Source organism: Paenibacillus sp. FSL L8-0641 (genome assembly GCF_038006265.1).
GTDB lineage: Bacteria > Bacillota > Bacilli > Paenibacillales > Paenibacillaceae > Paenibacillus > Paenibacillus polymyxa_D.
In genome coordinates this window covers 1,877,745-1,935,415 of sequence record NZ_JBBOUW010000001.1, presented here as the reverse complement: position 1 = coordinate 1,935,415, position 57,671 = coordinate 1,877,745, and the positions used below count along the sequence as shown (strand labels likewise).

Genomic DNA, 57,671 nt, shown 5'->3' with positions numbered 1-57,671 from the left:
GTGTCAAAATTCACAGGAGCATGTCACAAAAACTTTACAAAACCCAAAATTAGGCATAAAACTCCGTAAAGTGAACAGAAAACAACTATTACCCCATACACCCCAGGGAAGTCAGCACACGTTTAACGGAAGTTTTTTTGAATATAATGCTCATAGCCCTAAAGAATTAATACTATCTTATTTCTAAACAAAAGACCACCCCTCCACATCCTATGGAGAAGATTCATGGGGTGGTAAAATGATGGGCTGATAGCGTAATGCCTCATCTACGATCTCTGCCGCACTCAAATCACGATCATCCCAGTAGATCAAATTACTGATCCCCGGATGGGGCGTATTTTGCTTCACTATGGTCAGCATACTGTCGATTTCCTCTTCTGTTCCCTCATCTCTGATGATTTTTTCCACTAACTCTATAAGCTCACTTCGTTCTAAACGGTCTAAATTTTGGAGTTCCTGGTTGGCTTGATCCAGACTCATATAATTGCCCTCCTTTGTATTGAGTATGATCGGCAATGTGTGGGCCCATCCCTTCTTCTGTAAGCGCTATATGATCTATCATGAAGCTTTAGGAAACGTTTATGATAAATAAAGCCGCACCCAGTACGGGAACGGCTCTATATAGTAATAAAGCTTGTTAAACCATGATTTTGCAAATATCGTTCGTGAATTCAACTGGATCTTGCAGTGGCAAGCCTTCGATCAGCAAAGCCTGATTATACAGTAATGCCGTATAGAGGTTTACTTTCTCCTTATCCTCGGCAAAAGCTTCTTTCAAAGAATTGAACACGGCATGGTTTATGTTGATTTCCAGCACTTTATTCGCTTTGACATCAGCGTTATTAGGCATGGCGTTCAAGATTTTTTCCATCTCAATCGTCACCTCGCCGTCTGCGGACAGACATACCGGATGTGTCTTCAAGCGCTTAGAGGCTTTAACACTGGATACCTTGCCTTCCAGCAAGCCCTTCATGTACTCGAACAGCTCTTTGTTGTCGTTTTGTTCTGCTTCTGTTTCTTTCTCAGTTTCGTCAGGCTCAATGCCCAGATCGCCGCTTGATACAGATTTGAATTCTTTCTCTTTGTAGCTTAAGAGCATTTTAATAGCGAACTCATCAATATCATCAGTGAAGTACAGAATTTCGTAGCCTTTGTCAGCCACCATTTCGGTTTGCGGCAGTTTTTCAATACGCTCGTTGGACTCGCCGGAAGCATAATAGATATACTTTTGATCTTCTGGCATACGTGATACGTATTCGTCCAAAGTAACCTGCTTTTTCTCTGTAGAAGAGTAGAACATGAGCAGATCCTGCAGAGTTTCTTTATGTCTGCCGTAATCGTTGTAGACACCAAATTTCAATTGTCTGCCAAATGATTTGTAGAATTGATCATATTTCTCCCGGTCATTTTTGAGCAAGGTCAGCAATTGGCCTTTGATTTTGCTTTCGATATTTTTGGCAATCAGCTTCAGCTGACGGTCATGCTGCAGCATTTCTCTGGAAATGTTGAGTGACAAGCTTTCGGAGTCAACCATACCTTTGACAAAGCTAAAATAATCCGGCAGCAGATCAGGGGATTTTTCCATAATCAGCACACCGTTGGCATACAACTCCAGCCCTTTTTCATATTCCTTGGAGTAGAAATCAAACGGGATATTCTCAGGAATAAACAGAATAGCTTGGTACACTACCGCGCCGTCCGCGCTGACATGGATATGCTGGAGCGGCTTGTCGTAGCCATAGCGTTTTTCCGCATAGAAATTTTGATAATCCTCGTCGGTCAGCTCGCTTTTGTTTTTTCTCCAGATCGGAACCATGCTGTTGATACGCTGTTCTTCCTCGTAATCCTCAAACTCGTTGTCGCTTCCCTCTTTCAACCGCTTGCCTGTAATATCCATTTTAATCGGATAGCGGATAAAGTCGGAGTATTTTTTAATCAGTGCTTTTAAACGATACTCGTCCAAATATTCGTCGTAGGACTCATCTTCGGTGTTTGCTTTGATTTTCAGAACAATCTCGGTTCCGACCTCGTCCTTCTCAGCTGCCTCAATGGTATACCCGTCCGCACCTGTGGATTCCCATTTATATGCAGTATCGCTTCCCAAAGCCTTGGTAGTCACTGTAACCACATCTGCTACCATGAAAGCTGAATAGAAGCCGACGCCGAATTGACCGATGATGTCATGACCATCCTTGGATTCATTTTCATTTTTGAATGCCAGTGAGCCGCTTTTAGCAATAACACCCAGGTTATTTTCTAGTTCTTCCTTAGTCATACCAATCCCGGTATCACGCAGGGTTAGCGTTCTATTATCCTTATTGGCAGTTACTTTGATATAATAATTTTCTTTGTCAAAGACCAGTTGATCATCCGTCAATGCTTTATAATAAATTTTGTCAATCGCATCACTTGCATTGGAGATCAGCTCTCTTAGAAAAATTTCCTTTTGCGTGTAAATCGAGTTAATCATCATTTCGAGCAGACGCTTGGACTCAGCCTGAAACTGTTTTTTCTCCATTCGGATATCTCCTTTCAGATGTAAACCTATGTAAGGCCAGCAGATATGAGCTATGCAAACGATTCTACTTTGTTAGCACTCCCATCTTTCGAGTGCTAGCCTACCTTTTTTATAACATTCCTCATTTTTTATGTCAATATCTCGGTTGGCTGAGCAGTAAAATTACATTTTAGGAAATCGCTAGTGTCTAATGTGTTTAAACATCACGTTAAACATTTCGACAGAGGAGGGAAACAGCCCTTGTACATGGGGAAGCAGATTACTCCTGATCCGCAGCTCATCCTCATCCAAATGCTGTAGGTCCTCATGAAAGAACCAAACAATAGGATAATCGCCGTCCTTATGTCTGCTGCCTACATTTAAACAAACGGGACCTTGGTCGTCCTCTGCTATTGCAAAAGGAATGTAGCCTGCTGACAGCAGAGGTGACCATTGATCGAGCAAATCATAAAATGCCTTTAAGCCTTGACCTACAGGCAGACGTGGAAACTCAACAAACGTACAATCGCTCCAGTACACTCCCGGAATGGACTCATTATCGAATTGTAAAGATACATAATGGTAGGACATGATAAAACTCCTTAGCAGGGGCGGCAGCTCAAAATGGTATTTTTCCTCCATCTCCCGAATTTCCTGTTCAGTAATCTGTGAAGGGAGAGGCTTCCATTTGATCCATCCCTCCTCGTCGACATTCCCATCACGCATTTCAATCGGTACATTTTCTTCCACATCCATAAAAAAGGCTTCATCCATCTGTGCAAATAGTTCCTTCATAGATGTACGAATATCCGCTTTCTTGTCCATGTCCTCACACCTCTTTCCTCTCTATTCGCATTTTGCATCATGGGTTTATGCCAAATGCTCTCTATATGAAAATAGCATTGTATTCATGTGTTACTGCACTTTTAAGTTCAGCTTATCAGAACTTGCTTTTATCACCATTTGCGGAATATTAGTATTACCAGCGCAACGGCTCATAGTTACGCCAGATCATCCAACGTTCTGTCTCGTGAATTAGAGCGGTGCCAATGCTATATTCGTCCTTCGTGCTGCTCTGCAAATCAATCAAATGAAGCATACCACCATACGTTCCAACCGCCAACATGCCTTCATCGGGTGTAACTGCCAGCCCGGATATCGTACTGCCGACAAAATAGCGCCAAAGTTCACGCCCCTCCCTGTCAATCAGACGGAGATAACCGTAGGCATCACCCAAAATAGATCCTTGCGTCAGTGCTGTTGCAGCGTATACTCGCATTTCTTCATTTATCATCGGCCACTCTTCCTTATTCTGAGCAAGACCCTGATCCACCTCAGCAATCGACACTTGAATGGTGGCGCCGTTGTAGAAATGACAGGCATTGTACCAGACATTCAAATCATCTTTGGAAAATACAGCATAATGCGGATAACTAGAATTTGGCTCCAATGTATGCACCGTCTTATCGGACAGATCCATAAGCATATGCTCACTCATCTGGCTACCGTAAGCGATCCAGCGTCCATCCCTCGACACAGCTCCATGGGCCATATCCACAATCGTGTCTTCCAGCTCTAGTTCTCTTCGTTCAGACGTCTTGGGATGGATCAAATCCACCTGATCACCAGCCAACAAATAAACGCCGTAACCGCATACCAGCAGAACTCGCTGTCCATCGCCAAACGGAATCACTTCATCTAATATATCCTCTGGATGCTCTTCATCTCCCAAGCACTCCAAATCAGGAATGGATGCTTTTAAGCGTCCTTGTATATCCTTCCACTGAAAATGTGCTGTCTCTTCTCCTTGCAGATTTAAGTCCGGTTGACGAACAATACGAATCCCCTGTCCATCCACCAACGCAAAATAAGTCCCGTCTGGCGAACAGCCTACTCGATGCAGTCCGGGGATTTGCAAGATTCTATCTTTTCCCGCCACATAGATCATTCCACATTCCCGAGGATTGCCCGCATGTAGAATGACTTCATTGCCTCCATTCATAAAAGCTATCGGCCTAACGGCTTGCAAAGCCTCCTCAAACGCTGCTGTAAGCGGCCAGGATGCAGCCGGAATTTCCCGACGTAACTGCTCTGTTTCCTCTGCCTGATTTGCGTCCTGAATCATACGAAAAATATCTTCAGCCAGTTTGGAGCGTTCGTCTTGCTTTGGCTCTGGCTGCTCCTGCTGCCACTGGCTTTCCATACCGATTCTGACAAATTCATTCACATCTGCAGCATACCTTTTTCCTTCCTGTCGCCACTTTGCTGCCATTTCATGATCCAACCAACTCATTCGCTTCCCCCATCCAGTGTATGTATGCCCCGTTTGATCTACAGGCTTGTTCATTCTGCTAGGTGGTTTCTCACCTTTGTCAGCACAGACCACAGGTCTGTCACTGCCTTCACCTCTTCATAGTCCAGATAGGCATCGTGCTTGTCATAGTATTTTACCGCTATAATCACCATCTGAAGCGTCACTGGCTGTCCAGCAGCCTTAAGGACTTCCACAATACTTTCGAAGGTCGCCAACTCAAACCAGGTTTGAACCTGACGATCTGGCACCCACTTGGGAATAGACTCGTCATGTTCGTTGGTTACGGCTGTACCCTCCTCTGCACATTCCTCTAGCCAATGCTCATCCCAATAATAAATCGGTGTGTGAACAGGGTCCTGATCCCATTGATCTACATTCACATATAACCAGTTATTATGCAGTTGCCCCACGCTATGCACCAATTCCTGCAATCCTTCAAACACACGATAAGACGGGCGCTCTCTGCGACGGTAATCCTCAAGTCTCGTCTCATACCTGCTCATCCCCAGCCACCCCGCTTCCTATATCAGTTAAACACTCAACATTCGTATAACATACATTTACAACTCACAAAATCCGATATAACTACAAGCACCTCGTAAAGTGTCAAGACTACATAAGGAGATTGATCTATTCATGAAAAGAATCACCGCACTTGTTATCCTGTCCTTGCTATTACTTGTAACCCCGATCTACGCTGCTGCCCCAGCACCTATGCTGGTCTATGTGGATCAAAGTAACCACTCCTTCATCCCGCTCCGTCTCCTGAACAGCTATGAAGGGATCACACTCAACATGACTGCCGCGGACAAAAAAATAGAAATCGCGCAAGGCAATACCCGGATCACATTATTCACCGGACAATCTACCGCCAAAGTGAATGATCAGACGGTCCGTTTGCAAAATGCTCCTTTTACCGATAATGGTTCGACCTATGTACCCTTGCAGTTCATCAGCCAATATCTAAACCTGCAAGTCTCATGGCAAAAGGAAACCTCAGCTGTAAGCATTAAGCAGGGTACAACGTCCGTCACGCTTCCGGTACTTACTGGTAAGCTACCCGGAAATACTCCCCCCATTACAACGGCTCATAAAAGCTTCAAGGTCGGGTCTCGTACCTTTTCCGCTAAGGTGGTCACCGTCTCTATGCTCCATCCCAAGGTAAGCCTAGAGGTGGCTCTAGCAGGCGATACCATTGGTAAAGTGGAAGACTTAAGCAGTCTCGCCAAACGCAATCAAGCGGTTGTAGCCATTAATGGCACATTCTTTGACGCCTATACCAAAAGCTCCTACAAGACGCCTTACGGCTATCTGGTCAGTCACGGAAAGATGTTGAAAAAAAGCTCTGGCGACCAACGAACGGTCTTCACCTACGATGCTAACCATTTATCCGAGCTAATGTCGGGTTCCGCCTTCGAACAACGGTTAAGCCAAGGCAGTGTTAAAGGTGCCCTTCAAGCCGGGCCTCGTCTGGTTACGAACGGTCAGGTTTCCCTAAATGTCAAAGCCGAAGGCTTCAAGGACCCTAAAATATTAACAGGCGGCGGCGCCCGCAGCGCACTCGGAATGAGTCGGGATGAATCATAAGCTGATCCTCCTGACCACAAGCGGAGCGACCATTCCGCAGCTCGCCCAAATGATGAAGCAGGCCGGCGCTTATCAGGCCATGAATCTGGACGGCGGTGCTTCCAGCGGGCTGTATTACAACGGCTCCTATCTCACCACACCCGGCCGCCAAATCAGCAATGCCATTATTGTAAAGTATCAATAGCCAATAGAATGATAAAGGGCTGTCTTCACGGATCTGTAAGCCGTGGGGATAGCCTTTTTCCATTTCCTCTAGCTTCGGTTGTTCCTGCTTCCACCTGTTCAAGCGGCATGTATGACCGTCACGTATTGATCCTGCAATCTACAATCGAATCAGACCTGTAAAGCTATTGCTGCCTTCGCTTCCTTTTTTTATAGAAAGGTAAATACGGTTGTCTTCTCTGCTTGCCATGCATTCATAAAGTCCCGGTTGCAAAGAAAGGAACATCCCTCCCCATACACACTCAGGCTCCAGCCCACCACTTGTGGCTTCCTCCCCTGCTCCAATAAATAGGTTGCCTGAGGGAACCTTCAAAAACAGCCGCACAGCAGGCTTGTCGATATGATCTGTCATCACAACCTCATACGTTCCGTCCGCTCCCAGATTCAAAAAAGCTACATTTCCTTTGTTCAACTCGCCCAGCTCGTCCTCTTCAATGGACCACCAATCCGGCTCATCGTTCAAGCGATGCTTCAGAGCTTGCGTATCAAATAGGCAAAGAGTCGCCGTGTCTGTCGTAAATTGAAATGGACTGATTGCCATGTTCATCATACAATCCTCCTGATAATAGTCAGCGAATTTCCGTTTTCCCACGTCTTCCGCTATCCGTATTGCTATAGATTTGAGGGAAATTATCCCTGTATGTAAAGTATAACAATGCTTGCAGGGCCAGACAACATGTTGGACTAACACCCATTCTGCATAAAAAGCCCTCCCTCACGATGTCGTGAAAGAAGGCCGATTTGTGATTTAAGCGATGCTAACCTGCTGTTAGATCAGAAAAGACTTAGTAATAATTACCAACAAAATGAACAATACCAAAATCGCTCCTGTGGATGTCCATGCTCCACCGTAACCTACTTCACCCATGTCTGAATCCCTCCTTGCATTAAAGCTTACTCTTATCGTATGTAGAAAAGTGGATAACGACAGGGCGAATCGGCAAGTTTATTGCCATAGAAGGGCTACTCAAAAAATGGACTGATACGTTTGAGATAGATCGCTAATGACTCTGGATGACAACTGGCAGAGAATATCGTTAGTTCTGCGCAACAGCCTGCTCACATCCTTGTGCCTCATCATTTGAAGGAGCGGGGTTTCTAACTGGGATGAAAGAAATTGAGTGGTACCTATAAATACGACAACATCTAATCCAGGGTGGTTTCGGTATGTAATAAGTGCAGCAGGTCAGTCATAGACAGGAATCCGGGAGGAAAAAGGCTGTTGTTTTCTTTCATATATAGAGCTTTTAACATGGAAGTTAACGCCCAGTCACATAGGATAATGCAGCATTGGACTTGATTGTGCTTGTACAGGATTTGGGCTAGTTTCATGTGGTATTGAGATAGAGTGTGGAAATCGGTTATTGAATTATGTAGGTGTTGTGAGGGTCTGGACGGTTGAGGGGGACTTGGAATAAAGGTAGAAGGGCTTCTTTCATATCTATTCCTCCAGAGAATTTCAATATTAGTCTTATTATACTCCAAAATAATACTTATAGATATTACTATTATTTATTATATTCATTATTCAATGTTTTCGTTTGGATATCTTGTCTACACTTTTAGAATAGTGAGGTGTAGACGATGGAAGATAAAGAAGTTCTTAAATTAGTGGGTGCCAGAATACGTGCTTTGCGAAAAGAAAAAGGATTGTCTCAGGAGTCGCTTGGGGAAAAAGGTGGATTCCATTTTTCATACATAGGGCAGATTGAGCGTGGAGAAAAAAACGTATCTTTAATAAATATAGCTAAAATTGCTAATGCACTGGATGTTAATTTGATTCAGCTTTTTGCTTATGTAAATGAGGATATTAAGGTTACAAAACATGAAACTGATATACAAGAAATCGTAAAAATACTCCAAAAATCGAGTCCAGAGAAAGTACGCTTGGCGAGGAATGTGATACGGGAGATTACAAAATAAAAGGATTTTTTAGCAAAAATAAAGGAGCCACCTTTAGTTAACAAGGCAGTTCCTATTGCACTATTGTTTTACGTAAGTTCAATACCCTATCGAACATTAAAATAACATATATATATATCCAGTATTATCTTAATTTCAAGTTTCTTATATAAAAGCGCGAACCGAATCGAATACGAAATTGCAAAGGATTTCCCGCCATTATGAAATTATTGGCTTCTAGGTAGTTTCTTGCGGTCATTCAATTTAAATTTTCTTTTTACCCTTTTTGTGGGCAATACCATACGAACATTTTTTAGCTTCGCTTTTCTTTGAGCACTATTTGTAATAAGGTTGACTGTAAAGTTCACGAAACCGCGTTGGATGTTAAGTGTTTTAAAACCAACTCTTCTGCAATTATTGCATAGATTACCATTAATATTCCAGATCCAACATCCACTGAAGTTATAATTAGGAACATGTATGGGGAAACTACCTGACCACACAAGATTTCTTGATACGCTCTCAGCGTAATAATATATTGTTCTATCCCCTACGTTGCCAGTAACAACTTCCCTCGTTTGACCAGGCGCCAAACGGTACCAGGTAGACAATATACCAGTTTGTCCCACAAAGACAAACCCACACCTACTCGCGTGATAGAAAATGGCTACCTGTACGGTAGAATTGGTGCTGTTTCGAAAATAAAGACTCATTTTTTTGTCACTCCCTCTTAATACCATTCTACAATCCATTGTATGCAAGAGTTGTAAATAGGAAGTGGACAAACATAAAAGAGTCTTAGCCTTTTTTAGGATACTCAGAGATTATGCTTTTTTAGAGTTTCCCGCCATCAGTTTGGCGAAACCATATGACCATGTTGTTAATGTTATAGAATTCAATCAAAAGAAAACCACCACCTAATCTTGTAAAGATCAAAAAACACGTCCATATATGACGTGTTTTTCAATAAAATATCTTTAACTAATAGAACCTTTTAAATATCCTAAACCAAACCTTACTTCCAAATCTCGTCCGCAATCTCTTTAATGAAAGCAAGCTTTTTCCACTGCTGCTCTTCTGTCAGAATATTGCCCTCTTCTGTCGAAGCAAAGCCGCATTGTGGGCTGAGGCAGATGTGGTTGATGTCGACGAATTGAGTCGCTTCCTTAATGCGATTAATGACCGTCTGCTTGTCTTCCAGTTCACCCGTTTTGGAGGAAACGAGACCCAGTACGACCTGCTTTTGATCTTTCAGATGCTTAAGCGGTGTGAAATCGCCTGCACGGTCGGTATCGAATTCGAGATAGTAGCCGTCGATGTTGTCGATGCCGAACAGGGTTTCGGCTACAGGCTCATAGCCGCCAGAAGATGCCCAGGTGGAATGGTAGTTACCACGGCATACATGGGTCGTAACGACCAAATCGGCTGGAAGATCCTTCACCGTTTCCTGATTCACACGGGCGAACAGCTTTTTGGTATCTTCCACATTTTCACCCGCATGCTGTCTAGCTTCCCAATAGTTTTTATCACAGAGCATACCCCATGTGCAATCATCCAGTTGCAAGCTGCGGCAACCCTCATTGTACAACGCTTGAATCACGGATTTGTAGGCTTTGGCGATATCCGTCACCAGTTCATCCAGATTGCTGTAATACGTATCGGTTGTTTCTTTATTCTCTCCGCGCAATAGCTCGGCCAGGAACTGTGCAGGTGCCGGGATCGTTTGGCGTGCGATCGCATCCTCACCTGCTACTTGCTTCAGGAATTTGAAATCTTCAATGAAAGGATGACGGGAATGTCCGATTTTACCGGACAAGCGTGCAGTTTCCGCTCTTGTTTCCACACCTTGGAATTGGTAGCCGTTCAAAAGCTGTACCTTTTCCACACCGTCCAGACCCCACATAAAATCAAGATGCCACCAGGAGCGTCTGAATTCACCGTCCGTCACGGCTTGAAGTCCTACGGATTTTTGCTTTTCCACTAGCTTGATAATTTCGTTATCTTCAATCTTTCTCAGCTCGTCCGCAGAGATTTCATTATTTTGAAATTGAATTCTGGCGTCTTTAATCGCTTGCGGGCGCAAAAAGCTGCCGACCATATCATGTCTAAAAGGGGTCACTTTACGTTGGGATGCATTATCAAGGATGCTGCTCATTAGGGTTATCTCCTTTTTCGCTTCTATAGTGAAGTTCTTGTAAGAAAGATAACATACATTTTCAGTTATAAGGTAACTCCAATAAACTATAGCTAGTTATAGCCTAGGGCTATACCCAACTTTTTATTCCCCTATCGCCTCATGCAGCGCTTCTACATAGACAGTGGCCAGCTTGGAGAGCGCAGCATTTTTATGGCAAATCCATCCCACATTAATAGACTCATCACATTCCAGAGGGACGGAAATAATGTCGTTACCGTTCAGATCGGCACTGATCACTCCGGTAGAAATGGTATAGCCGTTCAACCCAATGAGCAGATTAAAAAGGGTCGCCCGGTCATGGACGCGAATGCTTTTGGGATGCGATAACGTACTGAGAATCTCCTCGGAAAAGTGAAAGGAATTGTACTCCCCTTGCTCAAAGGAAAGATATGGATAAGGATAAAGCTGGTCAATGGTCACGATAGACTGTCGGGATAGCGGATTATTGGCACTGATAAAAATATGTGGCTTGGCCGTAAACAGGCTGTTGAATTGTAGATTCGCATCTTTTAGCAGCTTGTTAATGACCTTGGCGTTAAATTCGTTCAGATACAGGATTCCGATCTCACTGCGCAGGCTTTTGACATCCTGTATGATTTCATGGGTTTTGGTCTCTCGCAAAGCCAATTCATACTCTTCTTGACCATATTGATTCACCAGATTCACAAATGCATTTACGGCAAAAGCGTAATGCTGCGTGGACACAGCAAAATGCTGTGGTGTAGGCTTGGCATCCAGATAGCGACTTTCCAGCAGCTCCGCCTGCTCAACGACCTGACGTGCATAACCGAGGAATTCCACGCCTTCCTTGGACAAAGAAATCCCCTTATTGGTACGCTCAAAAATGGTGATATGAATTTCTTCCTCCAGATCACGAATCGCGTTCGACAGACTGGGCTGGGAAATGAACAACCGCTTTGCCGCCTCATTCATGGAACCGCGATTGGCAACCTCAATGACGTATTTTAATTGTTGTAAGGTCAATGCATGATGTCCTTTCCGTTTGTGTTTCTTCTATTATATAATACATAATCACACTTCTAAGAAAAGGTATAGTCGTTACTTAAATGAGAACAGCCTCTCTCCCTAAGGTTTAAAAATATAAACACCTCCCTAAATGGAAATCTTCCTTCCAGGGAGGTGCTCTAGTTACGATGCTTTAATTAACGAATTTCACCATTCGTGGAGATCAGCTTTTGATACCAATAAAAGCTTTGTTTACGAATACGACGCAGATCCTTGAGATCAAACTCCTCACGATCCACATAGATAAACCCGTAACGCTTGCTGGAGCCCTGGTGGGTACTCACCAGATCAATTGCAGACCACGGACAGAAGCCGAACACTTCTACACCGTCTGTAATAGCCAGTTGAATCTGCTCGATATGTTTCTTGAAAAAGTCAATACGATAAGAGTCTTTCACTAGATCCCCTTCTTCAAGCTTGTCAAAAGCGCCCAAGCCATTCTCTGTCACAATCAAAGGCAAGTGGTAGCGAGAATAAATTTGGCGTAACGTGGATCTAAAACCGACCGGATCAATCTCCCAACCAAACTCCGTCGTTTGCAGGTTGGGGTTGACGGAACCTCGATATGCTCCGGGTTCACCCACAATTTCGTGCTGATCTCCTGTATGTGAAAAATCATTCCCGTCATCTAAACTTTCTCCTACGGTTTGAGAGGTATAATAATTAAATGCGATAAAGTCCGGGTTCCCCTTCGCTAATATATCCATATCCCCTTCTTCAATGACAGGCTCATAGCCTTTCTCGACCAAATAGCTCCAGGCAATATGATTGTATCGGCCAAACACAGCCATATCCAGATAGAGCCAGTTGCGAATGGCTGCATAGTTGTCCGCCGCCAGCGTATCTTCAGGCTTGGAACTGGCTGGATAGATAACCCCAATATTCGGTGCTGGTCCAATTTTCGCGTCAGGCAGCATCTCGTGGCACAATACCATCGCCTTCGCCTGTGCGACTAACATATGATGATTTTGTTGGTACAGTACCTTTTGCGGATTTTCCAGACTTGTATCTAATGTGCCAATAGAACCGGGATGGAGAATCAGCATGTTCTGCTCATTAATGGTTAACCAATATTTCACCCTGTCTCCAAAGTTCTCAAACAATGTTTTGGCATACTGTTCGAAGGCATCAATCGTCTCCCTTTTCGACCAACCGCCTTGTTGTTCAAGAGCATAAGGCAGATCAAAATGATACATGGTAACAATCGGTTCAATCCCGTATTTAATTAGTTCGTCAATTAATAAGCTGTAAAACGCGATTCCCTTCTGATTCACTTCACCTGCCCCCAGGGGATAAATACGTGTCCAAGCAATCGAGAAACGATATGCTTTAAAGCCCATTTCAGCCATCAGAGCTACGTCTTCTTTGAACATATGGTAATGATCACTGGTTACCTTAAAATCAGTGACTCCTTCAACGTGGTTAGCCATGTCAATCACAGAGGGGCCTTTTCCATCTTCGTCCCATGCACCCTCTACTTGATAAGCGGAAGTTGAACCTCCCCAGAAAAAATTTTCAGGAAATGCCTTCAATTGATTATGTTTCATGCTATAGTCCCTCCAGTTATCGTTATATCCTTCTGATTTTGCAATTCATGAATGTGATGATAGGCTTTCCTGTATCACACAACCAACGTTAGCAATACTTCATTTTTTTGAATTTGCTCCTGATTTGTCTCAAACACATCCACTTTATTTTTTGTAAGCGTGACGATGACAGGGGTCACGATTTCGTATCCTGCTTCTATAATCTGCTCCCTATCAAATTGGATTAACAAGTCCCCTTGTTTTACGATATCTCCTTCTTGAACGACTGGATTAAAATGCTTTCCTTTCAGCGCAACGGTATTAATTCCAATATGAATTAATATCTCCGTACCCGCCTTTGAAGTCAAGCCGATGGCGTGTCCTGTGGGAAACAGCGAGGTTACAACTCCATCTATAGGCGCTACGACCTCACCGACAGACGGCTCAATGGCTAAGCCTTTTCCCATCGCCCCTGTAGAAAATGCCGAATCATTCACTTGGCTCAATGGTATAGCCTTGCCTGTGATCGGGCTGTAGATCGTTTCTTTCTTGATGTCAACAGCCTTCGTTGCTGTAACAACAGGTTCTGGTTCTGCTGTTTTCACGGATTCAACTGTTTCTGGGGTCTCCTCCTTCACCTTGCTTTCATACCCAAAAATAAGGGTTAGTGCGGTTGCTGCCGCGAATGAGCAGGCAATGGCAATCACGTATAGCAAGGTTGGCGTATACACTGGAATCGCAAAAATGTTGTGAAACACATACGCCGTCATTTTCACTCCAAAATGTCCATTGATGGCACCGCCTAGAGCACCTGCGATAATGACAATCGGAATGACACGTTTATAGCGAAGCACCAGACCATACACAATCGGCTCTGTCACACCCGCCAGCAATCCTGTAATACTCGTGGAACCGGCAAGAGTTCTAAGTGTTTTATCTTTTCTCGCCTTCAGGAAGATACCAAATGCGACCCCAATTTGAGCAAATACAGCTGCTGCAGCCATCGCCTCAATCGGATCACCGCCAACACCGATATTTTGAATCGTGATCGGGGTAAAACCCCAGTGAAGTCCGAAGACGACCATAAAGGTCATAAAACCGCCAAGAACAATCCCTGACAAAATGCCACTTACACCGATTAACCATGTCACACCTGAAGAAATCCAATCTCCTACCCCTGTACCGAAAGGTCCGAAAGCCATCGCAGATAGCGGAACCATAATCATTAAAGCCAACATCGGAACTAAAAATAGCTGTAAATCCTTAAGAATGATCTTCTTCAAAAACTTATCTACCAACGCATAGATACTAATGGATATAAAAATCGGGAAAACACTGGCTGAGTAGTTCATCATGACCACCGGTATTCCTAAAAACGATACATCAGAGCCCTTGTCCATCAGCCCCGTAAAGTTGGGTTCCATGAGAGCCGCACCGATCACACCAGCTACATAAGGATTCGCCTTCAGCTTTATACCGAGCGTAATCCCTAGTAAAATCGGCAAAAAGTAAAATACAGCATTCCCAGCAGCAGACAGGATCAGATAGGTATCACTTGTTGCAGACATCCATCCTAGCAAGGTCAAAACCGTCAGGAGTGCTTTTATCATTCCCGAGCCCGCCATCGCTGGAATCAATGGGGAGAAACTACCGGAAATGACTTCAAAGATTGTGGATATGACCGATGTTTTTTTCCCACTGGATTCACTGGCTGCAGGGGAATTCGATCCAAAATCCCTGTTTTTCATGATCTCTGCATATACATAGGCAACATGGCTGCCAATAACAACTTGGAATTGTCCTCCGCTTTCAACAACGGTAATGATTCCCTCATGCTTCTCAAGCGCTTCTCTTTCGGCTTTTCGTGAATCCTTCAGGTCAAATCGGAGTCGTGTAGCACAATGGACAAGTCCATTGATATTTTCTTCTCCTCCAACGAGACGTACGATGTCTTCGCCCATTTTCTTATGATCCATGTTCATTCTCCTCTTGGGCAGATTGCCTGGAAACAAAAAAATACCTAAACGAAAGGCCTGTATGATCAAAGAAAATGATCACTGCCATTCATTTAGGTATCGCCTGCTTAACCAGTAACAATCCTTATATTTAAGTTGTGAGCCTACTATAAATCACTTAGAAATCGTTTGCAAGCTTTTTTTCTAAGAACTAGCTATATCATTTCTGGAGGTTACACGCTGTATATGAATCGTCAAATACACTTTTTCATCAATCGACATAGCACTTTCATGCTTTAACTCTAAATATTGATTGATTAATTGGGTGCATTGAAAAGCCTTCTCGTATTTATCTTTGACTTGGTCATACAAGAAATTATCCCCTGAAGCTAGTTGTTCTTGTTCATTGCTCAACAATCGTTGGGCAAAGTACTGCAAATGAGTAATAAACCGGGAATAATTGAACGAAGTTTCATCCAGTGTAATCTCGTAGTAATCGGTTACAATGTTGAAAATGTCATCAATAATCTCGGTAATCTCAACCGTTTGTTTCATTCCCTGACCGTCTTGTCTTGCATTTACAAAATGCATAGCAATAAAGCTTGCTTCATGCTCATCCATTTGGATGCCAAATTGAGCATGGATGATGTCCAATGCGTTCATTCCGATCATAAATTCTTTTTTGTAAAATTTTTTAATTTGCCATAACAGTGAATTTTTAAGTCCTACGGATTTTCTGTATCGAGAGATGGCAAATTGAATATGGTCAATCAGAGAAATATAGATATTGTCACTAAAAATATCTCCCATTTCCTTTTTTGCGCTGCCTACAATTTCATCCGCCACCTTTAAATACTCTACAGATGTTTCCCCAATAAGATCTATTAATTTTTGTGGGATTTTATCGGACTTTAATACAAAGGTTTTTTCTATTTTGTCTTCATCGACCCTCTGGCCATTTTTCTTTTTAAAGCCTAGACCATTCCCTATGACAACAAATTCATGACCCACCTGATTTTCGACTCGGATAACATTGTTGTTAAAAATTTGCCGGATGATCATTTATCTGCTCACCTCATTGATGTAATGACAAAGTTTGTAATAACAAAAAAAAACCAAATAACGACTAAATCAATTAGTCATTATTTGGGTATCGCCTGCTCACCAGTAACAATCCCGAAGGGCACTTCACCCCTCATTCAATTACTCTTACTATACCGCTTTCAATGCAGAATAACAATACAATCATGCCAAAAAACCGCCAAACACTCGGAATCCTTTGTGCTTAGCAGTTTTTTAGGTTCATGCTTAACTTTCTTGCTCTTTGCAAAACACCTCTTTGGCAACCTGAATGGCTGAGGCTGCCCGGGGCCATCCTACATAAAAGGCAAGCTGTGTAATGACTTCAACCAGTTCTTCCTCCGAAATCCCGTTTTCCTTGGCCAGGTTCAGATGATAAGGAAGTTGATTCACATGCTCACCCGCCACCAGAGCGGCAACTGTAATAAAACTCCGTTCCCTAAGAGACAACTCACTTCTTCTCCATACATCTCCAAAAAGAACATCCTCCGTATAGGTTACAAAAGCGGGTGCAAAATCACCTATCGTTTCCCGAACACTCGATTTGATTAATTTATGCTTCATACAATCATCTGGGCAAGTCCATTGCCAAAGGACCAATCCTCTAATTCAGTCTCTACCAGTGTCACAAAAACATCCTCCGGTCGGACTTTACATTCAATAGAGATGAGTTCGGCTAATCTTTGGTAAAAATCCTTTTTTTGTTCCGTAGTTCTACCCGATCCCATCGTAATTTGGATGTACAGCAGCTTGTCTGTTCTGGATACATTCAAATAATCGGGACTATAATAAAACTCGCTTTGCTTATGAGCATGAAAAACCTGAAAGTAATCTTTTTCCGGAACCTGAAAATGTTCGATCAAAGCATTCATGATACAGCAGCTAATGTCAGACAGCTCTTGCTCTGTGTATTGTTGCTCCATGTAGCCAACTCGTACAAATGGCATGTTCATCTCTCCTATCCGTTGGGATAAGATGATTGTACTCCCCTTACTTTCATCTGTATAATTGAAAATAATCATAAATATATTCAATTTCATCGATGGAGATGAGCAAGCGTGGATCTGAAAGAATTAACTACATTTCGTACCATAATCGAAGAAGGAACGTTTTCAAAAGCTGCTGTCAAATTAAACTACGCTCAGTCTACAGTCACGAACCAAATCCAGAGGCTTGAAAAAGAGCTGGGATTTCAACTTTTTAAAAGGGGTTGGGATGCGGAGTTAACGCCCCCGGGCAAACTATATGCCGAGGAGATAGACGGACTTATTCAGCATTGGAATTTTGTAATGGACCAGGCGAAGTCGCTAAAAAAGGAGGAGATCGGCACGCTCCATATCGGTGTGCTTGAAACGGTAGCGGCTACCTTACTCCCCTTGGCTCTGCAGCAGTTTCGAGAGCATAAACCGAATATTACATGTCATTTTACAGTTGGAAACACGGATGCACTCGCACATGCTTTGGTGGATGGTAAGCTGGATTTTGCTATCTCTGGGGAACCTCACTCCATTCCTTCCTTACACTTTGAATCCATATATCACGAACACATCGCCTTTATTGTGTCCCGTAATCATCCCTTCGCGGCAAAAAGTGAGCTTCAGCTCGAAGATCTGTACGCGTATCCGCTTATCGTCGGAGGTAAGAACTGCTTGTACCATATACGACTGGAGAAAGAGCTTTCACACTTCCCGGCGATGCCGTTTTTTTGTACTGTCAGTCAAATCTCGTCGATCCCCACGTTCGTAAAAACGATTCCTTCAGTTGGAGTGGTTCTATCGTCAATGCCTTTGCCGGAGGAACTGGTCACCGTCCCCCTCCAGTTAACAGACCCTAATATTGCCATTGGACTATTACAAAACAACCATCACCAGCAGTATATGTCTTCGGCCCGAAAGCTATTTATACAGCTGGTTAAGGAGCTTTGCAGGCTATAGCATCTATGCAAGACTACTAATAAGTTATATCATCTTTGCATAAAGAAAAAGCCGCTAAACACTCAGAAACCTGGTGTTTAGCGGCTTTACTATTTTGAAGGCCTAAGAAAATGTGGCCCTCTCTTTATTTTTATACTCTTGTTGTCATACCTGTTATTCCGCTTCGAGCGGTTTTTTCCACAGTCCCAGAATGAGCGCAGAAATCACGGAGCCAATTGCCACTGCAAGCAAGAACAGCAAAGCATGATTGGCAAGAGCTGCTACAAAAATTCCGCCATGTGGAGCTGGAAGATTGATTTGCCAGAACTGCGTCAGACCACCAGCAATCGCTGAACCTACAATACAAGAGGTTAAGACACGCAGAGGATCAGCAGCTGCGAATGGAATGGCTCCTTCCGTAATGAAGGACAATCCAAGTACATAGTTCGTCAAGCCAGACTTGCGCTCTTGCTCAGTAAACTTATTTTTGAAGAACGTCGAAGCTAATGCGATTGCCAGCGGAGGTACCATGCCGCCCGCCATAACAGCCGCCATCATAGCTCCGTTCGTGTTACCACTGGAAGTAAAGACACCGATCGAAAATGCGTAAGCTGCCTTGTTGAAAGGTCCACCCATGTCAATCGACATCATTCCGCCCAGGATCAGACCCAAAATAACTGCATTACCTGTTCCTAAATTGTTCAGAACGTTGACAAGCCACGTATTAATACCACCGAAAATTGGATCAAACAGGTAGAACATAATCGCGCCTGTAATTAGGAGTCCGAATACCGGGTATAACAAGATTGGTTTTAAACCATCCAGCGTTTTTGGTAGACCTGCAAAAGCTTTACGCAGGAAGATCACCACATAACCAGCCAGAAAACCTGCTGCCAGACCGCCAAGGAAACCTGCATTGGAGTTTACAGCCATCAGACCCCCAACCATACCTGGCATCAGTGCCGGGCGGTCTCCAATACTCATCGCGATAAATCCGGCCAGTATCGGAATCAGGAAGTGGAACGCACCTGTTCCGCCGCCAATCGTTTGTAACAGTTGGAAGAATACATTATCTTCTCCCGCTACCTGTTCAATCAAGAAGGAAATGGCTAGCAAGATCCCCCCGCCTACAACGAATGGTAGCATATGAGAAATACCGTTCATTAAATCCTTGTAGATTTTGCTGCCTACGCTGCTCTTCTCCGCTTTCGACTCTTCAGCGCTGCCTTTACCTTCACTACGATAAATTGGCGCATCGCCGTTCAGCGCTTTGCGGATCAGTTCCTCAGATTTACGAATACCGTCACTTACCGGTCTTTGTAATACAGGTTTACCATCAAATCTGGCCATTTCAACCTTCTTGTCAGCTGCGACGATTACTCCTTTGGCACGACGAATTTCATCCGCTGTCAGTACGTTTTGTGCGCCTTCCGAGCCATTCGTCTCTACACGGATATTTACACCCATTTCTTTCGCTTTCTTAATAAGAGCATCTTCAGCCATAAACGTGTGTGCAATGCCTGTAGGACAAGCGGTCACTGCAACCACAAACTCGTCAGAATTCGGATTGCCAACGATAACGTCTGGCGTTTGCTGCGCTTTGGCTGCCTCTTTCTTAGCCTCTTTTGCTTTTTTGGCAGCTTCTTCTTCCGCCTGCTTGGTATCAAACAACACAGATACTTCATCCGGTGTTTGCGTTTTCATAAGGTTCCCGATAAAATCGGTATCAATTAAGAGCCGGGAAAGGGCTGCCAGTGTGCGAAGATGCGTATTTGCTGCTCCCTCTGGAGCCGCAATCATAAAGAACACTTTTGCCGGCTCACCGTCCAACGATTCGAATTCTACGCCTTTACTGCTTTTGGCGAAAACGACAGTCGCTTCATTCACAGCTTTGGTCTTGGCATGCGGCATCGCAATGCCGCCGCCGATTCCAGTGCTGGACTCTGCTTCACGTTTGTAAATCATTTCTTTAAACAAGGCACGGTCATTAATACGTCCACTTGCTTCGAGACTAGCGATGAGCTCCTCAATCGCCTCGTCCTTTGTCGTCGCCTGCAGGTCCATGATCATCGTTTCTTTAATCATCAGGTCTGTTATTCTCATTTTTCACACTCTCCTAAGTTCGGTCAGCGTGTCGATACACGCATAATAAGCTCATGATGCAGCCGGATTACCGTTTTGAAATCGTGACTTGCGGCCGTAATTGTTCAATTTTCTCTCTAGTAGCCAGATCATCGGAAAACGCAGTTGCGCTTCCGGATGCCACTCCTGCACGGAATGCTTCGATCGGATCGCCATGAAGAGCCAGCGTACCCACGAATCCAGCAATCATTGAATCACCTGCGCCTACAGAATTTTTAACCGTTCCTGCTGGTACATTTGCGTGATACACTTCATCTGCCGTAATGAACAAAGCCCCTTCTCCTGCCATGGAAATCAGTACATTTTTTGCACCTGCTTCCAGCAGCTTACGACCGTAAGTGACGATCTCCTCCTTTGAGTGAATAGTTACGCCAAACAACTCAGCCAACTCGTGGTGATTTGGCTTGATGAGCAGCGGTTTATGAACCAGTGCCTTCATCAGCGCCTCACCTGTGGTGTCGATGACGAATTCAGCCCCAGTTTGCTGGCATACGCTAATCAGCCGATCATAGAAGTCTCCTCCAAGTGACGGCGGGATACTTCCCGACAAGACGACAATGTCATTTTTCTGGAGTGCGGCCAGCTTTTGCACCAACGCATCGGCCTCTTGCTCACGAATCACAGGTCCCAAACCGTTAATTTCCGTTTCATCGCCATGCTTGAGTTTAATGTTAATCCGTGTGTCATCTTCGATCATTACAAAATCAGTTTTAATGGATTCTTCCCGCAATGTATCGTCGATAAACCTGCCTGTGAATCCTCCTAGAAAGCCGATCGCCGTGCTATCTGCTCCCAGCTGGTTTAGTACACGTGATACATTAATTCCTTTACCACCTGGCAATTTCAAATCACGTTTCATCCGGTTCAAATCACCAAGCTTCAAATCGTCAACTTCCACGATATAATCAATGGAAGGGTTCAGCGTTACTGTATATATCATTGTTATCCCTCGATTATCTTAGTTTTCTGAGCGATGGATCGGCGTGAGCGTTCTGGCATCGATTCGGTAATAAGTATAGCTTCCTTGAGCTCGAACAGTTTGGCGAAGGTTACTTCTCCAATTTTGCTGGAATCGGCCAACACATACGTTTTGCCTGACAACTGATGGGCTCGCCGCTTGATTAGCGCCTCTTCAGGATCAGGAGTTGTATACCCCATTTCCATATCCACCCCGTTCGTTCCTAGAAAGCACTTGTCGAATCGAAAATTGTCCAAATTTTGTAGGGCAATACTGCCAATTACGGCTTTGGTATGAATTTTCATCATCCCTCCCAGTAGATAGCTTCTGATTCTTTTACTTACCAGTGCTTCTACGTGGGATAGACCATTCGTCACGACCGTCACGTCTTTAGCTTCAATGTAAGGAATCATCGCCATCGTTGTTGTTCCCGCATCCAGATAAATACATTCGCCATCCAAAATTTCTTTGGCTGCCATGCGGGCGACTGCGTTTTTTTGTTGAACGTTTTTGAATGTTTTTTCTTCCATGCCAGGTTCCTGACTTTTCTGATTCAGTAAGGTTGCCCCACCATGAATCCGTTTTAGCAACTGACGGCCCTCAAGATCTATCAAATCGCGCCGAATTGTTGATTCAGAAGCTCCCAACAGATCAGCCAATTCCTGCAACTTTACAACACCACGTTCTTGTAAGCGCTGTATTATTAACTTGTATCTTTCCTCCGTCAGCATCTTCATTCCCCCAACTGTTTATATCGTACCACAAACCTGATAAAAAACAATCATTTTTCTCCAAAAAGATTCAAAAAAATTCATTCCAACTTCATTTTTTTACAAAATGGTGAATTCCCGCTCTAATCGACATGATTGCGTTTACATTTTAAAGAAAATTCATCTACTTTTATGTAAATTCATTCTTCTTACATAGGAATTCAGCAGTAAACGTTCAAAAACGTTCTAAAGCTTCCATCAGTACTATTTTACCATTATGCGCACAATTCGTCCCAATTTCCCTGAAACCTCATTCAGCTCATACGTAACCATTCCTGATGAGCATTAGGCACCTGTGTACACTAGCGCTGTATTTTAAAATAACAAGAGCCATGACTGCGTGCATACCGCATTCATGGCTCACCTTGTTATGATACATATTCACCCTCAATAATCTTCTCCAGATAATCTTCCGGCTGTGCAAGAAACTCAGCAAAGCTGCACACATCCGCATATTCCTGATGCTCCTCGTCATAATAACCCAGGCACTTCTGCTTTGGATTCCACACCAATATAATATCCGAGTAATTATCTACGTTTAGAGACAGACGCAACAGCTTTTGCCGACCTACCTTCATCTCAACCGTATCGATAATTGAAAAGAACTCAACAAATTGAATATCAAGATCATTTTCTGGCAGGTTCACACGGAGTTGATTCCCTGTCAGAAAGGCTATTAAATCCTTCGGAAGCTTGTAGCTTTTCAAAGCATGTCGTTTATTTTCCAGATTATGAAATGCCGGAGGCTCTACAGACTTTAAATACTCAGCCATTTCTACGTTTTTATTACTTAGTGCAATTGTATATGCCCGTTCTCCATCTTTTTCTGCCAGCGTCACATCAGCGCCTAGTTGAACCAAATACTTCACCATCGAAAAATCGTTGTTGCGCGCCGCCACTGTCAAAGGCGTGGCTTTATATGGATATACCATATTAGGGGCATTGAAATTAATATCTACGCCATGTTCCAATAGTAAAGCTACTGTTTTCAAGTCATGCTCACTAACTGCGTTGCGGAGTGTTGCTCCAGCATGCTGCTTCATATCGAGGCCCAGCTCATGGATAAGCAGCATATTACTTTTGTTACCGTAGTAGGCTTGCTCATAAGCACCAGATTTGACATGATTTTTACCGTCCTGCTTGGCGCCATGGGCGACCACATAACGGACAACCTCTTCGGTACCATAGCGAACAGCCGTCAGGAATGCGGGATTATCCTTTACATTAAGTTGAACCCCCTCATCGACCAGTAGCTTCAAGACTTCCATTTGCCCAGTTATGAGTGTAATATCCAGTGGACTTAATGTCGTATATTTGCTGAGTACGATCCCTTGTTCTATATCCCAGCCTTCGGTCAGCGCCTGGCGTAAAGCGGATATATTGCCTTGAACGATATGCATCGCTATCTCAGGAAGAACCTTGAAATTGCCTACATCTTTTAATTTAATCATGGTTATTACCTCACTCTTTATGTATCTACTATTAATCATGTATATCTATTTTATACCAACCTCTCTTTTATATAAATCCAACAGATTCCCCAAAATTCATTATTCACTCTATCGCAAACAAGTGAGTAATAGAGGTCAAAATACCTTATAGAAGCTATAATTGTATTATGATTCTGTATACCCTGTGCAACCGAAAAGGAGAACATATGAATAGCATTCAATATTTGTCCCAATTTAATTTGCTTCATAGTCTCTCATTAGAAGATTTAATTGAAATGGATCAAATGACCTCCATTACGACTATACCGAAAAAAAACTTTATACAAACTCCAGAGACCTTTTCCGAGGGACTTTATTTTGTGAAAAAGGGCAAAGTACGTCTATATAAGCTAAATGCTGACGGGAAGCAATTTACTTTGGATATCCTCCGCGAGGGAAATGTATTTGGTGAAATGGATATGATTTCACTAGGAACAAGGGAGATGTATATAGAAACGATAGAAGAATGCGATATCTGCCGTATGGACAAAGACCGATTCGAGCATTTTTTAATAGAACATCCCAGGTTCATGATGAACATGATCAAGGTGTTAAGTGACCGAATTTCAGGAATGAGCAGTCTGGCCCAGCATTTAGCTTTGGGAAATTTACAGGATAAAATTTTGTATATTCTTCTGAAATTGTCCGATCAGTTCGCCCTCCAAAGCCGTGATGAGTATTGCAAAATCAATTTCCCTCTCTCTCATCAAGAAATTGCGAATCTGGTCGGGGCCACCCGTGAGGCTGTAACAGCTGCTCTTCAGGAGCTTGTCAAAGAAAAGGTCATTAAAACCGGCTTTAAGACGGTTTACATCCATCGCGAAAAGTTAGTGAAGTTGTAAACTACATTACATCTATACTCCACCCCAAAAAAGTATCGTATACCTATCAGACAATTTACGATATGGAGTGGATGAAATGTTACAACGAAAAGGTGCTCGCAAAGGGTCAGATATTCCTAGTGATGTGCTTCAGCTGCTACAGCAGGGGCGGCTTCAGACGGCGAATCTCACCGAATGGCTGGCTGTCGATCATGTTGTACTATTGCAAAATACTCTTGATGAATTTGACTTGCAGCAATCATTCGATGTCTTCCTGACCGAATTGAATGAGCTGAAGGAAAAGAAGATCATGAAAATGATACCCGCAATCGCGCGAGCGTGGCTTCATGTGTTTGAGCAACAAGCGATAGAAGAACGTATTCGCATCTTTGATGCGATGGCCTCGCATCTTTCAGACAGCATTCGCTGCTGGGCTGCCTACATCATCGGGGTTGATCCCTGTTTAAGTGTAGAGGAAAAATTGGCTGGCATTCGCCCCTTTGCAGCGGATTCCCATTTCGGAGTACGTGAAATAGCCTGGATGGCCGTGAGAGAATCCATATCCTTGCAACTGCTTGAAGGGCTTGCCCTGTTAGACAGTTGGGTGCGAGATGAGGATGCTAACATACGTCGTTTTGCCATTGAATTAACCCGGCCACAAGGCGTTTGGGCCAAGCACATCCCTGAACTAAAAGAACATCCCGAGTTGGCTCTTCCTCTCTTGAAGGCTGTTCAGTCCGATCCGGTCAAATATGTCCAGGACTCCGTTGGCAATTGGTTGAATGATGCCAGCAAAACCAACCCGGAATGGGTTCTTCAAGTTTGTAATGCATGGCTGATGGCTTCGGATACTAAAGAAACGAAGCGAATAGTAACCCGTGCCCAAAGAAGCTTGAACAAAGAGAAATAATTATAAGACTCCTCCCCATCCAATCCATATCTAGAATATTCACATAAACTATGATATTTATCTGGAGTATTGGGAATGAGGAATTCCTATGTCTATTATTCGAATCTATCTGGAAGCAGACAGTATCGTATCTGGAAACATTGCTATCACAACAAGTATCAATGTCACTCCAGTGGTTAATCGTTACACAGCTATTGTCGTGCTTGGTAATATATTTGGTGGAGTGACCACTATCCCAGCACAATATTTCATGAATGATAGTGGTACTTCAGTCGCGACAAACAGTCTTGTTGTTCCGACCAGTAGCGGATACTACAATGTATTTGTAAATGGGACGTTGCAGCGAGGCGGCTTAACAACGCTTTCTGCTACAAACCTAATTATAAATACAGGCCTGATTGTTGGCGCGACAGTAGTCGTTGAAGTTATTAATTTCAACTCTAGTGCCTCCTCAACCTCTGTCAACAATGTTACAGTAACGACTACCATAAGCGACTGAGCTACGTAAAACAGGACAAACGCCTCTTTTTTATAATTTTATAAAAGGGTAAAATTTCCTTTGTAAATATGAAACAGAGGGAGTTATTTCCATGAAATTCAATTTTGTGCATTTCCGATTTTATGTTATTGCACTGATCGCAGTGCTCATGCTTACCAGCTGCACCTCAAAAAATGCTGCAACTGCAGTCCAAACAAATTCTGATGTAGACAATGCGACTCATAGTACAACAGTTGTAGACAAAGAAAGTCAGCCTGTTCTACCCGTCACAGAGTCGCTGCCTCATACCGTTACCTCGGATGAGGATCTTGTGGCTCTTACCATTCCCGCTGGCTGGCGTAAATTTAAACAGGGACAACTGGATTCGGTGCTTAGTGTTTGTGACAAAGAAAAAAAGAATGTAGGTCTGGTTTTCCGTGTCCCCAAGTCAGCTTTTGCAAATAATATGACGCTCGACGAATTCGTACAGCAACGTGAAGAAATCTCCGCATTGGGCCTAGAAAACTTTAAGGCTGTGGATACTACCCCAATCCAGATTGATTCCACAACCGCCAGAACAGCCGATTATAGCGGGAAATACAATGGCCAACAGGTCTATTACTTCAGTGCCATGTTAGAGAGTAAGCAGCACTATCTTCAAGTATTAATCTATTCAAGGGGAGGCTCTGCAGTAGAACAACATCACGAATTTGCAACTATAGCCAGCTCCTTGAAAGTCTTAAGCGACTCACAAGTTAAGCCAGACCTTCGCTCAACAACTATTTTGAAAACATTTAAAAGTGAAGATGCCACGCAACAAATTCGTCTCCCTTATATATGGAAGACTGGTTTAATTCTTAATCCAGATGCGCTAATTCAAGCTTGGTATGAAAAAAACGATGCATACATGACGATCATCAAGGATTGGAAATCCGAACTGCCGTATGAGAAATCCTCAATGATCACATTAAAAGATTACGCTGAGTTTTCAGCTCAATTAGTACTCAAAAGGTCTGGAAAAGGGATTATTTCGACGGGACCAGTAAAGGTCAATATAAACGGGAATCAAGGCTTGCAATACGAAGTATGGGTAGAGAGTGATAAAGTAAAAATTGTATATCTAATCACTTATTTGGAACATTCCGACTCATTCTCTCAAATTATTTTTTGGACGAGAGCTGATTATTACGATAATCAAAAATCTGAATTTCAAAGATACACCAAAACATACAGAGAAGAAGAAATATAGACATGATAAAATCCGCCAAACACTTAGGAATCTTTGTGTTAAGCGGATTTTGTCTATATGACTATCACAGCTTGAAATTCTAAAAGCTTCCCCTTGTTTAGATAGGAGATGTTACTTGTACATCCTTTTATTTTTTGTGGGCTAATAAGAGATTAACTATGGTATCCAGCTGAAGGCCTTTCCATAGCTCACTATGCAGAATCTGATTAGCCCCTTCATCTTCTGAACCGTATACAAAGATGTGATCTCCCATATACTCGGGTAAAACCTCAAGTGAAATATTTTCAAATCCTTCTTTCATATTCAATGCCTTCTTGGTAGGTGGCAGCTTTAGCATCTGATAAATGGTCGGACTTCCGTAATTGCCGCCTTTCGCTGCCAAAACATATATCGATTTATTGGCGACTTGTACAATTGAAACCGTCTCTCCGTCCTTAACGATACCTTGAATTTTCATTCTGGCCTCTGCAGCTTTCTTCTCGTATTCAGTAAACCACTGCTCGGCTTCTTTCTGCTTGCCAAAGATTTCACTGATTCTACGGAATTTATCCAGTGCTTGCACTGCCGCTTGTCCATCGCTGTTGGATGTTGTCGCTGTATGATTAGCCTTCGTTTGCGAACTTCCATTTGTATTCGTCGGAGCCGAGCAAGCTCCCAGCATCAATGATAAACACAGCATAATCATCATGGCCGTTATTTTAACTCTTCCGTGCATGAGCCTGCGATACAAGGTCGGGCTTAAGAGGTTCGATGCCCTGCCAATACAACTGCTGCAACAACTCGTATACAAATTGATGAAACAAGGCTTTAACATGCAGTTTGCCAAGTCCAGAAGCTCCACGCCATTCTTGCTCCAACAGCTTCACTTTCTCGTACAGGGACAGCGGGTAATGTGGTGCGAAAGCATACTGATTCTGAAAGGGATTTTCCTTTTCCAGCAATTGTGCTATCTCTTTGCGATCAGGCAGGGCCAACGTCGCCCTGTACAAAATGATGTAATATTCAAGCACATCCTCCGCCAGGATACTCAGGCACATTCCTTTTCCGCCATGCAGTACATGGAAACGCTCTATCCTGTGAATACTGTTATCCAACCGTACCCGTGGACTTCCACGCACGGCATATAAGAACGCACTGGCAGGAAGTCGATAGGCTCGAAGCTCCTCTCCTTTTTCGATCTTCCTATGACGAACATCCATCACCTGTATAAAAACATGATTCCACAGCAAAATGTGATCGTTCAACTTCATTACTACCGCTCAGCCCCCATCCAAACCGTTCCTTCAGTTCTTATTCCGTCCTATCAGAATTAAATTTATTATAATTGATAATCATTCTCACAAGCAATCGAATATATCCAACTTCCTCTGAATAGTTTAAAACCATTAATTATGTATGTATATATCAAAATATAAGTAAAAAAGCCCTGCAAAAGGGCTATCTTTCTTGCGATTCATTCTACTGTCGATTAAAGCTCTACCTGTATGGCTATGTTCCAAATCGTTTGCGGTACCCGCATTTTCGGCATAACTCTTCTACCGCTTCTCTTTTGGAGAACCCGAAGTACAGACGGTTTGCACGCTCCCCTTCCACAATGTCGGAAAAAGATTGCTCATGCACATTACCTAAATTAATGACACCTTCTCCATCCAGACAGCAAGGGACCACCGTTCCATCCACCAATATCGCTGCTTGGCTACGGAGTGCATGGCAAAAGCCTTTTCCGTCATCTTCCGGGGCACTGAGGCTCGGCCATTCAAATTCGTGGTCCTGATTCAAATAAACGTTTGGTGCGATTTTGACCCCACTACCCGGTATCACCTTTTCCTCAATCCGATAGTCCAGTCCAAACTCTTGCTCCAGTCGTTCAAGTGTTTCCCGATTGCGCTGACGCTGCACATTAGTCAAATTATCTTCAGTCAAGTTCCAGAGACGGAACGAAATAATGACATTGTGTTTCACCGCTTCTCTTACAAACGTGAAAATATTACCCAAATATCCTTCTCGATCCACGGAGCCTTCATGTCCGTCAAAACTATGGAGAGAGAAGTTCATCTGACGCAGCGCTGGTTGCCCAAGCAGCTTATGTCCGGTCTTCGGCAGCAAGGTACCATTAGTGGTAATATTGACCTTTAAGCCTTTCTCATGAGCACTTTCCAGTAAAAGATCAATTTTCGGATGGAGCAACGGCTCTCCTTTTACATGCAAATAGATATAATCTGTATGTGGTTTGACCTGATCAAGCACATTTCGAAAGACTTCCGGATCAATAAATTTTTTGACACGCTGTGTTTGAGGACAAAAGCTGCATGCGAGATTGCAAATGCTCGTTATCTCAATGTATACCTTTTTAAAAGTTTTCAACATGATTTCCCCATTCTAACCTTCATCCTGAGCATCTTGTTTATGCTCACTAATCTTATGATTATAACGGGTTATCACCGACAGGTAAACTCTCCAGTCTCCCCCTTGGTGTGGGCATCAAATGCTCGACACCTACGCCTATCCAAGATTTGTTTGATATTTTCTATTGACCCTAGGTCTGACCTAAGGTTTATAGTGGAGTTATTCAAATATCAGTAAGGAGTCCTCTCATTGAAAGAACACATTACGATCAGCCAGCTTGCTCAGCTTATGAATGTATCTGTACATCAACTGCGATATTTTGAAGAAAAGGGAATCATCTATCCATCACATACTGAAGAAAATCAATATCGGATGTACGGGCTTCATGAGATTTATCAGCTATCGCATATTTTATTACTACGTAAATTAAATGTCCCTGTCGGTCAGATTCAAGAATGTATGACTTCCTATGCTGCCGATGATTATAACCAGCTTTTAGAGCATTCGTTGCAAAAAGTACAAGCTGAAATAGCTAACTTAAAGATGCATGAACAGTTTATTCACAAAGTGTTAGAAGAATATAATAATCGGACCCAGCAGGGCGATGAGTATCAAGTCAAACGATTAGGTCCCCGTCATTTAAAGCTATGGTTTGCATTGGAGAATGGTCAAGAGTTCACTGCCGGAAACCTATTTGAACACCGCCCTGCCCCACCTCGATTATTTGAAAATGACATGCATTACTTGCCTGATGCTGGACAGTTGAAGCTGTGTTATGAAACGGCGGATGTGGCTGACTATATTCTGGAAGAAGGCAACTATCTTTATAAGCATCTTTCCGTCATTGAAGAACCTGAGATTGATTATGAGATCAAACAAATGGAACGATATGTAGCTCATCACCAATATAACTGCCAAAGCAAGACCATTCTAGTAGAAAAATCTTATCTTTCGATGTTCGACAACAACAAGCTACAATATGAAATTCAAGTCAAAGTAGAATAAATCTTGGAGGTGTTACATGAGTGCAAAATCTTTTGACATTGTTGCATACCAAAAACAAGACCATGAAGCTGTTTGCAGTCTTTTAGTCGAATCGTTTAAAGCAAAATTCCAATCTCTTGTTACACTAAAGGATCAAGCTATACAGCAGTTGTTAATGCAGGTTTGGGTTCAAAATCCTTATTCTACATCTATGAAACAATTTGTAGCTAAAGAAAACGAAGAAGTTATCGGTGTTCTTTCCCTTAAATGGAAACCCTCCTACTCTTCATTTCCTGAAACAAACCCCATTTCTTTGAAGTAAAACAATCCAAATATAATGGGTTACGGCATTTTTGGTTCAAGGAGCCTGTATGGCATCTGATGAGTTGGAAAGAGAACCTGCATTCGAGGAGAGAGCATCATTGAAAAAAACACTCAAGCTTACTTTTGGTATTGCGGCAGCTCTGGCTGCTGTCTCGGTACTCATTGTTCTATATCAAAATTCCTACAAGATGACAGAAGAAAAAATACAAATCACGACACCTAAAGGGCTGTTAACAGGTACATTAACTTTGCCTAAAAACTACTCGGGAAAGATTGGTTTGGTTGTTTTTGTCCATGGGGATGGTCCTATTAATGACACCTATGATGATGGATACAAACCACTGTGGGAAAAGTTCGCTTCCAAGGGTTATGCCTCCTTGTCACTGAATAAGCCCGGTATTAACAGCGCTCCTGGTAACTGGCTCGCCCAAAGCATGGAGGACCGCGCACAGGAGATCCGATATGCAATAGACTGGGCAAGAAGCTTACCTATGATTGATAAGCAAAAAATCGGCCTATGGGGAGCCAGTCAAGCAGGATGGATCATTCCGAAGATCGTTAAAGAGGAGCATGATATTGCATTCAGCATCCTTGTATCGCCTGCCGTGAACTGGATTTCCCAAGGACAATTTAATACCAGAAAAGAACTGGAGCGAGAAGGAGTTACTCCGCAAGAAATTCAAAAGACATTGAACTACGATCAAGAGATTCTACAGTTACTGAAAAGACAGGCTTCTTATGAAGAATATCTAAGCATAGCCGATCCTGACGATATGATTTCCAAAGAAAGATGGAGCTTTATACGCAAAAATTTTCTGTCTGATTCCACCGAAGAATTAAGTCACTTCCATACTCCTGTACTCTTGGTTCTGGCTGGAAAAGATATTAATGTCGATGCAAAGGATACCGAGCGAGTCTATCGCCAGAAAATACCTCCAGAACTGCTGTCCGTGATTCATTTACCTGAAGCCGACCACTCCATGATGGATGAAAAAATCGCGCGTTCAAAATATCTAACTTTTTTAACAGCCGTATTCGCCCCAAGAAAATTGGTGAATGACGAGTATCTCGAAATCCTTGCCAATTATGTCAGTGAGCGTTAAACAATGATGTTTTTTCCACACTTCTTTTGAATATGCTGATAAAAAATCCATCTTTTTTGAGTATACGATTTTCTTAATGCGGTCTACAGACAGTCCGTATTGTTCTGAGAGTTCGTCAATGGGCAGCCCATGTCTGCAAATAACTAGTCCTTGCACTCGTGAATAATGGGTTGCAATTCAAAAAAGACGTCTATTTCCCTGTAGGATCTGTTTTCTGTGCATTCAGTTACGCGCTCATTCAACTCATAACTGTTCTCGGTTAGACTGGGAATAGATCTATAAACAACAAAAAAACGGCATCTCTGCCGTTTTTCTAAAAGGATGGACTCTCAGGGACTCGAACCCTGGACCAATTGATTAAGAGTCAACTGCTCTACCAACTGAGCTAAGAGTCCATAATAAAAGTTTGGTGGAGCCTAGGGGGATCGAACCCCTGACCTCATCGCTGCCAGCGATGCGCTCTCCCAGCTGAGCTAAGGCCCCATCATAAGCAAGTTTTATCAACGTTTCAAGCGACTTCTATATCATATAAAATATTTAACCCTGTGTCAATACTTTTATAAAAAAATATAATTTTCTCCCTTTATGGCCCAGAAAAGATACAGTCAGCGATCAGTCGCTGGCTGTATCTTTAGATAACAGTGTTTTCAGTTCCTTCATAAACATATTGATGTCTTTAAACTGACGATAGACGGACGCAAAACGTACGTAGGCGACTTCATCCACTGGGTAAAGCTGTTCCATGACCAGCTCACCAATCTGCTGGCTATCCACTTCTGTGGCTGCTGTGTTGCGGATAGCGTTCTCCACCTGGGATACGATCATATCCAGTTGCTCGACGGATACTGGACGCTTCTCGCAGGCTCGAATGAGACCGCGCAGCATTTTATCACGACTAAACTCTTCACGGCTGCCGTCTTTTTTGATGACCATGAGAGGGGTTTCCTCCACCATTTCAAAGGTGGTAAAACGCCTGGCACACTGCTCACATTCACGGCGGCGACGGATGGACTTGTTATCATTCGCAGGTCGCGAATCCAGCACTTTCGTGCCATTGTAGGCACAATACGGACATTTCATAATCTCACCACTTTCTTTTTCCAATAAATTCCCGAAGACTTTTAGTAATAATTTTGTCAAAACAGATCATAATATGTTTACCATATCGCGAGGAGGTGAACAACAATGGCACAAGGAAACAATGGCAACTCCAACAATCTGGTAGTCAGCAGATCCTCCGGCGCTCTGGAGCAAATGAAATTTGAAATCGCTCAAGAGTTGGGTATCAGCATTCCTCAAGATGGATACCAAGGTAATATGACTTCCTATGAGAACGGTTCGATCGGGGGCTACATCACAAAACGCCTCGTAACGATCGCCGAACAACAATTGGCAGGTCAATACCAATAATCGCGGTAATAATGCAAAATAACAAGAAAAAGTGTCTGGATGGGCTGGTAAAAACAGCCTGTCCAACGCTTTTTTCATTTTAAAGCGAAAAGCTCATCATGTCATTAACTTGGATTTAAAAATCATTATAAATTTTCGTGTATTGCCTGTAGTAATAAATGACCCGCTGTACATAATGTCGTGTTTCACCAAAAGGGATTTGCTTGATGGACTCTTCTTTTCCATCCCACACTCCCTTATCCAGCCACTCTTGAACTTTACCCGGCCCTGCATTGTAAGCAGCTACGATTGCTACAGGATTATCCTGAAACTTTATGGATAGGTTATGCAAATACCAGGTTCCCAGCTCAATATTGGTGCCAGGCTCGTGCTTGACACTGTCCAGCGGAACCTTTTGAATCTGGGCGCTGTCCATAATCCAATTTGCCGTATTCGGCATAATCTGCATCAGCCCTAGCGCCCCCTTATGTGACTGCTTACTGGTTTTAAAATTGGTTTCTACACGGATAATAGACGCCACCAAAAATGGGTCTACTTCATACGTCTGTGAATACTGCCGAATCTCATCCTTATATTGAATTGGATAGAACCAGGACATCCAATTTGAATTAAGGAATAGAATCAGGACAAACCCGACAAACAAAATGAGCAGGACTCTTTTCTTTCGCAAAATATTCATGCAAGTCCCTTCCGCTGCCAAAATTGATCAATTTGTCGCTTCGTCTCAGTCTGTGTTCCGCTATTATCAATAACGATATCGGCCAAGCTTTTCTTTTGCTCAATATCCATTTGTGCGGACAGCCGAAGTCCAGCTTGCTCCTCCGTCAGACCGTCTCTGAGCACCAGACGCTGGAGCTGAATATCACGTGGTACGTACACAACCATAATTTCCTCGTACAAGCTCTCAAGCCCCGACTCGTACAGTAACGGAATATCTGCCAAAACAAGCTTGTTCGGCTGTTCCCGTTCGAATGCTTCCATGCGCATACGCATTTCCTCACGAATAGCAGGATGTGTAATATCGTTAAGTGCCTGCCGCTGGGCAGGGTCTCCGAATACAATCTCCCCCAGTTTTTTGCGAAGCAGAGTTCCGTCACTGTTCACTATAGCTTGTCCAAAATGCTGAATGACCGCCGCCAACACCGGATGCCCCGGAAGCATCACTTCCCGGGCAATGGCATCTGCGTCGATCAGCAGCGCACCTTTGGCGACCAAAAGAGCCGACACGGTGCTTTTTCCGGTAGCAATACCTCCGGTTAATCCGATATTCATGCTCTTTCACCTCATAACAGCTTCAATATGCCCATCATAATCAGTAATAATGCCGGCAATACACCCAGCGCCTTCATAAATCGAAATGCTGATAGAAAAAAGCCTGCCTTCATCCCTGCAATCAAAAATGTTCCACTGAATAACGTAATAGCCAGCGCAGTAGACAGTGGCTGAAAACCAAGCATAGCTGCCCCGAGTCCCGCTCCGAACGCATCGACCGATAATGCAATACCCAGCCAAACCGCTTCGGTAGCAGATATACTGCCGGAACGGTCCATATCCGCAGCAGACGGGCTTCGAAGAATCCGAATAACAAGCCCCCATTTGCGAAGCTCCAGAGAAAATACTGTTCGTTCCTGCTGCTCCACAGAAGCTTCTGCCGACAGATCTTTTCTTGAGCTAGGGAAAGACTCGGTATCAGCATTCTCTACACCCTTCTTCTCCCCAAGAACAGATCTGCTCGCTGGATCAGTCTGTTTTGTAAGAAGCAAACCCCGAGAGGGCTCCACTGAATCCTCTGGCAAATCCTCTTTGCGGTGCAGAGCTTGAATCAAAGAGTAACAGCCGATACAGATCAGGATGACAGCACCGAAAACGGTAGTATATACAGGAGACAGGGCACGAGATAGTAATGCGCCCAATTGCATGGATATGCCGATCACCAAACCTGAACATACGGAGATGATAGCAATCGACAACAGTGGAATTTTCATTTTGCGCAGACCATATGTAACACCGACTCCGAAACTGTCCAAACTTAGCGCAAATGCCAGTAACAGCAGGGCTCCCCAATGATTAGCCACTCCAATTCCCTCCCATTGCGAAGGCAGGGCCTTATAACAACCGAAACCCTCCGCAGTATTGGTACTTGGAACAATATATGAGAGGGATGGGCTTGGGGTGACTGTGCTTGTTTAGCGCAGAGGCTGGCAGACCGGACAATGATGTGTGCCCCGTCCGGCTACGACAGATTTTTCGATCAATGTACCACAGTTGATGCAAGGCTTCGCGTTACGTCCATAGATTTGCAATTGATGCTGGAAGTCGCCCGCTTCGCCCTGTCCATTCACGAATGATTTAATGGACGAGCCTCCAACCTGAATGGACGCACCTAGCGTGGAGACAATAGCTTCATGCAAGACATGAAATTGGCTATCCGTTAGGCTTTTGGCTGGCTGTGCTGGATGAATCCCCGCCTTAAACAACGATTCATCTACATAGATATTCCCGATGCCCACCACATATGACTGGTTTAACAGCGCTGCCTTGATCGAAGTCGAACGAGTTCCAACAGCGGCACGCAGCATTTCTGGTGTAAAGGCCTCGTCCATCGGTTCCAGACCAAGTTTGTTCAGCGGCTTTTCCAGCAAATCCTGTCCTGCTGGAAATAAGTGCATCGTGCCAAACTGGCGCACATCCTGATAACGCAACTCCGTACCATCTTTAAAATGAAAGATGACATGGGTATGCTTTTCCACAGGATCATGTTGTGAATATAATCCATATCGTCCTTCCATTCGAAGATGGGAGACCAGCACCAGCCCGTCCAGCAAAATCCGCAGAAACTTTCCGCGTCTCTCCACCCCTGTAATCCGGTGATCGGCCAATTCCATCGCAAAAGCGTGGATATCATCGGGCCGTTGAATGATCCGCGGCAGATTCACAGTGACATGATCTATATGTTTATCAACGATAAGCTCGTTTAGCGTTCGTTTAATGGTTTCTACTTCCGGTAATTCCGGCATGATGTCTTCACCTCACCCTATATTATAACGGAAGCAGCGTCAAATTGGGACTATCTACTCATTGAAATATCTTATTTGGCCTCATACCAATTGCTGCCATAGCTTACTTCGGCTTTGAGCGGCACAGCCAGCTTTAATGCAGCTTCCATGGTAGCAGGGACAAGCTCTTTCATCGTTTCCATTTCCTCAGGCGGAACCTCGAATACAAGCTCATCATGTACTTGGAGCAGCATTCTGCTACGAAGATTACGTTCACGTAGCGCTTTATCCATCTGTACCATCGCCAACTTGATAATATCGGCTGCGGTGCCTTGAATCGGCGTATTCATCGCTGTACGCTCGGCGAATGAACGCAGGTTGAAATTGCTGGCGTTAATCTCCGGCAAATAGCGTCTGCGTTCCAACAGCGTTTTTACGTATCCGTCCCGCTTCGCATCCTTTACAATATCATCCATGTAACGGCGAACGCCTTGGAACACATCAAAATACTGGTCGATAAAGCGAGCCGCTTCCTTCCGCGTAATATTCAAATTTTGTGACAGACCATAATCACTGATCCCGTAGACAATCCCAAAGTTGACTGCCTTCGCAGAACGCCGCATATTGGAGTCCACATCTTCCGCTGCTACACCGAACACATCGGATGCGGTCTTGGTGTGAATGTCCATATCGTGGACAAAGGCTTCCTTCAAACGTTCATCATCCGAAATATCAGCCAGCACCCGCAGCTCGATCTGTGAGTAGTCTGCCGCCAAAATAGACCAGCCCGGTTCGGACGGAACAAATACTTTGCGGATTTTGCGACCTTCTTCAAGACGAATCGGAATGTTTTGCAAATTCGGAAATTGACTACTCAAGCGTCCAGTTGCTGCAACCGTCTGCCGGAAATACGTATGCACCTTACCCGTTTTCTCCGAAATTTCTTTAAGCAAACCTTCAACATACGTCGATTGGAGTTTGGCAATGGTACGGTACTGCAAAATGTTTTGTACAATATCATGATAGGGGGCCAGCTTTTCCAGTACCTCCGCATCGGTCGAGTACCCCGTTTTCGTCTTTTTAATGACAGGTAAACCCAGTTTATCAAACAAAATCTCACCCAACTGCTTAGGCGAATTCAGATTGAACTCTACTCCGGCAATGCTGTAGATCTCGTTCACCAACGTTGCGATCTGGGCTTCAAATTCTTTACCCAAAGCACGCAGTTCTTCTACGTTCACCAAAATGCCCTGCTTCTCCATATCCGCCAAAATGCGGGACAACGGCATCTCCAGCTCATGAAACAGCTTGTGCATTTCCGTTTTCTCCAGCTCAGCCTGCTGCACAGGCACCAAAGCTTCAATCACCGCTGCCTTACGCGCCACATGATCAGACAGCACGCCCACGTCAGGAACTTTATATTTAGCTCCTTTGCCGAACACTTCTTCGTCAGGACGGATCGAAGACAAGCCATATTTGGCTGCCAATCCGCTCAATGTCTGGTTTGCATCAGTTGGGTCCAGCAAGTACCCTGCCAATTGCACATCAAACTCGGCACCTGCAAACTCAATTCCATGCCAGTGTAAAGCCAAATCCGTACGATGCAGATCATGACCGCGTTTTTTGCGTTCAGGGTCAGCAAGCCATTCGCGAATAGGTGTAGCTGTATCGCTTTGCAGTACATCCAGTGTCATAAAAAACTGCTGTCCCGTTGCGGCAAATATCAGACCTACGATGTCAGCATGATGCGGATTATCGCCATGCGTCTCAACATGCAGCACATCCACATGATCCAACACTTCTACCAATTCGCTAATCCGCTGCTCATCCAGCACTGTTACGTCAGCCGCGGCTTCCTCTACGTCTACCCCAGTACTGCCAACCTCACCTGAAAAAGATAAACGTTCCAGCAAGGACTTGAACTCCAGCTTCGCCAGAGCTGGCCCGGCTGTTTCTGCTTGCAGCCCGCCGAAGGCCACATCTTCCAGCTGCTTGTCCAACGTTACATCCCGATAAATGGTCGCCAAATCTTTGCTCATTCGCGCATCGTCAGCATGTGTCTCAACGCGTTCTTTCATTTTGCCCTTCAGCTCATTCGTGTGCGCCAGCACTTCTTCGACTGAACCGTATTGATGCAGCAGCTTGAGCGCTGTTTTTTCACCTACGCCGGGAATACCAGGAATATTATCCGACGTATCGCCCATCAGGCCCTTAAGGTCAATAATTTGCAGCGGCTTCAGCCCATATCGTTCCTGAATTTGCTCAGGTCCATACGTCTCCACCTCAGTAACCCCTTTGCGAGTCAAGCCGACTGTGACATGGTCTGAAGCCAATTGAAGCATATCCTTGTCCCCGGTCACGACCAGCACATTGAAGCCGGCTTCGTCCGCTGTCTTGGACAGGGTCCCTATAATATCGTCCGCCTCATAGCCATCCAATTCAAACTGGGCAATGCCGAAAGCGGTCAATAGCTCTTTCAGCAACGGAAATTGCTGGGACAGCTCTGGCGGGGTTTTCTCCCGTCCACCTTTGTAATCCTCGTATCCCTTATGGCGAAACGTTATTTTACCGGCATCGAAGGCAACCAGCATATGTGTTGGTTTGTGCTCCTCCAAGAGCCGCAATAACATCGTCGTAAATCCGTACACCGCGTTCGTCTGCTGTCCGCTCGAATTCGTTAACGGTGGCATAGCAAAAAACGCCCGGTAAATGATACTGTTACCATCTATAAGCATGAGTTTATCCATTTAGCACCTCGCAAGTTCATCAATGCATTCGTAACGTTCTTACGTTTTACGCATTCCTCTTCCTATCTTAACATACAAGACTCCTTTTTCAGAAAAAAACGGCTGCTTCCTAACCAAATTTGCCTTTTGCTCAAAGACAAGTCTGGGTCAGAAACAACCGCTATATACCTGAAAGCTCTACTGGTTCAAATCTGGTCTCTCCCCTGTCACGAGATATACAGTGCTTTCACCGATATTCGTAGCATGGTCACCAATTCGTTCAATGTATCGTCCTACAAGCAGTTGCAGCATGGCTTGTGAAGCCTCTGCCGGCTTTTCTACCATAAAGGCGTACAGATCGCTGATCATGTGGCTATACATGGAATCCACACGATCATCCTCTTTGGCCATTTTGTAGGCCAGATCTGTATTTTCATCCAAATAGGATTTGATCGCATCATCTATCATTTCTTTAACAATGGAAGCCATGTGCGGAATATCCACCAGCGGCTTAATGATCTGCTGCCCTTCCAGACGAAGGGTCACCTTGGCAATATCAAGTGCCAAATCGCCCATTCGTTCCAGATCACTGGAAATTTTAAATGCAACAATGATTCGGCGCAAATCCTTCGCTACCGGCTGCTGGGTAATAATGAGCTTGGAACCCATATCGAGAATATTCTCTTCCAGCGTATTGAGGGATGCATCATTTTTGACCACCTGCTGAGCCAATTCTGTATTTTTGGTCTGCAAACATTCAATGGCCTGATCGAGCGCCTTCGAAACGTGTGCACCCATTTCGCGCAGTACGGCTCTCAGTTCGTCTAACCCTTCATCAAAACCTTTTCTACGTATCATTTCGAAGTCACCCCTTCTGGCATATTCATCTGGTAGGCTTTAGCCAAATCGCCCTGAAATATAATCTTCCGTACGTGAATCTTGCGGCGTGGAAAACATCGTCTGTGTGTCCGCCGCTTCCACCACAACACCATTCAAAAAGAACGCAGTTCTACCAGACACACGCGCTGCCTGATGCATGTTATGCGTCACCATGACAATGGTATACGTGTCTCGCAATTCCTGAACCAGTTCTTCAATTTTCATCGTGGAGATCGGATCCAGCGCAGATGTCGCCTCGTCCATAAGCAAAATATCTGGTTGTACAGCAAGCGCCCGGGCAATGCACAACCGCTGCTGTTGTCCACCGGACAAGCTCAGAGCTGAACGCTTCAAAAAGTCCTTGACCTCTTCCCAGAGTGCCGCCTGCCGCAGGCTTTGCTCGACCAATTCGTCCAACTTGTCCTTTTGCCGAACTCCATGCAGACGCGGGCCGTAAGCCACGTTATCATAAATCGATTTGGGAAACGGGTTAGGCTGTTGAAAAACCATTCCCACCTGCTTCCGCAGAGTTTCTACTTCCATAGTATCGCCGTATATATCCTGACCTGCGATACTCACGGTGCCTTCAATACGTGTTCCCGGTATCATGTCATTCATCCGGTTTAGCGTACGCAGCAGGGTCGATTTGCCGCAGCCGGACGGGCCGATAAAGGCAGTTACCGTTTTTTCAGGAATATCGAGGTTTATATGTTTCAGCGCGTGAAATTTCTCATAATATAAATTCAGCTTATCAATCCGGATTACGGAATCATTCATGGATTTATGATCTCCTTCGTGTTGCAGTTATGATCCTCAAGCATTGCACCTGATTTGCACAATATGAAGATTATATAAGCTGTGTGTAAATTTAGTGTGGTGGATTTGTTAACGTTATGTAAAATGATCAAGAACTTAGCATGAGCTCAAGCTCCTGCGCAATTTCGGCTGCATTCAAAGCTGCTTCCTCTGCGGAACGGGACATTTCACTGTTTTTAGCTTCAATTTCATCGACAGCCTGCAGTAGTTTGGCAAAAGTTTGTGTTCCGGCAGATATATATTGAGAGCCTGTATGAATCTGCTGCATACTCGTATCCGTCAGTTCAGCGGTGTCACGCAGCATTTGCTCGATATGGGTGAGTAAGCCTGTAATCTGTGTGGAAAAAGCTTTCGTCTGGAGTGACATATTCCGCACCTCCTGAGACACAATCTGGAAGCCTCGTCCATGTTCGCCAGCATGTGCCGCTTCAATGGACGCGTTGATCGCCAGCAATCCACTGTGATCTGCCAGTGCACGAATGGATGAAGCCATGCCCGCAATGTCATTCAGCGATTGCGTCAACGCCGTCATTTGCTCATGCTGGCGTTTCATTTGCTCCGTAACCGCACGATAGGAGAGCAAAACATCCTCCAGTTCTACTTTGCCACGACGGGATAATTCACTCATTGAGCGGGTTAGCCGCACACTGTCATCGGCCTCTTTAGCTGCATCCAGCACAGTCAGCTGAATACGCTGGACTCCGTCATAGCTATGCCGAATCACATCTCCCCGCTCTTCGTCCGCTTCTCTTTGCATTCGCTGCACGACGGACAGGATATCACGAATCGTGAGTACACCGAGTAACCGTGTTCCTTCCTTAATCAACACACAGTCGTAAAAACGCTGATCTTCGCGCAGCATCGCCAGTTCCACAATGTCCGATGCCTGGCTTTTCAGATCCACAATTAATGTATCGGGGTCGGCAAATAGGGCCGCAGGCTTGTCATAGAACAACGCCGCAGCAAATCTGCCCGTAAAATGGCGATTGTACGCATCTCTCATAATAATGCCCAATGGAAGATCATTTTTATCCACAACAATGACACAAGGAATATCTTCCTGTGTTTTCATAAGGGCTAACAGTTCTTTACAAGACATATCCGTACCAATGATCGGAACCTCCCGGCATGGCACATAGGTAGTAATCGACTTGTATGCTTCACGTTCAATCACGGCAGTGGAACTCGGCTGGGTCTTTGGTTCCGTTATCATCGTTCTGAAGTCCCCTTTTTTTAACTACTTGGAGTGACGGAAACATCATATCGGTCATTTGTTGATTCTAGCGACTAGTTTTGTTAATGAAATGTAAAATCACAAAATGGACACAAAGGTCCCCGGACACTGCCCTGAATAAAGAAAAACGCTCCTCATTTATAATAAATGAGAAGCGCTTCTTTTTTTATTTACAACCAGCTTGTACCCCACTCCACGGATTGAATCAATATGAACCGAGTCGGGATCTAGCTCCAGCTTTTTACGTAAGGAACTGACGTGTACATCTACGGTCCGTTGCCCGCCAATGTAGTCAAAACCCCAAACAGCATTCATCAGATCATCTCGGGTTAATACCACACCCGGCTTGCGGGACAAATAAAGAAGCACCTCAAATTCCTTTGGTCTTAAGCTGATGGACTGACCTCCAAGAATGACTTCATATTTTTCAGGGTAAATCTCCAGCTCGCCCAATTGAATTTTGGAGCTATCTTTCTGATCAGACAACACTCCTTCATCCCCACCGGAAGTTCTTCGCAGCACAGCCGTCACGCGGGCCAACAGCTCAGAAACGCCAAAAGGCTTCGTGATGTAATCATCCGCACCCGACTTCAGCCCTTGGACAACCTCGGCTTCACCGTTTTTGGCCGTTAAGATAATAATAGGCGTCGTCAGCCCCTGATGGCGAAGTCTGCTCAGAATGTCCAGCCCGTTCATTCCCGGCAGCATCAAATCCAGCAGGATCAAATCGTAGGACTCTCTGGAGGCTTTCTCAAACCCGGCACTGCCATGATCCTCCGTATCCACTTCGAAGCCTTCTTGTATCAAATTGTAGGATAGCAATCTGGCAAGCGTTGGTTCATCCTCAATAACCAGCAAGCGTTGTCCCATAAATAACTTCATCTCCTGTTTACCTGTTAAAGGCGCATTGGTCAAAATCCTGAAACTTTTTCCATACTCATGCGACACCCGTTTATTTTATCACGGCATTGTTAACAGAATGTAAAAAATGTTCTAGTTCATTCTTCCTGTTGCAATAGCGGTAATTCAACTGTAAATGTGGTACCCAATCCAAGCTCACTTTCCACCGAAAGGGTGCCATGATGCAAATCGACCAAGTGCTTGACGATCGACAATCCCAGCCCCGTTCCGCCAGAGTTACGCGAGCGACCTTTGTCCACCCTGTAAAAGCGCTCAAAGATACGTGGCAGGTCCTTCTTCGGAATTCCAATACCTGTATCACTGACTGTAAATACGACCTTTTCGGTGTCATTATCCCGCTGTATCGTTAGAACCTTAATCTTTACCTTGCCACCATCAAGTGTATAGTTGATGCCATTAGACAAAAGGTTCAGAAAAATCTGCTGAAGCTTATCTTCATCTGCCTCCATAAACAGCTCATCCGGGATATCCATGTGTAATGAAATTCTTTTTTTGGCAGCTACATTGTTCAGTTTTTCCAGCAATGATTCTATGAACGACGAAACGTGCACCGGCGAGCATTCCAGAGGGGAACGCTTGGACTCGATTTTGGATAGCTCCAGAATGTCACCGATCAACCGATTCAATCGTTCGCTTTCATCATATATAATTTGCAAAAATGAACGGGCCGTCTCCTCATCTTTAACCCCGCCACCGAGCAACGTCTCGGCAAAACCCTTGACTGCGGCAATCGGCGTTTTTAGCTCATGAGAAACGTTAGCCACAAATTCGCTCCGCATATTTTCCAACCGTCGAATAGCCGTAATATCCTGTAAAAGGAACAGCATCCCCCGGTATCCGCCCTCATCCTCATACATCGGAACACCGTCCAGCAACACGAGTCTCTCCTCGGGATTGTACAAATGAACTTCACCATGCAGCCTTTCTCGGCTTTGTATACTGCCCTCAATTAGCTTTGTGAGCTCATAATGCTTCTTCAGCTCATGATACGGCTTGTCTGTCACCCGTTTACCCACGACACCGAGCATTCGCTCAGACTCACGGTTTACAAGCGCAATACACTCATTTGCATCAATCATTAGAATTCCGCCTGTCATATTACTCATGACACTCTGGAGCAGATCCTCATTGTCACGTATCGTTTTCATTTGGTTTTGGAGACTATCAGCCATACGATTAATGGCTTCACCCAGTTGCCCTACCTCGTCCCGGCGCTGCACACCAACCCTTGCGTCATAATCCAGTCCTGATATACGGTTGGCTACCCCAGTAATATGTTCAATGGGCGAGGTGAGACTGCGAGCAATACGATAGCTCACCAGTCCAGCAGCAATAAACAGCAACACTAGACCAATCCCGATGGCCGTCCAGCCGCGCTGCACTCCCTCCTCCACCGCTTTCAGACTCATGGACAAACGGATATATCCGTCAAAACCCTTATCCGATACAACAGGCTCTGCAACGTATAGCATGTTCCGCTGCAAGGTTTCGCTGTAACGAATCGTGCGTCCAATCTTCTCTGTTGAAGCTTGCTGAATTTCTTCACGAGATGCGTGGTTTTCCATCTTTCGCGGATCGCTTAACGAATCTCCAACCACCGTCCCGTCCTTGCGAATGAAGGTCACCCGCGATTCCGTAAGACGAGCAATTTCCTTCGCCTTTTGAGAATAATAAGAGACATAATCCGTGCTGGACAGGGCATCTGCATTAACAAAAGGGAATGTAGCTCGAAGCAGGTCGATCTCCCGTCCCATGTTCTCCTCTAGCACCTTCATATTCGAATTTTTAAAAATTTGTCCCATCGTGATTCCAGCAGCAAGGACAGATACGCCAATCAAAATCAGCATGATCAGGGTAAGCCTGAAACGAAACGATTTCATAAAATATGCCCATCCTTTATGTAAGTTAAGTCTCATTCTACAGGCTACCTTCATTATGTTCCACTGTGAAAAGAAAAAAGGCTAGGGCATAACACAGCCCTAACCTTTTCCTTGTCCTTTTATCCGTTTATAACTTCACCGCCATTGATATGAATAACCTGTCCGCTTACATAAGAAGAATCATCTGAAGCAAGGTACACATAGGCTGGCGCCAATTCTTCCGGCTGACCCGGACGCTTCATTGGCTGCGCTCCTCCAAACTCGCTGACCGTCTTGGCATCAAATGTAGACGGGATTAACGGTGTCCAGATCGGCCCTGGTGCTACAGCGTTCACCCGAATGCCTTGATCCGCCAAATTGAGTGAAAGGGAACGTGTAAAGGATGTGATTGCCCCTTTGGTCGATGAATAATCAATGAGTGTCTTGTTCCCAGCATACGCGGTAATCGATGTGGTGTTGACGATCGTGCTCCCTTTCTTCAAATGCGGCAATGCTGCTTGCGTCAAGAAGAACATACCGAAAATATTCGTTCGGAACGTGCGCTCCAACTGTTCTTTGGTGATATCCTCCAGCTTTTGCTGTGGATGCTGCTCTGCCGCATTGTTCACAACGATGTCGAGCTTGCCGTGTTCGTTAACTGTCTGTTGAACCGCTTTTTTGGCAAATTGATCATCTCCGATATCGCCAGGAATCAACACGCATTTGCGTCCCTCCTGTTCCACCTGACGTTTTGTTTCTTCCGCATCCTTATGCTCATTCAAGTAGATGATGGCTACGTCCGCACCTTCTTTGGCATACGTGACAGCTACAGCCCGACCAATTCCACTGTCCCCACCAGTAATAAGTGCAACTTTACCTGTTAGCTTGCCAGCGGCTTTGTAAGTTGGTTTTTCAAATTGGGGTGCAGGCGACATTTTGGACTCAATCCCCGGTTGCTGGTCCTGATGCTGTGGGGGCAAAGTTTGCTGAGGTTGATTACTTTTAGACATTGTACATTCTCCCTTCAAAATCAGATATTTTTTAGGATGCAACATTTGCATCCACTCTACTCCTGAATTACCACACAAAGTTATTCGTTAAACGAAAAAAGAACAATGTAGTGATTTGAGCGCAAAAAAAACGGCCTATGCTTATTCAGCACAGACCGTTTTTCAATTTAGCATTTGTCATCATTCGATTATAGACTCTCACTAAATGCATAATTAAATAATATGGCTGTATACCATTAAAAACGTAATTAAAATCAGGAAGACAGCAAGCAGCGTACTGAACATTCGCATTTTGCCAGCATATTGCGTAATAGGCTGTTGGCTACGAATCGCTTCCAGCGACAGCCGTAACGGCTTACCCATGGCTCCCGCAATACCAGAAATGGCGAGAAACAACAGCAAAACGACAACAATCCATGCTACCGAATAAGAACCCCAGGGAAAAATCATATAGATACCGCTAACAAGCACTAAGATCAGCGCAAATTGAGCCAAACGGTTCAATAGCTGAACAGCCGATATCGTTCCTTCCTGCACGCTAGGAGCCAATTTGTCGATTTTGCCCACCACGAAGGGGAGCAATAAATAAAAACCCATCGCCAGTGATCCAATAATGTGAATAAAAAACATTTTACAACCTCCACTTCTTTGTTTTCTTACAAACTTTTTTTCCATAGAACGATCATATTCCAACGAATGTCTACCATCTTTTCAGTGTTTTGGGACATGCTTTTCTATGTCAGGATTTTGCAAAGTCCTCATGTAACTATCAATGCATATGAACTCTATTATACCGGGGAAGTGAGTCAAAGCAAAGGAATAAGGAAGAAAACGAATAGATTCCCTATATTCTGTTTATGAGTAAAAGAGGTGTCCCGCGGCCATGACTATGGCTTAGGGACACCTCTTCAGGTAATAGTCACCGTTTTAGTAGAAAATTGAATCTAAACGGTAACTATTTTAATCACACTGCGGACCGACTCCGCGGATTGATCGAGCGCTGCTTTTTCTTCGGCTGTCAATTCCAACTCGAACACTTTTTCGATGCCATTGCCACCAAGAAGTGTCGGTACGCCAAGGAATAAATCCTGATAGCCGTACTCTCCCTCCAGATAGGCGATGACTGGGATAATCCGTTTTTTGTCTTTTACAATCGCTTCCGTCATCTGTGCAAGCGAAGCTGCCGGAGCATAATATGCGCTACCATTACCCAACAGGTTGACGATCTCTCCGCCACCGCCGCGTGTACGTTGTACGATCGCTTCGATACGTTCCTGCGAAATCAGAGTTTCGATAGGTATACCCCCAACACTGGAATAGCGTACCAGGGGCACCATATCATCACCGTGGCCCCCCATAACGAAGCCGCGCACGTCTTCGACGGAAACGTTAAGCTCTTGTGCAATAAAGGTACAATATCGCGCTGTATCCAGCACACCGGATTGGCCAATAACCCGATTTTTCGGGAAACCCAGCGTTTGGTAGGCAGTATAGGTCATAGCATCTACCGGATTGCTCAGAATAATAACAATAGAATCTGGCGCATACTTCTTCACGTTCTCACAAACGGATTTTACAATTCCTGCGTTCGTATTTACCAAATCATCACGGCTCATACCCGGCTTGCGTGCAATCCCAGCTGTAATAATGACGATATCTGAGTTAGCTGCATCCTCGTAATTGGAAGTGCCCGTGATCTGACTGTCAAATCCCTGTACCGGACCGGCCTCCAAAATATCAAGCGCCTTGCCTTTGGTCGGATTCTCTAGTTGCGGAATATCGATCAGTACGATATCACCTAGCTCCTTTTGAGCCAGCAGCAATGCGGTAGTGGCACCGGTAAAACCGGCGCCAACAATGGATATTTTTTTACGTTGAATGGACAAGTGGTATTCCCCTTCCTTACAGGTTACTAATAATGGTATCTGCGAACTCGGAGCATTTCACTTGTGTAGCACCATCCATCAGACGAGCAAAGTCATAAGTTACAATCTTCTTATTAATGGACGTCTCCAGCCCTTTGTAAATCAGGTCAGCCGCTTCTTTCCAACCCAAGTGTTCAAGCAACATTACGCCCGACAGAATGACGGAACCAGGGTTCACTACATCTTTGTCGGCGTATTTTGGTGCTGTACCATGTGTAGCTTCAAAGATAGCATGCCCTGTTACATAGTTAATGTTCGCACCTGGCGCAATACCAATTCCACCAACTTGGGCAGCAAGAGCATCGGACAGATAGTCCCCGTTCAGGTTGAGCGTAGCAATCACATCAAATTCAGAAGGACGAGTCAGTACTTGCTGAAGTGCGATATCAGCAATCGCATCCTTGATAATGATTTTGCCTGCATCTTCAGCTGCTTTTTGAGCTGCATTAGCCGCATCCTCACCGTCTTTTTCCTTGATTACGTCATATTGGGCCCAAGTAAATACTTTATCTGCAAATTCTTCCTCAGCCACTTCATAACCCCAGTTTTTGAAGGCACCCTCGGTAAATTTCATAATGTTACCTTTGTGTACAAGCGTTACACTCTTGCGTCCGTGGTCAACTGCATACTGAATGGCTGCCCGTACCAGACGCTTTGAACCCTCGGAAGAAACTGGCTTAATGCCAATACCAGAGGTTTCAGGGAAACGGATTTTGTTCACACCCAGCTCTTGTTGAAGGAACTGAATAACCTTTTTCACGTCTTCGGACCCTTCAGCATACTCGATCCCCGCGTAAATATCTTCTGTGTTCTCACGGAAAATAACCATATCTACCAATTCAGGACGTTTCACTGGAGAAGGAACACCGTTAAAATAACGAACAGGACGCAGACATACGTATAAATCCAGTTCCTGACGCAATGCCACATTCAACGAACGGATACCACCGCCAATAGGTGTCGTAAGCGGACCTTTAATGGCTACAATATACTCACGGATGGCTTCCAAAGTATCGTTAGGGAGCCATTCGCCGTATGTATTGAAAGCTTTCTCACCAGCGAATACTTCATACCAGGCAATCTTTTTGCTACCGTTATATGCTTTTTCTACAGCTGCGTCCAGTACGCGCTTGGAGGCTTTCCAGATATCGCGACCCGTGCCGTCACCTTCGATAAACGGAATTACCGGATGGTTCGGAACCTGTAGTTGACCGTTATCAATCGTAATTTTTTCGCCTTCAGTTGGGAGCTCAAACTTTTCAAATTTCGCCATAAGTTCCTTTTCCTCCTCAGATATGAATGGGTACAGGACGAAAGACATGATCTTTATCACAGACAAAAACGTACATCTCTCGTCGTCCCCTCTATTGTACCTTATTTTTTAAATTCAGGGTATACAACCTCAATCTTCCTTCGACAAGGGGTTAGCGCAACTCTGGTGATACGTATTTTTGATCCATTGGACCTGTATATTCGGCGCGAGGACGAATCAGGCGATTATTTTCATACTGCTCTAAAATGTGCGCTGTCCAACCGGATACACGACTCATAGCAAAAATAGGTGTAAACAGGTCTCTCTTGATACCCAGTTGGGTATAAACAGAGGCAGAATAAAAATCCACATTGGGCTTCAAGCCTTTTTGTCCTGTTACAATTTCCTCAATTCGAACTGACATATCAAACAACGTTGTGTCGCCGTTCATTTCCCCCAGCTCGCGGGACATTTTGTGCAAGTGCTTGGCACGCGGATCACCGTTTTTATAGACTCGGTGTCCAAAGCCCATAATTTTTTCGCGATTATCCAGTTTCGCCTGGATATAGGAGTCCAACTGATCCAAACCACCAATCTCCTCCAGCGTTTTGGCCACAGCCTCATTGGCTCCACCATGCAGTGGTCCTTTTAAAGCTCCAATTGCAGACGTGATTCCGGAATAAATATCCGACAATGTGGCTACCGTTACACGCGCAGCAAAGGTAGAGGCATTTAATTCATGATCGGCGTGCAGCACGAGAGCCTGATTGAACGCTTTAATAGCCGTCTCCTCTGGATCCTTGCCAGTCAGCTGATACAAAAAGTTTTCAGCGATAGAAATACCTTTTTTAGGCGCAATCGGCTCCAAGCCCTCGCGTATACGTGCTATAGCTGCCACAATGGTAGGCAATTGCGCCTGAAGCTTGACGGTTTTGGTCACATTAGACTCTCTCGACATATCATCCGCCTCTGGGTCATACAAAGCGAGAGACGATACGGCTGATCTCAAGGCAGCCATCGTGCTCAAATCTTTCGGATATAACTTTAATTGAGTAACAATTTCATCCGGAATAGCAGCGTATTCGCTTAACTGGTTGCGAAGCTCCTGCAATTGCTCTTTATCAGGTAATTTCCCAAACCACAACAAATAAGCTACCTCTTCAAAATCGGCGTTAACAGCCAAATCATCAATGTTATAACCCCGGTACGTGAGAACGCCATCTACGATAGAGCTTATGGAGGAAGTGGTCGCTACGATCCCTTCCAGACCTTTAGTCGCTGTCATCGTTACATCTCTCCTTTGTAAAAACATTGTGAACGGACTTGCAATGTAAACATTTTCAAAAGTAAGATATGCCTTTTAAATAGCCGAGTAATGTTAACGCCATATGTCAATATTTAAACCTTCTTTCACTATACTGGATTTTGTCGTTTATGTGAACATTGAGGGCTATTCCAACACATTCAAATGTTTTATCGCTTCCATAAATAAATTTTTGAAACCCCTTACAAAAAATATTGATTCATTTGCACTTTTTTACACAGGTCTTGTCTCCCCCCTTTCCCGCATATGTATAGTAGAGCATTTATTTTATGAAATACTATCGTAAAAGAAAGGAGTCGTGAGAGCTTGAGCCGGTTAATCCTGAATCGCATATTTCGTGCTCTATGGGTGGCAATCGTGATTGTAGCTCTGTTATTGGGCATATATGTGCTTTTCCCTCTCGTCTATCCTTTCCTATTCGCCTGGCTTGTGGCTTATGCCATGAATCCATTGGTTGGTTTTCTGCGTAACAAAGCCCGTATGCCACGTTGGACGGCTGTCACGGTCTCATTATTTGTATATTTAGGTGGAATTGCAATTATCCTGTCTGCAGCAATCACCCGCATGGTTCGAGAAGTTATAAAGTTAGCCATGACTTTTGACGGGCATATTGAGCGTTTTAAAAGCCTGTTTATCGATTGGACACAAAGCGATTTGATTCAAAATGTAATTATTGAAATTAACCATTTCATCCGGGATAATCCGGATTACCAACACACCATTAACAGTAATATTGATAAAACAACTCAAACCGTCAGTTCGGCTGTCACTACGCTAGTCGCTCAATTTTTTAATGGGGTTTTGAACTTGCTGACCTCTCTGCCTAATATGGGAGCAGTTCTAATGGTTATTGTATTAGCAGCTTTTTTTATTAGTAAGGATTGGGACCGACATAGTCGGATGCTCGCAAACACGGTTCCTGATACGATTCGCAAGCCATTGTCGGATATATGGCACGATCTACGTAAAGCACTGTACGGCTATTTGCGTGCACAGTTTATTATCATCTCCATTACGGCATTAACGGTCATTGTTGGGCTGTTCATATTGCGTGTGGAATCCGCCTTTACCATCGGTTTAATGATCGGGCTGGTGGACTTGCTACCTTATTTGGGGGTTGGCATTGTGATGATTCCGTGGATACTGTATGCGTATATGTCTGGTAATTTGGCGCTAGGGGTAGGATTGTCGATCCTTTATATCATCCTGTTGATTGGACGACAGATCGTGGAGCCTAAGGTGCTGGCCAGCAGCGTGGGCTTAAACCCGCTTCCCACCCTTATCGGTATGTTCATCGGGCTCAAGCTATTTGGCGTTTTAGGACTCATTATCGGACCTGTATCACTCATTGTCGTTGATGCACTGAATCGTGCGAATGTCATTCAGGACTTGCGCAATTATATTCTCGCAGGAAGAGTCCGCTAGATCATGGATAGGAAAAACGGCAGCTCACGTCAAAACCGCCGAAACGTAATACTGCCGTTTTTCATTTTTTTCTCCAGCCACTTTAATAAAAAACGTCGGTACAACGCTCGTGTTAAAGGGAACACCAACGTAAAGCCAATAATATCTGTTAAAAATCCGGGGATAAGCAACAAGCTCCCACCGAAAAAGACACATAATCCATCCAGCATTTTACGGCCGGGCATTTGTCCCCGGTTCATTTCATTTTTCGCATCGGCAATCACCTTACGACCTTCAAATTGCATCATGGCAGCCCCGATTAGGGTCGTCAGAATGATGAGTAAAATCGTTTTACCCGCTCCAATCCAGTGACTTACCCATATAAACCCGTACAGCTCCGCCAAAGGAATGAGCAGCAGCAACAGCCACAGACGTTTACGCATCATCATGACTTCTGTTCCTCCCCGCCTGTAAAAGCAAACCTTAACGCAGTGTACAGCTCAGGTAGCACCTGATCCAGTCGAACAGGCTTCCATTCGGTGTTCAACCATACGTGCCGTGTCATCCCTGTGACAAGCAGCTCTCCCGGCAGCGTGTCTGCCTGAGTCCATACCTTTCCCAGATACCTTTGATGCTCATCATCCGTTACCCGCCGAACCTCATAGATATAGTTTAGACGCAGTCTGGAGAAGTCGGTAATTGCGGTATAAACGGTAATTAAATCATCATATCGAGCAGGACTCGCATATTTCGCATTGATTTCAATAACTGGCAGTAAAACTCCACGTTCCTCCATGCTCCGATAGTTAAAACCCGTCTGTCGGATCATTTCGGTACGCCCGATCTCAAACCAGTTCAAATAATTTGCATGATATACGACCCCCATCTGGTCGCTTTCCTGATAACGGACACGTAGCGGTGCGCCATACCAGCGTAATTCCGTTTGTTTCTCCTCTTGAGTCATACAAGCTCTCCTATCTTTGTGCATCTTTATCTCTATTTTGCCCTCTCTCCATTAAACCATATTTACAGCCCGGGAACAAAAAGAGGGCAGACCGACCGGTCCTCCCTCGCAAATCCTATATAATAATGCCTTTATTATTGTGGCAACGGCTTGGACAGTTTATAATATCCGCTATCCGAAGCCAGCTTAAGCAAGCTCTTAGCTTGGCTTCCCGCCCAGGCGTAACCGAGTCGTCTTTCCTCACTAATTTTCATGATGTCGGTATACTTTTTGCCATCCCGGTCTGAAAAGAAGTATTTATTGTCTTCCACATTATAGAACCGATACCACATTACACTCGATGCGTCCTTTTGGAAAAACTCCGGACCTTGACGATTGTATTTCATACCGTCGATTCGGTTCGCGTCAAACCATTTCAAAGCACTTTGAGCCGCTTTTTTCACTTCAGCGGTTTGCGGCTGGGACATGAGAAAAGCAGTAATGCCTACTGATTCCGTAGTTGTTTTGGAAGGTAACTCAAATGCCCGGGCTTCAACAGATGCATAAGTAGCCGGATCGTGCTGTGCACCCCAGATTGTTGGTGTACCATTATTTACAATTTGAGATTTAATTGTGTACTGGATACCTTTGTTTAGCGCTTGCTGAAGTCTGGAGCGGTAAGAGTTATCCAGAATATCGCTATCAAACGGCTGCTTCTTGTTCACGATATCGTCAGCCAAAACCATAACTCTGACCATTGCATCATCATTATAAGTTACAGCATCGGAATAATTACCACGTTTAGGGTATACTTGAGGCCAGCCACCGGAGGAATATTGAGAAGTTAGTACGAAGTCAACTGCTTTTTGTACACTGATCTTAATGTCTTTATTTTTGGTTTTTTTGTATACATCCGCCAAAAAGCGAATCTCGGTTGTCGTCGCCTCGTTATCGAACGTTCCGAGTTCAACACCATCCTTGCTCTTCCATGTGGAGCGTGCAGCTTTGCCATCCCATTTAGATTTATAATTCTTTTCCATAGCTTTGAAGAATCCGCCATGTGGCAATTGCCAGGATACAATATTTAAGGCAAGTGTAGTATCCTTGGATGTATTCCCCGTAGAAAACTTACTGAAATCGCGCATCTTGTTTAGGATGCTGTCTGTATTGACAACAGCGGTTGGCTTCGCCACAGCCGACAGCCCAAATAATTGCTCACGATCCAACACACCTGAATTTACATCGTCACCATAAACGTCCCGTCCCACAGCTGAATCTGTGGTAAGCTCATAAGAAGCAGTAGCCGATTCACGTACTGAATCATATGTAGCCGGCACAATCTCCTGTGCCGCAGCCCATGAGGGACTTAGGAGCCCTGACGTTACTGTAATCGCCAAACTTGAAAGCGCTATCATCTTTACAGTTGGACACATCTTCTTCTTCATTTGAACCTCTCCCTTATTTTAAGTTGGGTCATTGCGTTCAGTTTAACCTATACATTCTTGCTGAGGATTCTTTTGGATAGTGAGAGGGACTGAACCACTATTTATGCATGATAAATAGTTAGTTGTATTATATGAAAATATATCCAAACGATCAATATATTTTAATTTACTAATAGATTAAAAAAGTTAAAAAACTTTGAAAACAATAAAAATCCTCTTACTAATGCCGGATTAGTAAGAGGATTTTACGTAAAGCTAATATAAAGTAGGTCGATGAGCAACATCGCTTAACCAAATCGACCCATGATGTACTCCTGAGTCAGCTCATTTTCAGGATTCGTGAAAATATCGTTCGTTTTCCCATGTTCAACCAGACTTCCGATATAAAAATAAGCAGTATAATCGGAAATTCGTGCAGCCTGCTGCATATTGTGCGTCACAATAACGATGCGCAATTCTTTTTTCAATTCGGTAATAAGCTCTTCTACCTTGCCTGTAGACACAGGGTCCAGCGCTGAAGCTGGCTCGTCAAGTAACAGAATTTTCGGTTGAACGGATAGAGCACGTGCAATGCAAAGCCGCTGCTGTTGCCCGCCAGACAGCGCTAGAGCGGAGTCGTGAAGGCGATCCTTGACCTCATCCCATAATGCTGCTTTACGCAGGCTGCTTTCGACGATTTCATCAAGCTGTTTCTTCTTGCGCACCCCACGGTATTTGGGACCGAAGGCGATATTATTGTAAATGGATTTGTAAAAAGGGTTGGGACGCTGCCACACCATGCCAATTTGCTGACGCAGCTTGATCACGTCCGTTTCCGGTGCCGTCAAATCCTGTCCATCCATCCAGATGTGTCCCGTTGTAGAGGAAGATGCAATCTCATCATTCATCCGATTAAGGGAGCGCAAAAAGGTCGATTTACCGCAGCCGGAAGGCCCGATCAGGGCAGTCACTGTCTGCTCGGGAAAGGCTAGATTCACTTTTTTCACAGCCTCAAAGCTACCATAATAAATACTCAAATCCTCAGTACTGAACGGATGCGGCGGTTGTCCCACAAGCTGTTCCGAACGCGTAGACTGAACGGATGTTGCTGGTGCGGCGGTTTTTGCCGTTCGCGTAATCACATGTTCCATTGTTCTCCATCCCCTTTCTAATCCATACGTTTGGCAGCTGTCAGACGGCGGTATACAACTCTTCCGAACCATCTTGCACTCAAGTTGAATGCAAGCACAAGCAGCACCAGTACGGCAGAAGCGCCTGCAGCAATATCTTTGGAGTCAGGAGCAATCCCCTCACTATTGACCTTCCAAATATGAACAGCCAATGTCTCAGCAGGTCGCATCGGGTTAATAGGCGATCTAGCATGCAATGGATTCCAATCAGTAAAATCAAGCGGCGGCGTACTCATCCCTGCTGTAAACAGCAATGCTGCGGCTTCCCCGAAAATACGGCCTGCGGCCAAAATGGTACCCGTAATCAAGCTTGGCAGCGCAGCTGGCAACAAAATGGAGGTAATGATTTTCCACTTGGACAATCCAAGCGCAAGTCCAGCTTCCTTTTGCTCCTTCGGCACAGCTCGGAAAGCCTGCTCCGTTGTGCGAACCATCAGCGGCAGGTTAAATACGGCCAAAGCCAAGGCTCCTGATAAGAGGGAAAAGCCAAAATCAAACGTATTTACGATAAGTAGTAGTCCAAACAATCCGATGACGATCGACGGGAAGGAGGACAATACTTCGACGACAAGTCGTATAAAGTCCGTAATTTTCCCCGGCTTTGCATATTGCGCCATGTAAATACCTGCGCCCCAGCCAATCGGAATGGTGATAATCAAAGTTAAGATTAACAAAAATACGGAATTAAACAGTTGTGGGCCAATACCACCGCCTGCACGTAATGTTTGGGGAGCACTGGTTAAAAAGTCAAAAGAAATATGACTGACTCCGCGGGCCAAAATGAAGCCCAGTAATCCCACCAAAAGTGCAACAATGAACAAAGCGAAGAAACAGATTACAAATGTAGCGATCTTGTCGGTCGTTTTAGCTTTCATCAAACCCGGTTTCTCCTTTCAAGCAGCCTTACCAGCAGCACGAAAATGAATGTCATGAGCAGAAGAACAAGCGCCATACTCCAGAGAGCATTGTTATGAACAGAGCCCATCGCTGTATTCCCCATGCTAAGTGTAATGACGCTGGTCAAGGTCGAAGCGGATTCCAGCAAGGAATGCGGTATATGCGGAGCATTCCCGATTACCATCTGTACAGCCAACGCTTCTCCAAAGGCACGAGCCATACCGAGAATAATTCCTGTTAAAAGAGCAGGCAACAACGTCGGAATAATAACACGAGCAATTGTCTGCCAGCGGGTAGCACCCAAAGCATAAGAGGATTCACGTAGCCCCCCCGGCAAGGAAGACAACGCATCCGCCATAATACTCGTAATCGTCGGCAAAATCATGACTGACAACACTAGGCAGCCTGCCAGAATGCCGATGCCTTGTCCTCCAAACACGTTCCGTAGCAGCGGGACGATTACGGTCAAGCCGACAAAGCCATATACAACAGACGGAATACCGGATAATAATTCAATCGCGGGTTGAAGGATACGCTTACCCGATTTCGGCACAATTTCCGTCATAAATAAAGCCGCACATAAGCTGAGCGGACTGGCAATTAAAGCCGCCAGTATGGTTACTGCAAAAGAACCCGTAATAAACGGAAGTGCGCCGAAGGACTTAGGCTCGCCATCCGGACTCCATTTGGTTCCAAAGAAAAACTCTCGCAGACTGACTCCATTCACCGCAAATGTAGCTACACCTTTGGAGGCAACAAAATATACGATGGAGACAATAACCGCAACTAAAAAAACGACACAAACCGACGTATATATGCGGCCGGTCCATTCTTCCCAGTAATGTCTTTCTTTCATAACTCGGGATCGTTTATTCTGTTCCATGTATGCCTTCCCTTCAATTGGTCCCATACTGTAACTCCTTTAACCGAAGAATAGAGGCCGGACGCTAGTCCGCCTCTTCTTCGTGAATATACTCGCGTTAGCTGCGTTCATCGAACAGGAGGTGTGACTCTCCTTATTTCGTGATATTACCGTCAGCATCACGTTTCACTTGCATACCTGATACTGGAATGTATCCCAAGTCTACGACATCCGTTTTTTGGATTTCATCTGACAGAATGTAGTCCAGGAATGCTTTCACATGCTCTTTTGGCTCACCTTTAGTGTACATATGCTCGTAAGCCCATACTGGATATTTACCTTGTTCTACATTTTCAACGTTAGCTTCAACGCCATCGTATTTCAAAGCAGTTACTGTGTTGTCGATGTAGGACAGAGCCAGATAACCAATCGCACCCGGTGTTTCAGCAATCAGCTTTTTCACAGTACCGGAGGAATCTTCTTGAATGGAGCCCGGCAGATCTTCTGTTTTTTGTCCCAATGCGTATTTTTCAAATGTTGCACGAGTACCGGAGCTGCTTGGACGGTTTACAATAACGATTTTTTGATCCGCACCGCCAACTTCTTTCCAGTTTGTGATTTTACCTGTGAAGATTTGTACCAATTGATCTTTTTTCAGGTCTGTAACGCCTACTTTAGGATTCGCTACCGCTGACATGGCTACAACAGCTACTTGGTGATCGACCAGCTCATCTGCACCGCTCTCCAGTTTTTCTTTTGCAAACACGTCGGAGTTACCGATGTCCGCTTGTCCGCCGGAAACCTG

At 44.4% G+C, this 57,671-nt stretch carries 56 protein-coding genes, 2 tRNA genes and 1 pseudogene (1 of these 59 only partly in view); 12 read left to right on the top strand and 47 right to left on the bottom strand.

Annotated elements, in window-relative coordinates:
• Nucleotides 1–210 precede the first annotated feature (210 nt).
• From MKY16_RS08745 to MKY16_RS08725, 5 genes are all read right to left on the bottom strand, one after another.
• The gene (locus MKY16_RS08745; protein ID WP_069012172.1) at nt 211–480 is read right to left on the bottom strand and encodes a bacteriocin immunity protein; all 270 of its coding nucleotides are present in this window, start codon (nt 478–480) and stop codon (nt 211–213) included.
• 157 nt (nt 481–637) lie between these two features.
• Nucleotides 638–2,518, bottom strand: a complete 1,881-nt coding sequence (gene htpG / locus MKY16_RS08740; protein WP_069012173.1) for a molecular chaperone HtpG — start codon at nt 2,516–2,518, stop codon at nt 638–640.
• A gap of 180 nt (nt 2,519–2,698) precedes the next feature.
• Nucleotides 2,699–3,322, bottom strand: a complete 624-nt coding sequence (locus tag MKY16_RS08735; RefSeq protein ID WP_029516661.1) for an SMI1/KNR4 family protein — start codon at nt 3,320–3,322, stop codon at nt 2,699–2,701.
• A 154-nt stretch (nt 3,323–3,476) separates the two neighbouring features.
• Nucleotides 3,477–4,790: a PQQ-binding-like beta-propeller repeat protein gene (locus tag MKY16_RS08730; protein ID WP_029516660.1), complete on the bottom strand. Its 1,314-nt coding sequence runs from the start codon at nt 4,788–4,790 to the stop codon at nt 3,477–3,479.
• Nucleotides 4,791–4,840: 50 nt separating this feature from the next.
• Nucleotides 4,841–5,314 (bottom strand): DUF7716 domain-containing protein, encoded by a 474-nt coding sequence (locus MKY16_RS08725; protein ID WP_029516659.1) that lies wholly within the window; start codon nt 5,312–5,314, stop codon nt 4,841–4,843.
• 133 nt (nt 5,315–5,447) lie between these two features.
• Between MKY16_RS08725 and MKY16_RS08720 the strand changes: the two are divergent.
• Nucleotides 5,448–6,582 (top strand): annotated as a pseudogene (locus MKY16_RS08720) (phosphodiester glycosidase family protein).
• Between the two features lie 138 nt (nt 6,583–6,720).
• Here the strand turns inward: MKY16_RS08720 and MKY16_RS08715 are convergent.
• Both MKY16_RS08715 and MKY16_RS08710 read right to left on the bottom strand, forming a co-directional pair.
• Entirely contained in the window at nt 6,721–7,167 is a 447-nt protein-coding gene (locus MKY16_RS08715) for a DUF6386 family protein (protein ID WP_239645164.1), read from the bottom strand.
• Nucleotides 7,168–7,389: 222 nt separating this feature from the next.
• Nucleotides 7,390–7,488: a hypothetical protein gene (locus MKY16_RS08710; protein ID WP_014599622.1), complete on the bottom strand. Its 99-nt coding sequence runs from the start codon at nt 7,486–7,488 to the stop codon at nt 7,390–7,392.
• Between the two features lie 716 nt (nt 7,489–8,204).
• Here MKY16_RS08710 and MKY16_RS08705 point away from each other — a divergent pair.
• Entirely contained in the window at nt 8,205–8,543 is a 339-nt protein-coding gene (locus MKY16_RS08705; RefSeq protein WP_029516656.1) for a helix-turn-helix domain-containing protein, read from the top strand.
• 206 nt (nt 8,544–8,749) lie between these two features.
• Here the strand turns inward: MKY16_RS08705 and MKY16_RS26115 are convergent, their stop codons facing one another.
• The 8 genes from MKY16_RS26115 to MKY16_RS08670 all read right to left on the bottom strand — a co-directional run bounded on the left by MKY16_RS26115 (nt 8,750) and on the right by MKY16_RS08670 (nt 17,253).
• Nucleotides 8,750–9,235: a DUF1036 domain-containing protein gene (locus MKY16_RS26115; RefSeq protein ID WP_029516655.1), complete on the bottom strand. Its 486-nt coding sequence runs from the start codon at nt 9,233–9,235 to the stop codon at nt 8,750–8,752.
• Nucleotides 9,236–9,537: 302 nt separating this feature from the next.
• Complete coding sequence (locus tag MKY16_RS08700) at nt 9,538–10,677, bottom strand: 5-methyltetrahydropteroyltriglutamate--homocysteine S-methyltransferase (RefSeq protein WP_029516654.1); 1,140 nt, start codon at nt 10,675–10,677, stop codon at nt 9,538–9,540.
• A gap of 123 nt (nt 10,678–10,800) precedes the next feature.
• Nucleotides 10,801–11,703 (bottom strand): LysR family transcriptional regulator, encoded by a 903-nt coding sequence (locus tag MKY16_RS08695; RefSeq protein WP_340955037.1) that lies wholly within the window; start codon nt 11,701–11,703, stop codon nt 10,801–10,803.
• A gap of 179 nt (nt 11,704–11,882) precedes the next feature.
• The gene (locus MKY16_RS08690; protein ID WP_340955036.1) at nt 11,883–13,292 is read right to left on the bottom strand and encodes a glycoside hydrolase family 1 protein; all 1,410 of its coding nucleotides are present in this window, start codon (nt 13,290–13,292) and stop codon (nt 11,883–11,885) included.
• 74 nt (nt 13,293–13,366) lie between these two features.
• Nucleotides 13,367–15,247: a beta-glucoside-specific PTS transporter subunit IIABC gene (locus MKY16_RS08685; RefSeq protein ID WP_340955034.1), complete on the bottom strand. Its 1,881-nt coding sequence runs from the start codon at nt 15,245–15,247 to the stop codon at nt 13,367–13,369.
• 183 nt (nt 15,248–15,430) lie between these two features.
• Entirely contained in the window at nt 15,431–16,288 is an 858-nt protein-coding gene (licT, locus tag MKY16_RS08680) for a BglG family transcription antiterminator LicT (protein WP_029516650.1), read from the bottom strand.
• A 246-nt stretch (nt 16,289–16,534) separates the two neighbouring features.
• A complete protein-coding gene (locus tag MKY16_RS08675; RefSeq protein ID WP_069012182.1) occupies nt 16,535–16,870 on the bottom strand; it encodes a carboxymuconolactone decarboxylase family protein in 336 nt (111 codons plus the stop codon).
• Nucleotides 16,867–17,253, bottom strand: a complete 387-nt coding sequence (locus MKY16_RS08670) for a tautomerase family protein (RefSeq protein WP_340955033.1) — start codon at nt 17,251–17,253, stop codon at nt 16,867–16,869. Before MKY16_RS08670 ends, MKY16_RS08675 begins: the two co-directional genes overlap by 4 nt.
• Nucleotides 17,254–17,364: 111 nt before the next feature.
• Between MKY16_RS08670 and MKY16_RS08665 the strand changes: the two genes are divergently transcribed.
• A complete protein-coding gene (locus tag MKY16_RS08665) occupies nt 17,365–18,240 on the top strand; it encodes a LysR family transcriptional regulator (RefSeq protein WP_340955031.1) in 876 nt (291 codons plus the stop codon).
• A gap of 153 nt (nt 18,241–18,393) precedes the next feature.
• Here the strand turns inward: MKY16_RS08665 and MKY16_RS08660 are convergent, their stop codons facing one another.
• From MKY16_RS08660 to MKY16_RS08645, 4 genes are all read right to left on the bottom strand, one after another.
• Entirely contained in the window at nt 18,394–20,322 is a 1,929-nt protein-coding gene (locus MKY16_RS08660; protein ID WP_340955029.1) for a PTS fructose transporter subunit IIABC, read from the bottom strand.
• 67 nt (nt 20,323–20,389) lie between these two features.
• Entirely contained in the window at nt 20,390–21,301 is a 912-nt protein-coding gene (gene pfkB, locus MKY16_RS08655; protein WP_029516645.1) for a 1-phosphofructokinase, read from the bottom strand.
• Between the two features lie 2 nt (nt 21,302–21,303).
• Nucleotides 21,304–22,050: a DeoR/GlpR family DNA-binding transcription regulator gene (locus MKY16_RS08650; protein WP_029516644.1), complete on the bottom strand. Its 747-nt coding sequence runs from the start codon at nt 22,048–22,050 to the stop codon at nt 21,304–21,306.
• 407 nt (nt 22,051–22,457) lie between these two features.
• The gene (locus MKY16_RS08645) at nt 22,458–23,540 is read right to left on the bottom strand and encodes an ankyrin repeat domain-containing protein (RefSeq protein ID WP_029516643.1); all 1,083 of its coding nucleotides are present in this window, start codon (nt 23,538–23,540) and stop codon (nt 22,458–22,460) included.
• A 206-nt stretch (nt 23,541–23,746) separates the two neighbouring features.
• Here MKY16_RS08645 and MKY16_RS08640 point away from each other — a divergent pair, with 206 nt between their 5' ends.
• From MKY16_RS08640 to MKY16_RS08625, 4 genes are all read left to right on the top strand, one after another.
• On the top strand, nt 23,747–24,421 hold the full coding sequence (locus MKY16_RS08640) for a Crp/Fnr family transcriptional regulator (RefSeq protein ID WP_029516642.1): 675 nt from the start codon (nt 23,747–23,749) through the stop codon (nt 24,419–24,421).
• A 76-nt stretch (nt 24,422–24,497) separates the two neighbouring features.
• Nucleotides 24,498–25,310, top strand: a complete 813-nt coding sequence (locus tag MKY16_RS08635) for a DNA alkylation repair protein (protein WP_165145308.1) — start codon at nt 24,498–24,500, stop codon at nt 25,308–25,310.
• Nucleotides 25,311–25,398: 88 nt separating this feature from the next.
• Nucleotides 25,399–25,809, top strand: a complete 411-nt coding sequence (locus MKY16_RS08630; protein WP_340955026.1) for a DUF4183 domain-containing protein — start codon at nt 25,399–25,401, stop codon at nt 25,807–25,809.
• A 91-nt stretch (nt 25,810–25,900) separates the two neighbouring features.
• Entirely contained in the window at nt 25,901–27,037 is a 1,137-nt protein-coding gene (locus MKY16_RS08625) for a hypothetical protein (RefSeq protein ID WP_340955024.1), read from the top strand.
• A gap of 127 nt (nt 27,038–27,164) precedes the next feature.
• Here the strand turns inward: MKY16_RS08625 and MKY16_RS08620 are convergent, their stop codons facing one another.
• The 3 genes from MKY16_RS08620 to MKY16_RS08610 all read right to left on the bottom strand — a co-directional run bounded on the left by MKY16_RS08620 (nt 27,165) and on the right by MKY16_RS08610 (nt 29,404).
• Nucleotides 27,165–27,725, bottom strand: a complete 561-nt coding sequence (locus MKY16_RS08620) for an ABC transporter substrate-binding protein (protein WP_340955022.1) — start codon at nt 27,723–27,725, stop codon at nt 27,165–27,167.
• A gap of 10 nt (nt 27,726–27,735) precedes the next feature.
• Nucleotides 27,736–28,287, bottom strand: coding sequence for a hypothetical protein (locus tag MKY16_RS08615; RefSeq protein ID WP_256026103.1), 552 nt, complete (start codon nt 28,285–28,287; stop codon nt 27,736–27,738).
• Nucleotides 28,288–28,525: 238 nt separating this feature from the next.
• Nucleotides 28,526–29,404, bottom strand: coding sequence for a radical SAM/SPASM domain-containing protein (locus MKY16_RS08610; protein ID WP_039269916.1), 879 nt, complete (start codon nt 29,402–29,404; stop codon nt 28,526–28,528).
• A gap of 228 nt (nt 29,405–29,632) precedes the next feature.
• On the opposite strand from MKY16_RS08610, the gene MKY16_RS08605 reads away from it, so the two are divergent.
• The 3 genes from MKY16_RS08605 (at nt 29,633) to MKY16_RS08595 (ending at nt 31,794) form a co-directional block, all read left to right on the top strand.
• Complete coding sequence (locus MKY16_RS08605) at nt 29,633–30,388, top strand: helix-turn-helix domain-containing protein (RefSeq protein WP_340955020.1); 756 nt, start codon at nt 29,633–29,635, stop codon at nt 30,386–30,388.
• Between the two features lie 16 nt (nt 30,389–30,404).
• Entirely contained in the window at nt 30,405–30,689 is a 285-nt protein-coding gene (locus tag MKY16_RS08600) for a hypothetical protein (protein ID WP_340955018.1), read from the top strand.
• A 100-nt stretch (nt 30,690–30,789) separates the two neighbouring features.
• On the top strand, nt 30,790–31,794 hold the full coding sequence (locus MKY16_RS08595) for an alpha/beta hydrolase family protein (RefSeq protein WP_340955017.1): 1,005 nt from the start codon (nt 30,790–30,792) through the stop codon (nt 31,792–31,794).
• Nucleotides 31,795–32,116: 322 nt separating this feature from the next.
• On the opposite strand, the gene MKY16_RS08590 is transcribed toward MKY16_RS08595, so the two are convergent.
• From MKY16_RS08590 to nrdR, 3 genes are all read right to left on the bottom strand, one after another.
• A tRNA-Lys gene (locus tag MKY16_RS08590) sits at nt 32,117–32,189 on the bottom strand.
• Between the two features lie 12 nt (nt 32,190–32,201).
• A tRNA-Ala gene (locus MKY16_RS08585) sits at nt 32,202–32,277 on the bottom strand.
• Nucleotides 32,278–32,406: 129 nt separating this feature from the next.
• A complete protein-coding gene (nrdR, locus tag MKY16_RS08580; RefSeq protein ID WP_013309614.1) occupies nt 32,407–32,874 on the bottom strand; it encodes a transcriptional regulator NrdR in 468 nt (155 codons plus the stop codon).
• Nucleotides 32,875–32,979: 105 nt separating this feature from the next.
• On the opposite strand from nrdR, the gene MKY16_RS08575 reads away from it, so the two are divergent.
• Nucleotides 32,980–33,204: an alpha/beta-type small acid-soluble spore protein gene (locus MKY16_RS08575; protein WP_025685069.1), complete on the top strand. Its 225-nt coding sequence runs from the start codon at nt 32,980–32,982 to the stop codon at nt 33,202–33,204.
• Nucleotides 33,205–33,319: 115 nt separating this feature from the next.
• On the opposite strand, the gene MKY16_RS08570 is transcribed toward MKY16_RS08575, so the two are convergent.
• The 15 genes from MKY16_RS08570 to citZ all read right to left on the bottom strand — a co-directional run bounded on the left by MKY16_RS08570 (nt 33,320) and on the right by citZ (nt 50,107).
• The gene (locus tag MKY16_RS08570; RefSeq protein WP_029516633.1) at nt 33,320–33,883 is read right to left on the bottom strand and encodes a lytic transglycosylase domain-containing protein; all 564 of its coding nucleotides are present in this window, start codon (nt 33,881–33,883) and stop codon (nt 33,320–33,322) included.
• On the bottom strand, nt 33,880–34,476 hold the full coding sequence (coaE, locus tag MKY16_RS08565) for a dephospho-CoA kinase (RefSeq protein ID WP_340955016.1): 597 nt from the start codon (nt 34,474–34,476) through the stop codon (nt 33,880–33,882). The genes MKY16_RS08570 and coaE overlap by 4 nt, the downstream gene beginning before the upstream one ends.
• Nucleotides 34,477–34,487: 11 nt before the next feature.
• Nucleotides 34,488–35,279, bottom strand: coding sequence for an MntP/YtaF family protein (locus MKY16_RS08560; RefSeq protein ID WP_165145296.1), 792 nt, complete (start codon nt 35,277–35,279; stop codon nt 34,488–34,490).
• 111 nt (nt 35,280–35,390) lie between these two features.
• Complete coding sequence (gene mutM / locus MKY16_RS08555) at nt 35,391–36,221, bottom strand: DNA-formamidopyrimidine glycosylase (RefSeq protein WP_069011196.1); 831 nt, start codon at nt 36,219–36,221, stop codon at nt 35,391–35,393.
• 71 nt (nt 36,222–36,292) lie between these two features.
• Nucleotides 36,293–38,947, bottom strand: a complete 2,655-nt coding sequence (polA, locus tag MKY16_RS08550; protein WP_340955014.1) for a DNA polymerase I — start codon at nt 38,945–38,947, stop codon at nt 36,293–36,295.
• Between the two features lie 177 nt (nt 38,948–39,124).
• Entirely contained in the window at nt 39,125–39,784 is a 660-nt protein-coding gene (gene phoU / locus MKY16_RS08545; protein WP_025721993.1) for a phosphate signaling complex protein PhoU, read from the bottom strand.
• A gap of 39 nt (nt 39,785–39,823) precedes the next feature.
• Entirely contained in the window at nt 39,824–40,582 is a 759-nt protein-coding gene (pstB, locus tag MKY16_RS08540) for a phosphate ABC transporter ATP-binding protein PstB (RefSeq protein WP_029516628.1), read from the bottom strand.
• Nucleotides 40,583–40,709: 127 nt separating this feature from the next.
• Nucleotides 40,710–41,834, bottom strand: a complete 1,125-nt coding sequence (locus MKY16_RS08535) for a methyl-accepting chemotaxis protein (RefSeq protein ID WP_029516627.1) — start codon at nt 41,832–41,834, stop codon at nt 40,710–40,712.
• Nucleotides 41,835–41,993: 159 nt separating this feature from the next.
• Nucleotides 41,994–42,725 carry a response regulator transcription factor gene (locus tag MKY16_RS08530; RefSeq protein ID WP_013309604.1) on the bottom strand — a complete coding sequence of 244 codons (732 nt, stop codon included), beginning with the start codon at nt 42,723–42,725 and terminating at the stop codon, nt 41,994–41,996.
• Between the two features lie 128 nt (nt 42,726–42,853).
• Entirely contained in the window at nt 42,854–44,656 is a 1,803-nt protein-coding gene (gene pnpS, locus MKY16_RS08525) for a two-component system histidine kinase PnpS (RefSeq protein ID WP_340955012.1), read from the bottom strand.
• Nucleotides 44,657–44,775: 119 nt separating this feature from the next.
• Nucleotides 44,776–45,645: an SDR family oxidoreductase gene (locus MKY16_RS08520; protein ID WP_340955010.1), complete on the bottom strand. Its 870-nt coding sequence runs from the start codon at nt 45,643–45,645 to the stop codon at nt 44,776–44,778.
• Between the two features lie 213 nt (nt 45,646–45,858).
• A complete protein-coding gene (locus MKY16_RS08515) occupies nt 45,859–46,275 on the bottom strand; it encodes a hypothetical protein (RefSeq protein ID WP_023987918.1) in 417 nt (138 codons plus the stop codon).
• A 314-nt stretch (nt 46,276–46,589) separates the two neighbouring features.
• Nucleotides 46,590–47,531: a malate dehydrogenase gene (gene mdh / locus MKY16_RS08510; protein WP_028542892.1), complete on the bottom strand. Its 942-nt coding sequence runs from the start codon at nt 47,529–47,531 to the stop codon at nt 46,590–46,592.
• Between the two features lie 16 nt (nt 47,532–47,547).
• On the bottom strand, nt 47,548–48,843 hold the full coding sequence (icd, locus tag MKY16_RS08505; RefSeq protein ID WP_029516624.1) for an NADP-dependent isocitrate dehydrogenase: 1,296 nt from the start codon (nt 48,841–48,843) through the stop codon (nt 47,548–47,550).
• 151 nt (nt 48,844–48,994) lie between these two features.
• Nucleotides 48,995–50,107: a citrate synthase gene (gene citZ, locus MKY16_RS08500; RefSeq protein WP_029516623.1), complete on the bottom strand. Its 1,113-nt coding sequence runs from the start codon at nt 50,105–50,107 to the stop codon at nt 48,995–48,997.
• Nucleotides 50,108–50,452: 345 nt separating this feature from the next.
• Between citZ and ytvI the strand changes: the two genes are divergently transcribed.
• Nucleotides 50,453–51,571: a sporulation integral membrane protein YtvI gene (gene ytvI / locus MKY16_RS08495; RefSeq protein ID WP_069011200.1), complete on the top strand. Its 1,119-nt coding sequence runs from the start codon at nt 50,453–50,455 to the stop codon at nt 51,569–51,571.
• Nucleotides 51,572–51,600: 29 nt separating this feature from the next.
• Here the strand turns inward: ytvI and MKY16_RS08490 are convergent, their stop codons facing one another.
• The 7 genes from MKY16_RS08490 to MKY16_RS08460 all read right to left on the bottom strand — a co-directional run.
• On the bottom strand, nt 51,601–51,999 hold the full coding sequence (locus MKY16_RS08490) for an FxsA family protein (RefSeq protein ID WP_013309596.1): 399 nt from the start codon (nt 51,997–51,999) through the stop codon (nt 51,601–51,603).
• On the bottom strand, nt 51,996–52,514 hold the full coding sequence (locus MKY16_RS08485) for an acyl-CoA thioesterase (RefSeq protein WP_340955008.1): 519 nt from the start codon (nt 52,512–52,514) through the stop codon (nt 51,996–51,998). The genes MKY16_RS08490 and MKY16_RS08485 overlap by 4 nt, the downstream gene beginning before the upstream one ends.
• Nucleotides 52,515–52,648: 134 nt before the next feature.
• Nucleotides 52,649–53,938, bottom strand: a complete 1,290-nt coding sequence (gene pelA / locus MKY16_RS08480) for a pectate lyase (protein WP_029516619.1) — start codon at nt 53,936–53,938, stop codon at nt 52,649–52,651.
• 287 nt (nt 53,939–54,225) lie between these two features.
• The gene (gene pstB / locus MKY16_RS08475; RefSeq protein ID WP_039269891.1) at nt 54,226–55,068 is read right to left on the bottom strand and encodes a phosphate ABC transporter ATP-binding protein PstB; all 843 of its coding nucleotides are present in this window, start codon (nt 55,066–55,068) and stop codon (nt 54,226–54,228) included.
• 17 nt (nt 55,069–55,085) lie between these two features.
• The gene (pstA, locus tag MKY16_RS08470; RefSeq protein WP_023987910.1) at nt 55,086–55,982 is read right to left on the bottom strand and encodes a phosphate ABC transporter permease PstA; all 897 of its coding nucleotides are present in this window, start codon (nt 55,980–55,982) and stop codon (nt 55,086–55,088) included.
• Entirely contained in the window at nt 55,982–56,914 is a 933-nt protein-coding gene (pstC, locus tag MKY16_RS08465; RefSeq protein WP_029516617.1) for a phosphate ABC transporter permease subunit PstC, read from the bottom strand. The genes pstA and pstC overlap by 1 nt, the downstream gene beginning before the upstream one ends.
• Before the next feature lie 106 nt (nt 56,915–57,020).
• Nucleotides 57,021–57,671, bottom strand: partial view of a phosphate ABC transporter substrate-binding protein gene (locus tag MKY16_RS08460; RefSeq protein ID WP_029516616.1) — the 3' portion only. Its footprint extends 273 nt past the window's final position; 651 of the gene's 924 nt are visible here — the last part of the coding sequence; its start codon lies beyond the right edge, outside the window; the stop codon is at nt 57,021–57,023.

Coding starts and splice junctions, on each gene's coding strand:
- MKY16_RS08745 (WP_069012172.1), bottom strand. CDS start 480: ATGAGTCTGGATCAAGCCAACCAGGAACTCCAAAATTTAGACCGTTTA.
- htpG (WP_069012173.1), bottom strand. CDS start 2,518: ATGGAGAAAAAACAGTTTCAGGCTGAGTCCAAGCGTCTGCTCGAAATG.
- MKY16_RS08735 (WP_029516661.1), bottom strand. CDS start 3,322: ATGGACAAGAAAGCGGATATTCGTACATCTATGAAGGAACTATTTGCA.
- MKY16_RS08730 (WP_029516660.1), bottom strand. CDS start 4,790: ATGAGTTGGTTGGATCATGAAATGGCAGCAAAGTGGCGACAGGAAGGA.
- MKY16_RS08725 (WP_029516659.1), bottom strand. CDS start 5,314: ATGAGCAGGTATGAGACGAGACTTGAGGATTACCGTCGCAGAGAGCGC.
- MKY16_RS08715 (WP_239645164.1), bottom strand. CDS start 7,167: ATGAACATGGCAATCAGTCCATTTCAATTTACGACAGACACGGCGACT.
- MKY16_RS08710 (WP_014599622.1), bottom strand. CDS start 7,488: ATGGGTGAAGTAGGTTACGGTGGAGCATGGACATCCACAGGAGCGATT.
- MKY16_RS08705 (WP_029516656.1), top strand. CDS start 8,205: ATGGAAGATAAAGAAGTTCTTAAATTAGTGGGTGCCAGAATACGTGCT.
- MKY16_RS26115 (WP_029516655.1), bottom strand. CDS start 9,235: ATGAGTCTTTATTTTCGAAACAGCACCAATTCTACCGTACAGGTAGCC.
- MKY16_RS08700 (WP_029516654.1), bottom strand. CDS start 10,677: ATGAGCAGCATCCTTGATAATGCATCCCAACGTAAAGTGACCCCTTTT.
- MKY16_RS08690 (WP_340955036.1), bottom strand. CDS start 13,292: ATGAAACATAATCAATTGAAGGCATTTCCTGAAAATTTTTTCTGGGGA.
- MKY16_RS08685 (WP_340955034.1), bottom strand. CDS start 15,247: ATGGATCATAAGAAAATGGGCGAAGACATCGTACGTCTCGTTGGAGGA.
- licT (WP_029516650.1), bottom strand. CDS start 16,288: ATGATCATCCGGCAAATTTTTAACAACAATGTTATCCGAGTCGAAAAT.
- MKY16_RS08675 (WP_069012182.1), bottom strand. CDS start 16,870: ATGAAGCATAAATTAATCAAATCGAGTGTTCGGGAAACGATAGGTGAT.
- MKY16_RS08670 (WP_340955033.1), bottom strand. CDS start 17,253: ATGCCATTTGTACGAGTTGGCTACATGGAGCAACAATACACAGAGCAA.
- MKY16_RS08660 (WP_340955029.1), bottom strand. CDS start 20,322: ATGAGAATAACAGACCTGATGATTAAAGAAACGATGATCATGGACCTG.
- pfkB (WP_029516645.1), bottom strand. CDS start 21,301: ATGATATATACAGTAACGCTGAACCCTTCCATTGATTATATCGTGGAA.
- MKY16_RS08650 (WP_029516644.1), bottom strand. CDS start 22,050: ATGCTGACGGAGGAAAGATACAAGTTAATAATACAGCGCTTACAAGAA.
- MKY16_RS08645 (WP_029516643.1), bottom strand. CDS start 23,540: ATGATTAAATTAAAAGATGTAGGCAATTTCAAGGTTCTTCCTGAGATA.
- MKY16_RS08640 (WP_029516642.1), top strand. CDS start 23,747: ATGAATAGCATTCAATATTTGTCCCAATTTAATTTGCTTCATAGTCTC.
- MKY16_RS08635 (WP_165145308.1), top strand. CDS start 24,498: ATGTTACAACGAAAAGGTGCTCGCAAAGGGTCAGATATTCCTAGTGAT.
- MKY16_RS08630 (WP_340955026.1), top strand. CDS start 25,399: ATGTCTATTATTCGAATCTATCTGGAAGCAGACAGTATCGTATCTGGA.
- MKY16_RS08625 (WP_340955024.1), top strand. CDS start 25,901: ATGAAATTCAATTTTGTGCATTTCCGATTTTATGTTATTGCACTGATC.
- MKY16_RS08620 (WP_340955022.1), bottom strand. CDS start 27,725: ATGATGATTATGCTGTGTTTATCATTGATGCTGGGAGCTTGCTCGGCT.
- MKY16_RS08615 (WP_256026103.1), bottom strand. CDS start 28,287: ATGAAGTTGAACGATCACATTTTGCTGTGGAATCATGTTTTTATACAG.
- MKY16_RS08610 (WP_039269916.1), bottom strand. CDS start 29,404: ATGTTGAAAACTTTTAAAAAGGTATACATTGAGATAACGAGCATTTGC.
- MKY16_RS08600 (WP_340955018.1), top strand. CDS start 30,405: ATGAGTGCAAAATCTTTTGACATTGTTGCATACCAAAAACAAGACCAT.
- nrdR (WP_013309614.1), bottom strand. CDS start 32,874: ATGAAATGTCCGTATTGTGCCTACAATGGCACGAAAGTGCTGGATTCG.
- MKY16_RS08575 (WP_025685069.1), top strand. CDS start 32,980: ATGGCACAAGGAAACAATGGCAACTCCAACAATCTGGTAGTCAGCAGA.
- MKY16_RS08570 (WP_029516633.1), bottom strand. CDS start 33,883: ATGAATATTTTGCGAAAGAAAAGAGTCCTGCTCATTTTGTTTGTCGGG.
- coaE (WP_340955016.1), bottom strand. CDS start 34,476: ATGAATATCGGATTAACCGGAGGTATTGCTACCGGAAAAAGCACCGTG.
- mutM (WP_069011196.1), bottom strand. CDS start 36,221: ATGCCGGAATTACCGGAAGTAGAAACCATTAAACGAACGCTAAACGAG.
- polA (WP_340955014.1), bottom strand. CDS start 38,947: ATGGATAAACTCATGCTTATAGATGGTAACAGTATCATTTACCGGGCG.
- phoU (WP_025721993.1), bottom strand. CDS start 39,784: ATGATACGTAGAAAAGGTTTTGATGAAGGGTTAGACGAACTGAGAGCC.
- pstB (WP_029516628.1), bottom strand. CDS start 40,582: ATGAATGATTCCGTAATCCGGATTGATAAGCTGAATTTATATTATGAG.
- MKY16_RS08535 (WP_029516627.1), bottom strand. CDS start 41,834: ATGATAACGGAACCAAAGACCCAGCCGAGTTCCACTGCCGTGATTGAA.
- MKY16_RS08530 (WP_013309604.1), bottom strand. CDS start 42,725: ATGGGACAACGCTTGCTGGTTATTGAGGATGAACCAACGCTTGCCAGA.
- pnpS (WP_340955012.1), bottom strand. CDS start 44,656: ATGAAATCGTTTCGTTTCAGGCTTACCCTGATCATGCTGATTTTGATT.
- MKY16_RS08520 (WP_340955010.1), bottom strand. CDS start 45,645: ATGTCTAAAAGTAATCAACCTCAGCAAACTTTGCCCCCACAGCATCAG.
- MKY16_RS08515 (WP_023987918.1), bottom strand. CDS start 46,275: ATGTTTTTTATTCACATTATTGGATCACTGGCGATGGGTTTTTATTTA.
- icd (WP_029516624.1), bottom strand. CDS start 48,843: ATGGCGAAATTTGAAAAGTTTGAGCTCCCAACTGAAGGCGAAAAAATT.
- citZ (WP_029516623.1), bottom strand. CDS start 50,107: ATGACAGCGACTAAAGGTCTGGAAGGGATCGTAGCGACCACTTCCTCC.
- MKY16_RS08490 (WP_013309596.1), bottom strand. CDS start 51,999: ATGATGATGCGTAAACGTCTGTGGCTGTTGCTGCTGCTCATTCCTTTG.
- MKY16_RS08485 (WP_340955008.1), bottom strand. CDS start 52,514: ATGACTCAAGAGGAGAAACAAACGGAATTACGCTGGTATGGCGCACCG.
- pelA (WP_029516619.1), bottom strand. CDS start 53,938: ATGAAGAAGAAGATGTGTCCAACTGTAAAGATGATAGCGCTTTCAAGT.
- pstB (WP_039269891.1), bottom strand. CDS start 55,068: ATGGAACATGTGATTACGCGAACGGCAAAAACCGCCGCACCAGCAACA.
- pstA (WP_023987910.1), bottom strand. CDS start 55,982: ATGAAAGCTAAAACGACCGACAAGATCGCTACATTTGTAATCTGTTTC.
- pstC (WP_029516617.1), bottom strand. CDS start 56,914: ATGGGACCAATTGAAGGGAAGGCATACATGGAACAGAATAAACGATCC.